The 57,271-nt window shown below is 70.1% G+C and carries 51 protein-coding genes (1 of these 51 cut by a window edge); 28 read left to right on the top strand and 23 right to left on the bottom strand.

From position 1 onward, the window contains the following. The 4 genes in view from QSK05_RS29300 to QSK05_RS29285 are tightly spaced (at most 25 nt apart) and all read right to left on the bottom strand, a layout consistent with a single transcriptional unit that may run on beyond the window. A protein-coding gene (locus tag QSK05_RS29300; protein ID WP_285600604.1) for a hypothetical protein crosses the window boundary here: on the bottom strand, positions 1–880 show its 5' portion. Its footprint begins 95 nt before the window's first position; the window shows 880 of its 975 coding nt (coding positions 1–880); the start codon lies at positions 878–880; its stop codon lies beyond the left edge, outside the window. Beyond that, the gene (locus tag QSK05_RS29295) at positions 877–1,185 is read right to left on the bottom strand and encodes a phosphopantetheine-binding protein (RefSeq protein WP_285600603.1); all 309 of its coding nucleotides are present in this window, start codon (positions 1,183–1,185) and stop codon (positions 877–879) included. Before QSK05_RS29295 ends, QSK05_RS29300 begins: the two co-directional genes overlap by 4 nt. 25 nt (positions 1,186–1,210) lie before the next feature. Next, positions 1,211–2,200 (bottom strand): ribonucleotide-diphosphate reductase subunit beta, encoded by a 990-nt coding sequence (locus QSK05_RS29290; RefSeq protein ID WP_285600602.1) that lies wholly within the window; start codon positions 2,198–2,200, stop codon positions 1,211–1,213. Beyond that, on the bottom strand, positions 2,197–3,939 hold the full coding sequence (locus QSK05_RS29285) for an AMP-binding protein (protein ID WP_285600601.1): 1,743 nt from the start codon (positions 3,937–3,939) through the stop codon (positions 2,197–2,199). Before QSK05_RS29285 ends, QSK05_RS29290 begins: the two co-directional genes overlap by 4 nt. Before the next feature lie 728 nt (positions 3,940–4,667). Here QSK05_RS29285 and QSK05_RS29280 point away from each other — a divergent pair. Beyond that, entirely contained in the window at positions 4,668–4,865 is a 198-nt protein-coding gene (locus QSK05_RS29280) for a hypothetical protein (RefSeq protein WP_285600600.1), read from the top strand. Here the strand turns inward: QSK05_RS29280 and QSK05_RS29275 are convergent. Next, positions 4,858–6,438 (bottom strand): S53 family peptidase, encoded by a 1,581-nt coding sequence (locus QSK05_RS29275; RefSeq protein ID WP_285600599.1) that lies wholly within the window; start codon positions 6,436–6,438, stop codon positions 4,858–4,860. The genes QSK05_RS29280 and QSK05_RS29275 overlap by 8 nt on opposite strands. A gap of 133 nt (positions 6,439–6,571) precedes the next feature. On the opposite strand from QSK05_RS29275, the gene QSK05_RS29270 reads away from it, so the two are divergent. The 3 genes from QSK05_RS29270 (at position 6,572) to QSK05_RS29260 (ending at position 7,767) form a co-directional block, all read left to right on the top strand. Continuing rightward, positions 6,572–7,057 (top strand): hypothetical protein, encoded by a 486-nt coding sequence (locus QSK05_RS29270; protein WP_285600598.1) that lies wholly within the window; start codon positions 6,572–6,574, stop codon positions 7,055–7,057. Positions 7,058–7,121: 64 nt separating this feature from the next. Then, the gene (locus QSK05_RS29265; RefSeq protein WP_285600597.1) at positions 7,122–7,610 is read left to right on the top strand and encodes a hypothetical protein; all 489 of its coding nucleotides are present in this window, start codon (positions 7,122–7,124) and stop codon (positions 7,608–7,610) included. Positions 7,611–7,614: 4 nt separating this feature from the next. Beyond that, positions 7,615–7,767 (top strand): hypothetical protein, encoded by a 153-nt coding sequence (locus QSK05_RS29260; protein WP_285600596.1) that lies wholly within the window; start codon positions 7,615–7,617, stop codon positions 7,765–7,767. Between the two features lie 1,805 nt (positions 7,768–9,572). Here QSK05_RS29260 and QSK05_RS29255 read toward each other — a convergent pair. Then, positions 9,573–9,779, bottom strand: a complete 207-nt coding sequence (locus tag QSK05_RS29255) for a cold-shock protein (protein WP_231488911.1) — start codon at positions 9,777–9,779, stop codon at positions 9,573–9,575. A 590-nt stretch (positions 9,780–10,369) separates the two neighbouring features. Between QSK05_RS29255 and QSK05_RS29250 the strand changes: the two genes are divergently transcribed. The 3 genes from QSK05_RS29250 to QSK05_RS29240 all read left to right on the top strand — a co-directional run bounded on the left by QSK05_RS29250 (position 10,370) and on the right by QSK05_RS29240 (position 13,637). Next, positions 10,370–10,567: a hypothetical protein gene (locus QSK05_RS29250; RefSeq protein WP_285600595.1), complete on the top strand. Its 198-nt coding sequence runs from the start codon at positions 10,370–10,372 to the stop codon at positions 10,565–10,567. Between the two features lie 309 nt (positions 10,568–10,876). Next, a complete protein-coding gene (locus QSK05_RS29245) occupies positions 10,877–13,039 on the top strand; it encodes a HelD family protein (RefSeq protein WP_285600594.1) in 2,163 nt (720 codons plus the stop codon). Positions 13,040–13,085: 46 nt separating this feature from the next. Further along, the gene (locus tag QSK05_RS29240) at positions 13,086–13,637 is read left to right on the top strand and encodes a DUF4395 domain-containing protein (protein WP_285600593.1); all 552 of its coding nucleotides are present in this window, start codon (positions 13,086–13,088) and stop codon (positions 13,635–13,637) included. A gap of 175 nt (positions 13,638–13,812) precedes the next feature. Here QSK05_RS29240 and QSK05_RS29235 read toward each other — a convergent pair whose 3' ends face one another. Then, positions 13,813–15,561: a BCCT family transporter gene (locus QSK05_RS29235; RefSeq protein ID WP_285600592.1), complete on the bottom strand. Its 1,749-nt coding sequence runs from the start codon at positions 15,559–15,561 to the stop codon at positions 13,813–13,815. 178 nt (positions 15,562–15,739) lie between these two features. After that, the gene (locus QSK05_RS29230) at positions 15,740–16,867 is read right to left on the bottom strand and encodes an AI-2E family transporter (RefSeq protein WP_285600591.1); all 1,128 of its coding nucleotides are present in this window, start codon (positions 16,865–16,867) and stop codon (positions 15,740–15,742) included. A gap of 257 nt (positions 16,868–17,124) precedes the next feature. On the opposite strand from QSK05_RS29230, the gene QSK05_RS29225 reads away from it, so the two are divergent. Both QSK05_RS29225 and QSK05_RS29220 read left to right on the top strand, forming a co-directional pair. Then, positions 17,125–18,909: a CocE/NonD family hydrolase gene (locus QSK05_RS29225; RefSeq protein WP_502879831.1), complete on the top strand. Its 1,785-nt coding sequence runs from the start codon at positions 17,125–17,127 to the stop codon at positions 18,907–18,909. Between the two features lie 188 nt (positions 18,910–19,097). Further along, complete coding sequence (locus QSK05_RS29220) at positions 19,098–19,682, top strand: hypothetical protein (protein ID WP_285600589.1); 585 nt, start codon at positions 19,098–19,100, stop codon at positions 19,680–19,682. 21 nt (positions 19,683–19,703) lie between these two features. On the opposite strand, the gene QSK05_RS29215 is transcribed toward QSK05_RS29220, so the two are convergent. After that, positions 19,704–21,383, bottom strand: coding sequence for an alpha-keto acid decarboxylase family protein (locus QSK05_RS29215; RefSeq protein ID WP_285600588.1), 1,680 nt, complete (start codon positions 21,381–21,383; stop codon positions 19,704–19,706). Positions 21,384–21,486: 103 nt separating this feature from the next. Here QSK05_RS29215 and QSK05_RS29210 point away from each other — a divergent pair, with 103 nt between their 5' ends. Together QSK05_RS29210 and QSK05_RS29205 are read left to right on the top strand one after the other, a co-directional pair. After that, positions 21,487–21,942: an Lrp/AsnC family transcriptional regulator gene (locus QSK05_RS29210; protein WP_285600587.1), complete on the top strand. Its 456-nt coding sequence runs from the start codon at positions 21,487–21,489 to the stop codon at positions 21,940–21,942. Positions 21,943–22,175: 233 nt separating this feature from the next. After that, positions 22,176–23,729: an alpha-L-arabinofuranosidase B gene (locus QSK05_RS29205; protein ID WP_285600586.1), complete on the top strand. Its 1,554-nt coding sequence runs from the start codon at positions 22,176–22,178 to the stop codon at positions 23,727–23,729. Positions 23,730–23,811: 82 nt separating this feature from the next. On the opposite strand, the gene QSK05_RS29200 is transcribed toward QSK05_RS29205, so the two are convergent. Further along, a complete protein-coding gene (locus QSK05_RS29200; RefSeq protein ID WP_285600585.1) occupies positions 23,812–26,847 on the bottom strand; it encodes an ATP-binding protein in 3,036 nt (1,011 codons plus the stop codon). 67 nt (positions 26,848–26,914) lie between these two features. Here QSK05_RS29200 and QSK05_RS29195 point away from each other — a divergent pair, with 67 nt between their 5' ends. Both QSK05_RS29195 and QSK05_RS29190 read left to right on the top strand, forming a co-directional pair. Then, entirely contained in the window at positions 26,915–27,166 is a 252-nt protein-coding gene (locus tag QSK05_RS29195; RefSeq protein ID WP_285600584.1) for an SCO4226 family nickel-binding protein, read from the top strand. 83 nt (positions 27,167–27,249) lie between these two features. Next, positions 27,250–28,806 carry a leucine-rich repeat domain-containing protein gene (locus tag QSK05_RS29190; protein ID WP_285600583.1) on the top strand — a complete coding sequence of 519 codons (1,557 nt, stop codon included), beginning with the start codon at positions 27,250–27,252 and terminating at the stop codon, positions 28,804–28,806. On the opposite strand, the gene QSK05_RS29185 is transcribed toward QSK05_RS29190, so the two are convergent. From QSK05_RS29185 to uxaC, 3 genes are read right to left on the bottom strand one after another with little or no spacing between them, the layout of a single operon-like run. Then, a complete protein-coding gene (locus QSK05_RS29185) occupies positions 28,803–29,507 on the bottom strand; it encodes an alpha/beta hydrolase (RefSeq protein WP_285600582.1) in 705 nt (234 codons plus the stop codon). The two genes, QSK05_RS29190 and QSK05_RS29185, sit on opposite strands and share 4 nt — an antisense overlap. Continuing rightward, positions 29,504–30,925 carry a Gfo/Idh/MocA family protein gene (locus tag QSK05_RS29180; RefSeq protein ID WP_285600581.1) on the bottom strand — a complete coding sequence of 474 codons (1,422 nt, stop codon included), beginning with the start codon at positions 30,923–30,925 and terminating at the stop codon, positions 29,504–29,506. The genes QSK05_RS29185 and QSK05_RS29180 overlap by 4 nt, the downstream gene beginning before the upstream one ends. 19 nt (positions 30,926–30,944) lie before the next feature. Next, positions 30,945–32,348: a glucuronate isomerase gene (gene uxaC / locus QSK05_RS29175; protein ID WP_285600580.1), complete on the bottom strand. Its 1,404-nt coding sequence runs from the start codon at positions 32,346–32,348 to the stop codon at positions 30,945–30,947. Positions 32,349–32,532: 184 nt separating this feature from the next. On the opposite strand from uxaC, the gene QSK05_RS29170 reads away from it, so the two are divergent. From QSK05_RS29170 to QSK05_RS29160, 3 genes are read left to right on the top strand one after another with little or no spacing between them, the layout of a single operon-like run. Next, positions 32,533–33,534, top strand: coding sequence for a LacI family DNA-binding transcriptional regulator (locus tag QSK05_RS29170; RefSeq protein WP_285600579.1), 1,002 nt, complete (start codon positions 32,533–32,535; stop codon positions 33,532–33,534). Continuing rightward, positions 33,531–35,048, top strand: a complete 1,518-nt coding sequence (locus tag QSK05_RS29165) for a UxaA family hydrolase (protein ID WP_285600578.1) — start codon at positions 33,531–33,533, stop codon at positions 35,046–35,048. The genes QSK05_RS29170 and QSK05_RS29165 overlap by 4 nt, the downstream gene beginning before the upstream one ends. Beyond that, complete coding sequence (locus QSK05_RS29160) at positions 35,045–36,421, top strand: mannitol dehydrogenase family protein (protein ID WP_285600577.1); 1,377 nt, start codon at positions 35,045–35,047, stop codon at positions 36,419–36,421. The genes QSK05_RS29165 and QSK05_RS29160 overlap by 4 nt, the downstream gene beginning before the upstream one ends. Here the strand turns inward: QSK05_RS29160 and pdxR are convergent. Continuing rightward, positions 36,397–37,782, bottom strand: coding sequence for a MocR-like pyridoxine biosynthesis transcription factor PdxR (gene pdxR / locus QSK05_RS29155; RefSeq protein ID WP_285600576.1), 1,386 nt, complete (start codon positions 37,780–37,782; stop codon positions 36,397–36,399). The genes QSK05_RS29160 and pdxR overlap by 25 nt on opposite strands. A gap of 78 nt (positions 37,783–37,860) precedes the next feature. Between pdxR and QSK05_RS29150 the strand changes: the two genes are divergently transcribed. Both QSK05_RS29150 and QSK05_RS29145 read left to right on the top strand, forming a co-directional pair. Beyond that, positions 37,861–38,907 carry an aldo/keto reductase gene (locus QSK05_RS29150; RefSeq protein ID WP_285600575.1) on the top strand — a complete coding sequence of 349 codons (1,047 nt, stop codon included), beginning with the start codon at positions 37,861–37,863 and terminating at the stop codon, positions 38,905–38,907. A 118-nt stretch (positions 38,908–39,025) separates the two neighbouring features. Then, complete coding sequence (locus QSK05_RS29145) at positions 39,026–40,054, top strand: sporulation protein (RefSeq protein ID WP_285600574.1); 1,029 nt, start codon at positions 39,026–39,028, stop codon at positions 40,052–40,054. A gap of 79 nt (positions 40,055–40,133) precedes the next feature. On the opposite strand, the gene QSK05_RS29140 is transcribed toward QSK05_RS29145, so the two are convergent. Next, the gene (locus tag QSK05_RS29140) at positions 40,134–42,464 is read right to left on the bottom strand and encodes an immune inhibitor A domain-containing protein (protein ID WP_285600573.1); all 2,331 of its coding nucleotides are present in this window, start codon (positions 42,462–42,464) and stop codon (positions 40,134–40,136) included. 109 nt (positions 42,465–42,573) lie between these two features. On the opposite strand from QSK05_RS29140, the gene QSK05_RS29135 reads away from it, so the two are divergent. The 5 genes from QSK05_RS29135 to QSK05_RS29115 all read left to right on the top strand — a co-directional run bounded on the left by QSK05_RS29135 (position 42,574) and on the right by QSK05_RS29115 (position 46,937). Continuing rightward, complete coding sequence (locus QSK05_RS29135; RefSeq protein ID WP_285600572.1) at positions 42,574–42,813, top strand: hypothetical protein; 240 nt, start codon at positions 42,574–42,576, stop codon at positions 42,811–42,813. A gap of 177 nt (positions 42,814–42,990) precedes the next feature. Next, the gene (locus QSK05_RS29130; RefSeq protein WP_285600571.1) at positions 42,991–43,803 is read left to right on the top strand and encodes a GNAT family N-acetyltransferase; all 813 of its coding nucleotides are present in this window, start codon (positions 42,991–42,993) and stop codon (positions 43,801–43,803) included. Then, positions 43,800–44,906, top strand: coding sequence for an o-succinylbenzoate synthase (menC, locus tag QSK05_RS29125; protein ID WP_285600570.1), 1,107 nt, complete (start codon positions 43,800–43,802; stop codon positions 44,904–44,906). Before QSK05_RS29130 ends, menC begins: the two co-directional genes overlap by 4 nt. Positions 44,907–44,916: 10 nt before the next feature. Then, entirely contained in the window at positions 44,917–46,521 is a 1,605-nt protein-coding gene (locus QSK05_RS29120) for a PucR family transcriptional regulator (RefSeq protein ID WP_285600569.1), read from the top strand. 62 nt (positions 46,522–46,583) lie between these two features. Beyond that, complete coding sequence (locus tag QSK05_RS29115; protein WP_285600568.1) at positions 46,584–46,937, top strand: hypothetical protein; 354 nt, start codon at positions 46,584–46,586, stop codon at positions 46,935–46,937. Positions 46,938–46,941: 4 nt separating this feature from the next. Here the strand turns inward: QSK05_RS29115 and QSK05_RS29110 are convergent, their stop codons facing one another. Together QSK05_RS29110 and QSK05_RS29105 are read right to left on the bottom strand one after the other, a co-directional pair. Next, positions 46,942–48,798, bottom strand: a complete 1,857-nt coding sequence (locus QSK05_RS29110) for a hypothetical protein (RefSeq protein ID WP_285600567.1) — start codon at positions 48,796–48,798, stop codon at positions 46,942–46,944. A 36-nt stretch (positions 48,799–48,834) separates the two neighbouring features. Beyond that, positions 48,835–49,254, bottom strand: coding sequence for a (2Fe-2S) ferredoxin domain-containing protein (locus QSK05_RS29105; RefSeq protein ID WP_285600566.1), 420 nt, complete (start codon positions 49,252–49,254; stop codon positions 48,835–48,837). 231 nt (positions 49,255–49,485) lie between these two features. Between QSK05_RS29105 and QSK05_RS29100 the strand changes: the two genes are divergently transcribed. The 3 genes from QSK05_RS29100 (at position 49,486) to QSK05_RS29090 (ending at position 52,761) form a co-directional block, all read left to right on the top strand. Further along, positions 49,486–50,379 (top strand): Cof-type HAD-IIB family hydrolase, encoded by an 894-nt coding sequence (locus QSK05_RS29100; protein WP_285600565.1) that lies wholly within the window; start codon positions 49,486–49,488, stop codon positions 50,377–50,379. A 3-nt stretch (positions 50,380–50,382) separates the two neighbouring features. After that, complete coding sequence (locus QSK05_RS29095; protein ID WP_285600564.1) at positions 50,383–51,174, top strand: sulfite exporter TauE/SafE family protein; 792 nt, start codon at positions 50,383–50,385, stop codon at positions 51,172–51,174. A gap of 63 nt (positions 51,175–51,237) precedes the next feature. After that, positions 51,238–52,761: an alpha-N-arabinofuranosidase gene (locus QSK05_RS29090; protein ID WP_285600563.1), complete on the top strand. Its 1,524-nt coding sequence runs from the start codon at positions 51,238–51,240 to the stop codon at positions 52,759–52,761. A 3-nt stretch (positions 52,762–52,764) separates the two neighbouring features. On the opposite strand, the gene QSK05_RS29085 is transcribed toward QSK05_RS29090, so the two are convergent. Genes QSK05_RS29085 through QSK05_RS29070 form a run of 4 tightly spaced genes read right to left on the bottom strand, consistent with a single transcriptional unit; the run spans position 52,765 to position 54,988 of the window. Then, positions 52,765–53,157 carry a hypothetical protein gene (locus QSK05_RS29085; RefSeq protein WP_285600562.1) on the bottom strand — a complete coding sequence of 131 codons (393 nt, stop codon included), beginning with the start codon at positions 53,155–53,157 and terminating at the stop codon, positions 52,765–52,767. An 11-nt stretch (positions 53,158–53,168) separates the two neighbouring features. Further along, positions 53,169–53,552, bottom strand: a complete 384-nt coding sequence (locus tag QSK05_RS29080) for a TetR family transcriptional regulator (RefSeq protein WP_285600561.1) — start codon at positions 53,550–53,552, stop codon at positions 53,169–53,171. Between the two features lie 27 nt (positions 53,553–53,579). Further along, a complete protein-coding gene (locus QSK05_RS29075) occupies positions 53,580–53,930 on the bottom strand; it encodes a hypothetical protein (RefSeq protein WP_285600560.1) in 351 nt (116 codons plus the stop codon). After that, positions 53,927–54,988: an SDR family oxidoreductase gene (locus QSK05_RS29070; protein WP_285600559.1), complete on the bottom strand. Its 1,062-nt coding sequence runs from the start codon at positions 54,986–54,988 to the stop codon at positions 53,927–53,929. The genes QSK05_RS29075 and QSK05_RS29070 overlap by 4 nt, the downstream gene beginning before the upstream one ends. A 115-nt stretch (positions 54,989–55,103) precedes the next feature. On the opposite strand from QSK05_RS29070, the gene QSK05_RS29065 reads away from it, so the two are divergent. Further along, complete coding sequence (locus QSK05_RS29065; RefSeq protein ID WP_285600558.1) at positions 55,104–55,976, top strand: SDR family NAD(P)-dependent oxidoreductase; 873 nt, start codon at positions 55,104–55,106, stop codon at positions 55,974–55,976. Between the two features lie 207 nt (positions 55,977–56,183). Here QSK05_RS29065 and QSK05_RS29060 read toward each other — a convergent pair whose 3' ends face one another. Continuing rightward, complete coding sequence (locus QSK05_RS29060) at positions 56,184–56,306, bottom strand: hypothetical protein (protein WP_285600557.1); 123 nt, start codon at positions 56,304–56,306, stop codon at positions 56,184–56,186. Positions 56,307–56,339: 33 nt separating this feature from the next. Next, positions 56,340–56,543: a hypothetical protein gene (locus QSK05_RS29055; RefSeq protein ID WP_285600556.1), complete on the bottom strand. Its 204-nt coding sequence runs from the start codon at positions 56,541–56,543 to the stop codon at positions 56,340–56,342. A gap of 32 nt (positions 56,544–56,575) precedes the next feature. Here QSK05_RS29055 and QSK05_RS29050 point away from each other — a divergent pair, with 32 nt between their 5' ends. Further along, positions 56,576–56,836, top strand: a complete 261-nt coding sequence (locus QSK05_RS29050; protein ID WP_285600555.1) for a zinc-binding dehydrogenase — start codon at positions 56,576–56,578, stop codon at positions 56,834–56,836. Positions 56,837–57,271 lie beyond the last annotated feature (435 nt).

Here is a 57,271-nt window from a genome sequence, read left to right as displayed (position 1 = left end):
TCGCGCCCGGCAGCATCCGGTTGATGCGCGAACCCACGCAGGCTGCGGGGATACCGGGATGCGGGTGCTCGGCGAGGGCCGACAGTCGCTCGAAGACCGCGTCGACGGGCTTGGTGACCCCGTCGTCGTCCACCACCTCGACCCAGGAGTGCGCCAGGTCGAGCATGCCGAGGATCCACCCGCCCCGGGTGCGGGCCTCGTAACCGGCCGCCTGGAACTCTTTCTGCAGGTAAGTGGACGCCGCGACGCACGGGGCGACCCCCGCGTCCAGGATCGGTGCGTAGTCGTGCTGGCAGTCCTCCGGCAGCCGGACCCAGCGGTACCCGCGGTCGAGGAACTCCTCGGTGATCTTGCGCAGCGCCGGGGAGACCAGACCCTGCACCTTGCCCGCCGTGCTGATGCTGCCCGAGAACGTCACCGGGCCGGGCCCGTCGAATTCGAAGTGCGTGGGCGTCATCCGCACCGCCGCCGAGCTCTCCCAGTTCTCCAGGAGTCCGCCGTTCAGCTCGGGCAGGAACCGGGTGTGCGACCACCGGCCGGCCGCGTCGTCCGGTACCGACATCTCGATCGAGAACGACCACCGCATCGGGGTTTCCCAGGTACGGGGATCCTCCCGCATCCAGCGCAGGGCGTAACGCACGGCCCGCTCGGGACGGGACTGCCCGGTCCCGGCGTCGAGGGCGAGGTTGGTGAGGTCGTTACGGTCGAACCGGCCCCCGTCGTGGGGCAGCCCGGCGGCGACCAGGTCGGCGAAAATATCCGGACCACAGCGTAAAACATCCTGGGCCTCGTCCTCGTCCAGCAGTGGCACCCGGTAGCCGGCGGGTACCGGGTAGAGCCGGGAGAGAGCGTTGAGCCAGGCCTCACGTTCAGCCGTCACTGTGGGCCCGGCGCTGCCGTCGGGCCGATCAGCGAGCTGACCAGCTTCTCGATGTCACCGACCGTGGCCATCTCCACGGCCTGCCCCTCCGGCACCTCGCCCAGGTCGAACTCGGTCTCCAGCGCCATCGCCAGTTCAAGTGTGCCGAGCGAGTCGAAACCCAGGTCGGTCAGCTGGTCGCCGGTCTCGACCTCCCGGCGGCCTCCGGGCACCAGACTGCCCACGACATCCCGCACCCGGGCGCCGATGTCCGGGGAAGAGGTGGACGATGTGGTGTTCTCGCCGATCTCGGTGTTCTGAGCCATGTCTGTCTCCTGTGGGTAGGGTCGTTCAGCGGGCGGCGGCGACCGGGTGCGGTGTACCCCAGACGTCCGCGTACTCCGACAGGGCGGTCTCCAAGGTGCGGTCCCAGATCTTCTCGGTGTCGTCCCGCAGTTCTGGAAGACCCATCAGGCGCAACTGGCGCAGCGCCCGGGTACGGGTGAGATCCCACTGGGTACTGAGCAGGGCGGCCCGCTGCAGCAGGGCCGGGCGCAGCACCGGGGCCGCGCTCTTGCGCTGCGGGTTCACCATGATCCGGGCCGAGGCCTCGACTCCGTTCAGGTAGACCTGCGCGATCCGGTCCCGCAGCGGGCCCTCGACGGCCTGCCGGGTGGCGGCCAGACCGTAGGTGAAATGCCTTGACTCGTCGCGAATCACATTGCCCAGGCCTTCTTCCAACGCGGGCAGCTGGAACCGCCGGGCGATGCGCCGGGTCAGGTGCAGTGCGGCGGCGGCCAGGATGCCCTCGGTGACGAGGTGGTACTCCACCACCGCCGTGTGCCACCAGCCCACGTCCCCACCGGTGGCTGCCACCTGCTCCAGGCTCGATCGCAGCGTCGGCTCGAACAGCTGGGCGTAGGCCGAGTCGTCCTCGTCTGCAGCGTCTTCCAGGCCGACGGCGTCCAGCCGGTAGTCCTGGAAGAACTGGGCGTGCCGGGCCTCGTCGGCGACCTGGGTGCTGAGGAACAGGCGGTCGGGGTCGGAGGGAGCGAAACCGACCAGGGTGCTGAGGGTGCGGCTGACGAAGACCTCACCGGTCTCCAGCTCGTTGAGCGCACCCAGCAGTTCCTGACGCGCGAACGGCCGCAGCGTCTCCCACTGCTCCCGATCGCGCCCCACGTTCACCTGGGCGATCGCCCACTGCTGCTTCTCCCACTGGTTGTACAGGGCGCGGGGCGGTGGTAGCCGACTGTCCCGGGCCCCGGGTGTGTCCTCGACGTCGAGCAGACCGACGACGGGCGCCGTCTCGTTCGTCGTCGTCTCGTTCGTAGCGGTCATGACCGGCCTTCCTGGGTCGCGAGCTGCCAGTCGGTGAGGTCACCGGCCAGATAGTCACGCCACAGCACGCGCCGACGCGGTTTTCCGCTCGAGGTGCGGGCAATGGCCCCGGAACGGCCCGCGTAGACCGGGCAGTCGAACTCCGGGCTGGTGCGGGCGCGCACGGTGGAGATGATCGTGCCGATCCGGTCGTTCCAGCGTTCCGGGGACGAGCTCTCGATCAGCACCACGGCCCGGTCGCAGCCGCCGGAGCGGCCGAGCAGCACCGCGACCTGTCCGTGCCGGGCCCCCGAGACCCGCTCCAGTTCGGCCTCCAGGTCTTCGGCGAACACCATCGCACCGCGCACCTTGATGCTGTCGCCGATCCGGCCGACCACAAAAAGCTCGCCGTCGAGCAGAAAACCGGCGTCGCCGGTGAGATGACCGGCGGGGTCGAAGTCGATGGTCCGGCGGTCGCCCAGCACGTAGCCGTCGGCCAGCGAGGTCCCGCTGATGGAGATCTCGCCCAAGGTTCCGTCGGGAACCTCCGCACCTTCGTCGTCGAGCACGTGCACCTCCAGGCCGGCGAGCGGGCGGCCGCAGCCCACCAGATGCTCGCCGGTCCCGCGGTCACGTCCGAGCAGCCCGTCGCGCCGCGCGCCGACCGGGGACCCGGGCGCGACCACGGTGCTGGGCACCTTCACCAGGGGCGATCCGTCGGCCGGGTGGACCCCGGTGACGGCCAGGGTCGCCTCGGCCAGGCCGTAGGCGCCCACCAGCGCGTGCGGGTCGAAGCCGAAGGGCGCGGCTAGCCGGGTGAAGTCGTTGACCCCAACCGGGTCGATGCGCTCGGCACCGAGAATCGCGATGCGCCAGCGGGAGAAGTCGTAGCCGGCCAGGTCGTCGGGGGAGACCCGGCGGGCGGCGTAGGAGTAGCCGAAACTCGGTGAGGTGGTGATGGTCGCGCCGTACTTCCCGAAGCATTCCACCCAGCGCCCGGGATTGCGGATGAACTGCTCGGGGCTGAGGATCCAGGTGTCCACGCCGTTGGTGATGCTCGTCAGCATCTGGCCGATCAGCCCCATGTCGTGGAACAGCGGCAGCCATCCGGCGAACCGGTCCTGCGGTGTCAGGCCCAGCCAGTCCCGGATGGCAGCGACGTTCGCGGTGAGCGCGCCCCAGCTCACCCGGACCCCCTTGGGGTCGCCGCTGGAGCCGGAGGTGAACTGCAGCAGCGCGGTGCCCCCGGGTGGTCGGTCGGCCGGTACCCGGACCGGTGGACCCTTCGCCCCGGTCTCCCGAACGACCGTGAAAGTAACGACAGGAGAGGGCAGTCCGGAGGCCTTGACAGCCTCCTGGGCATATTCGTGCGATTCCTCACCGGCCATCACGAGGGCCGGGTCGGCGGCGTTGAGGATGCCGGACACGTGCGAGATGTAGCCGTCGGCCTTGCGGAACAGTCCCCGGGGCATGACGGTCGAGGGAGTGACCCCGGCGAGCAGGCAGCCGAAGAAGGAGACGATGAACTGCTCCGACTCGCTGACCATGAGGGTCACCACGTCGCCGTAGTGCAGCTCCTGCGCCTGTAGGCCCGCGGCGAACACCTTCACCTGGACGGCCAGGTCGCGGTAGGAGATGTAGTCCCAGCCGGCGGTCGGGGCGGCCACGTGCAGGCCGACGTCGCCGGATGCCTGGGTGAGCCACCGCAGCAGCGGCTCGGCGGCTGTCTGTGAATCGGCGGTGGTGAAGGTTTCGAGCACCCGTCGGATTCCTTCCCGAAGAAGATCTTTCACGGCGTGCAGGCAGGACGAAGTCTCCGGACAGCGAAAAGTGCTGTCGGACAGACGAACGTGAGAGGTCTTTGCTAAGTGAGGAATTCAGCTCGGATGAGCGGAAGTGAATGTCCGGTCGTGCGTCATCATTGACGGCCCCCTGGAATGAATGGTGAGTCACCATTTTTCGGCAGCGGCGGAAGGTTCTGGTTCCGCGCGACACTGCCACTGTCACGTGGCGGTCGGCCCGTGGCAGTTCTGATCGACCGCTTACCCCATCGATCCAGCCCGATGCTACATCAGAGTAACTATGGGGGGAATGCCCGTTTTCGTGATGATTCGGCCGTCGTCCCTGATCGGGGGTGCCGGGCGGCGCGGCGGTGCGCTAGCATCGCGCCGTGATCTGGAGGCTGGCCCCGCGTGAGGTGCGCAGCGCTGTCGTCTTCGGCGACCACTCGTTCCGGCAGGACTTCTACCAGTAGGCGAACCCCCCGTTCGCTGCACTGTCGTGGTCCTTTGTCTGCCAGAAGGTTTCTTCGTGCTGTTCGATGCCCTGTTGTCCCGTTTTGCCCATCCCGATCTGCGACGGGTGGCAGCGCACATGCCGCTGCTGTGATCCACCCTCGAGGGTGCGCAGGTCCGCCTCGCCGGTTGGCCGGCTACGACTCACCCCGACGTCGGCGAGGTGCTCGGCCTGCCGGGCCGGGGTGTCCAGTGTGGCCAGCAGTTACCGGGAGCACCCGGTGCACGCTCTGCTCGCCGCCGGGGTGCCGGTGGCCTTGGCCACCGACGACCCACGGGCGTCGGCGATCACCCTGTCCGGCGAATATGCCCGAGCCGAAACCGACGTCGGGCTCGACCGGCAGCAGATCGCCCGGATCCGCGAGACCGCTCACCGGGCCCGGTTCAGCTGAACCGTTGCCGTAGCACTGCCAGCAGTTCCTCGCCGTGCGGCGATCCCAGGCCGGTGTTCGGGTCCCAGCCTGGCCGGGCCGCGTACGTGCCGTTGTCACCGAGCACCACGTCGCGAAAGCCCGGGGTCACCGTGTCGGCCTTCAGGTCCTGGTAGATCAGCGGCTGCAGCAGACCCAGCGGCCGGTCCAGCGACTGCGCCGCCCGGCACACCAGCGCCGCCCACAACGGGGTGGCGGCGCTGGTGCCGCCCACGCAGATCTCGTTGCCGCCCAGAAGAATCCGGTAGCCGGTCTGGTTGTCGGCGTTCGCCGCCACGTCGGGCACGCCGCGTCCGTGCTCCTGTGCGTCGGGACGCGGTGGCACGTCGGCCGTTCCCTGCCACGGGGGAAGGTCGAAGACGCCGCTGACACCACCCCCGGTCGCGCTGGAGGCCCCGGTGTTCCAGGTCGTCTCGCTGTGGATGGTGCCGGTGGCCGGGTCGGCGATCAGCGAGGTGCCGCCGCAGGCCAGCACGCAGGGATCGGAGGCGGGATAGTTCACGTGGGAGCCACCGTCGGGCATGCCGCTGGAACTGCCGGAGTCACCGCTGGCTGCGCACACCGTGATGCCCAGCGCCGCAGCGTCTTCGAACAGGTCATGCATGGCCAGCGCGAGCTGACCGGAGTAGGTGATCTCTGGCGAGCCCCAGCTCAGGCTGATGACCGTCGGCGACGGGGAGGCGTGGATCGCCGCGCGCAGCGCCAGCAGGATGCCCTGGCCGTTGTTGTGCGTCACGTAGTTGAGGATCGTGGCGCCGGGGGCCAGGGCCCCGGCGATCTGCAGGTCGAGCGTGACCTCGAGGTCGAACCGGGTCGCCGGCCCGTCGCCCGGTGCGGTCGGGGCACCGTCGATGCTGATGTGCGTGATGTCGGGGGTGCTCAGACCCAGCGCCGCGAAGTAGTCGTCCAGATCCTGCGGTCGGCACGCCCCACCCAGCGAGATCACGGCCAGTCGCCGCCCGGTGCCGTCCAGTTCCGGCGGGAACCGGTAGAGTCGGCCGAGTTCCACTGGGGAGTAGGTGATCTGGGGAGTGCTGTCGGGTACGTGGAACTCGGGACGGGCAATGGGCTGCGTGCCCAGGCCGATCACCGACAGGACGATGCCGTCCAGCTCTGCGGGCAGAGTCATCTCACCGATCCGCCGCCGGTACCGCACCGGGTCGGGGCGGAACGGGTCTTCCCCCTCGAAGAGTTCCAGCTCGGTGCCGAACACGCTGGTCAGCCCGGCCAGCGTGCCCTCCACCGTGACCAGGCGGGCCTCGGCGTCGGCCTCCACCACCTGCAGGCCCGCCCGCTGAACGATCTCCGAGACCAACGCGACATCCGCCGGGTCGGCGCCGAACTGCTTACTGAGCTGCTCGTTGGTCACCACCGCGGCGGTCTGTACCAGGCGGTCGGGCAGCGGGGCCCGGCGGCGCAGCAGCAACGTGATCCGGGTGCGCCCCTCCGGCTCCGGAGTTGTCTCCAGTGGCGTCTCCCGCAGCCAGCGGCGGCTTTCGCTGCCCGGCAGTACGACGCGTCCATCCTTGGTCATCGTGCTTCCCCCTCCGTGGATCTTCCCCCTACGCCGGACATTCTGCCCAGAACAATGGGTTCGAACCACCGGATTGGCGATACCCGTCCGGGTGGAGGTTGCGCGGGGGACCGGCGAACGATCAAGGTGTGGTGTGCACGAAAAAGGCATAGCGGACCCCGCCGGGTTCGTCCTGACCCTGCTCGGCATTTCGCTGGTCTTCCTCGGGTCGGTCGTAGTGCTGCTGAGCGTGGATCGGCAGACCCGGAAGCGCCAGGCGGCCGCTCTTGTCTCGAAGGTGCCCAACGATCTCGGGCAGAGGAGGGCCTTGCTGGCGGCCCTGGGATCCGGAACCGCTCCCGAACGGCTGACCGAACTGCGGCTGTACGCCACCGCCCTGCGGTCCCGCCGGTGGATGGTGCTCCTCCAGACCGGAGTCCTGATGGGGTCCTGGGGAAGTTTTCTACAGACGCCCAGCGGCGGGCAGGTTTCGGTCGCCGGCCTGGTGACTGTCATCTACTTGCCCCTCCTCGTCTTTTCCGAGCGTAATGCCCGGGTCGCCGACACCTTCCTGCGTCGGTATCCCGAGGGGGAGCCGATGGGGGACGAGGCGACGGGCGATCGGGGTCCCGTCGCCTGAGTCCGGAAGGGCTTCCTTGATCACTCGGGTTGCGACCGGGTTGATCGGGCGGTGAAGTGTGCCCATGGACGATTGGGGCAATCTGGACCGGCTGGCGTTGGGCCTGAGCGTCGTGGGTTTCGCCCTGGCGGTGATCGGCAGCGTTCTGGGTGTCCTGAGCGCGGTCCGGATGGGCAGGCTGCGCCGGGAAGCAGGTCTGCCCGAGAGCATGCCCAGCCACTTCCGGCAGAGAGAACGTCTTCTCGAGGTTCTTGAACAGGGCCCCGGCTCCCGTGAGCAGATGATCCGGTTGCGTTCCTACGCCCGATGGCTGCGATCTCAGCGGTGGCTCGAGCTGACGAGTGTGGGGATGACCATCGGGCAGTGGGGATTCCTGGTCGAGGCGCCCTTCTGGTGGTGGGGCCCGTTCGCCGTCGCGTTCACCCTGTTCGCCATCGCCTTCATCGTCCTGACCGAGCGCAATGCCCGTCCCGCGGACACTTTCCTGCGCCGCTATCCCGAAACCGAGCCCATGGGGGACGAAGCGACGGGCGATCGCGGCCCGCTCGTCTGAGGAGATGGACGGGATCGGGATCCTGGACCGGAGCGGGCTGGTGCTGGTCTTCAGCGGTCTGGCGGCGGTGATGATCGCGGTGGTCCGGATCTACCACGACTCGATCAACCAGGTCGAGAAGCGCCGGGCCGCAGGCCTTTCCCCGGACCGTCCGTAAGGGCTGGCCCAGAAAGACGCCCTGCTTCAGGCTCGTCAGCGCCCTGACGACGTGGAGCTCACCGAATCACAGTTGGTCGAGCTACGCCTGAAGGCCACGACCCTGCGGTCCGCGCGTGCTCTGACAGTCGTTCAGGCTGGACTGGTCATGGGGTGATGGGGAAACTTCCTCATCAACCAGTGGCTGTGGTTCGGTGTTTTCGCCGCGCTCATGACTCTCACGCTCCTACCCGTGTACATCCAGGTCGAGCGCGACGCCCGCATCGGCTCGGCCTTCCTGCGTCGCTTCCCGGCCCGAGGAAGATCTCTGCGCGGGTCGCGCAGAGACCGGTACTCGCGCAGGAACGTCTTGGAATGGCGTCCGGGCCGGACTCGGTCAAGGCCCCGAAGGCAGCGCGCAGGCTTGCCCCGGCGATGCGGCGCTGATCAGTCCGGTCGCGTTCGCCTCGGTGGCCCGGCCCAGCGTGCCGGATCACCCCACGACATCACTCACGCCGCCAGGATGCGCCGGTTGATCCGGTGACCGTGACCACCCCGCCGACGAAACTCCCGTCCTGCACCACCAGCACGGGCCGAACCCCCGCTCGGCGAACGCTCCGCCGTTGTGTAACGGTTTCGCAACCCCGCTGTAGGTAACGGCAAGCGGTCGGCCCCACCCCCCCCGAGCGCCCGGCAGCGAAATGGCGTTGGCCGTGGTCCGGACTTGAGTCGCGACTCCTACAGCCGTAGAAGAAGCGCCGTGAATGACGGCATCATTTCGGGGCTGTGAAGGAACTGGGCAGAAGCATTGCCTTGATCAACAATGCCGCACCGGGATTTCCGGCGACTCATCTCCTCGGCTTTCAGCGAACAAGTAAGCAGGGGAAGACAGCGACTCGAAAGGACCCCGGCCAAGGCCCCTCGCGGCCCGATCCAGAGCAGTAGTGCCCGGATGACTCTCGGATACTGCCCCGACGTACACCCAGCGGGCGCCGACCGGGCGCCGACCTGATGTCCACCGGTACCGAGCTGGTGCTGGGCGCATGCAGGGCCGGTGGTGAGCTGATGCCGATGCGGCCCGATCACGAGGTGACTGCGCAGTCCGGGCCGGGGGCATTGAGAGAAGAAGACGGTCCCGGGGAGTCCGAACGGTCCTGAAGTGCCGATCAGGGCAGGAGTGCCAACAGCTGGGAACATGCCGAACGGGTCGGGGTAACCAGCAGCTCGGGAGGACCGGCGGCTGGGGCATGCCGAGCAGGTCGGAAGTGCCAGCAGTTAGGGAGTGCCAGCAATTGGGAGTGCCAGCTGGGGAGTGCCAGCCAGCTGGGGGCGGGTCGAGCGGGTCGCGAGTACCAGCGGCCCGGGAGGTGCCGAACAGCTCAGGGCGTGCGGGGCAGCCTGGCGCGGGGGTAGAGCCGGCAAACACGGGGTGCGGCCGAGACCGGCTGGGGCTGGTGGCTGGCGGTGCGGACACACTGCGACCGGCCCGTTCGCGATGGCGCTGACCCTGACCGCGTGATCGGGGCCGTGTTGTGCCTGAGGGCGGGAGCCCTTGGCCGTTCCGGACTCTGCCTGGACCTCGAACTGGAACTGGACCTGGAACGTAGAAGTGCGCCCGGCCCGAAGGCCGGACGCACTCCCGGTTTGCTCATCAACAGTCCTGGTCAGACTCCGCGCCGGGATACGTCTGGTCTGCTCGGGGCGACTAGGTCAGCCCTTGAATGAGCAGGGTCTATGCCTGGCGTGGTGGAGCCATCACCAAGCGAGAACTGTTATGAGCTGCGGCTACGGCAGGGCCGAGCCGCGAAGCCTTGAGTAAGGCTGCGGTCAGGAAGCTGCCCGCACGGCCTCGGCCTGCGGGCCCTTCTGGCCCTGCGTGACCTCGAACTCCACACGCTGGCCTTCGTCCAGCGAGCGGTAGCCGTCCATCTGGATGGCCGACCAGTGGACGAAGACGTCGGCGCCGCCCTCGTCGACCGAGATGAAGCCGAATCCCTTTTCGGCGTTGAACCACTTGACGGTGCCCTGTGCCATGTTTCTCCCAAACCCAGACGCCCGCTCTTGCCTTATTGCCTTAGCGGGGCTCGCACCAGCATAGAGCCTTCTCGGCCTTTCTGGTGGGTTACCCACCAGGTACATGGCGTCAGATTGGCCCATCGGGGGGAAACACCTGGTGTTTTGCCTGGCCAGACCGACATTTTGCCCCAATATTTCCCGTGTCGCGCCCCGGCGGGTCGTCCGGATCTGACGTAGATCCGCACTCGGACCGTTGCGCACGAACATCGGCGTGGCTGAAGAGGCCTTTATCGTCTGTTAGCCGCGAAACCCCGGGGTAATTCTGAAGAGGCCCCGGGAAGTCACCGCCCGGTTCGGTGGCGGCCTGGTGGTCGGCGCCGTGAACGCGATCTCCGGCGGCGGATCGTCGATCGCCTTCGTGCTGCGGGTCGGGGTCGGTGTCGGTGCCGGGTTCCGGTGGCGTCGGCCGGCGTCGGTAGCGCTCTCCCGGTGGCCCCGAACGGCATCTCGGGCGGCATCTCGAGTGGCATCTCGAGTGACGCGGGCAGAGCTGTCCCGATCTGGCCGGCCAGAAGCGGCAGGTCCTGGGCATCGTCCCCACGATCGTCGTGGGCGCCCGGTGCGGCAGCGCCCGGCTGCAACCGGCGGTGTTCGGGTGCGGCATCTTCGGCGGCTGTCCCGACGCGGTGATGGGTGAGCAGGCGATCGTCCTGGCCTCCCTCTTCCGGGAGGAGTTGCTGTGCCGGGTCGGTGCCCTGAAGAACGTTGTCGCCGCCCTCATCCCCGGCACCATCTTCGGCGGCTGAGTCGGGGCGCGCCTGGCCCGAAAGCTACCGTCGAACGTACTGTGCCGGGGCACCGTGGTTTTCGCGTTCGTCGTCTCTGCGGTGGGATTGCTCGCCGAATCCCGGGCTCGGTCGATGATCAGGCGCGGAGGATGCTGTCAAGGGCTGACCCGAAGCGGAAAAGAATCTCGAGGACATGGATCTCCGGGCCACTGCAAGCATCTGAGACATCTTTCTCCTCAAGAGAATTGGCCGGATTCTGGATTGGCGGTGCGGTCAGGTGGGCCGTTAATGTGACCGCGCATCCGCTCCCAGGTGACGAGGTTTCTCATGTACCGCGATCTGTCCGGCCCCGAGCGGCTCGCTGTCGCCCAGGAACAGGAGTTCCTCGACCGGGCCCTGGCGCGTCACGATCAGGTGCTCTCGCATCTGGAAAGCGAAATCAAAGGCGCTGAAAGTGATCACGCTGGGAAGGCGCGCGCCCGGGGTCTGCGGCAGAGGTACGAGGAGCTGCGCCGGGCCCGCGACGGACTGGTCTTCGGGCGTCTGGACGCGCAGGACGGGACGGTGCGGCGGATCGGCCGGATCGGGCTGCGCGAGGAGGACGAGGACGCCGATCCGCTGGTCGTGGACTGGCGGGCCGAGGCGGCGCGGGCGTTCTACACGGCCACGCCGCTCGAACCGCAGGGTCAGTCCCGGCGCCGGCACCTGCGCGTCGAGGCGACCACCGTCGTCGGTGTGAACGACGAGCCACTCGACGCACAGGCCGCGGAACCGAACGGCGAGATCGTCGGTGAGGGCGCCCTGCTGGCGGCCCTGGGACAGCGCCGCACCGGGCAGATGTCCACCGCGATCGCGACACTGCAGCGCGAACAGGACGACATCGTCCGGGCCCCGGCGAACAGCCCTCTGATCGTTCAGGGCGGCCCTGGTACGGGCAAGACGGTGGTGGCCCTGCACCGGGTGGCCTATCTGCTGTTCACCCATCGGCAGATGGCCGATCAGGCGGTACTGGTGCTCGGGCCCTCCACCCGGTTCCTCGACTACATCGCCCAGGTTCTGCCCGCGCTGGGGGAGACCGCGGTGGTGTCGTGCACGCTCGACGCGCTGATCCCCGGGATCACGGTGACCCGGGCGGAGAGCCGCCGGGCCGCGGAGGTCAAGGGCCGGGCCGGGTGGCAGCCGGCGATCGAGAGCCACGTCGCCTCGCTGCGTCCGCCGCCACAGGACCTGACCGTGCGCTGGGAGGGGGAGTCGTACACGGTGCCCGGGAGCGTCGTGCGGCAGGCCCTGCGATCGGTGTCCGGCCGGCCGTACCACCAGGCCCGGCGGGTGTTCACCGAGCACTTCCGCCAGATCCTCACCGAAGCCGTCCTGGAGCGCCGGGAGGCGATGCTCACCGAGGTCGAGGAAGGACTGGAAGACGTTCTGGCCGTCTTCGACCGCGGTGCGAAGAAGACGATCGCCCCGGCCGGTACGGCGGTGGGCGCCGACATCGACGGGATGATGTCGGACGACGAGGTGGACGACCTGCGCGCGAACATCGCGGCCAGTGCCGACATCGCCACGTTCCTGCGGGGGTGGTGGCCCGACCTCGATCCGCAGGCCGTGCTGGAGCAGTTGCTCCACGACGAGGCGCGGTTGCGCCGTCACGCGGGCCCGGCCCACCTGAACGAGGACGAGATCGACCTCGTCACCGGTGAAAGGGCGGGCTGGGCGCCGAGTGACGTGCCCCTGCTCGACGCGGTGGCCGACCAGCTCGGCAGTGCTGTCGAAAGAGAAGACCGGACCGAGGAGTTCGTGGCCGACCGGGCCCGGTCCGACCGGGGCTGGGTCTACGGGCACGTGGTGATCGACGAGGCCCAGGAACTCTCGGAGATGCAGTGGCACATGGTGCTGCGGCGCTGCCCGACCGGATCGGTCACCGCGGTCGGTGACATCGACCAGACGGAGGCGGCCCACCGGCACACCAGCTGGGACGAGGCGGTGCGGGCCACCCTGGGCGAGCGCTGGACCCCGGCCGAGCTCACCATCTGCTACCGCACTCCGCGCGAGGTCATGGAACTCACCGGCCCGGTGCTCGCCGGGGCCGGCAGCGGCAACACCCCGCCGCGGGCGGTGCGCTCGTCCGGGGTGCGTCCGTGGGAATCCATGGTGGACGAGTCCGGGTTGCCGGCCGCGGTGGTGCAGGCGGTGGCAGCCATGAGTGGGCGTTGGGCCGGCGGTACGGTGGGGGTGGTGGCCCCGGAGCGCTGGGTCGTCCCGGTGGTGAAGGCCCTGCGGGCGGGCGCGGCCGACGACGTGCCGGTACTGACAGCGACCGGTGCGAAGGGCCTGGAGTGGGATGCGACGCTGGTGGTCGACCCGCACGGCATCACCCGGGAACCCCGGGGCTGGAACGGGTTGTACGTAGCGCTGACCCGATGTACTCAGGAGCTGGGTCAGCTACGGCTCTCCGGACAGGAATCTCTTTCTTTCCTACCGGATGCGTAGGCATGATGGTTCGGGTGCACCTCCGTCTCCACCGAAGGGTCCGACGATGACCGGCCAGTTCGTCCCCGTTCCCGCCGTCTCGGTCTCCCGGGGCCTGTTCTCGTTCCCGAACCCGGTGAACGAGCTGGCCGCGCGTTCGGTGGCCGCCGGCGTGGTGGTGCTGTCCGCCCTGACGCTCGGGCTCAGCCTGGTCGCCGGCCCCGGCTGGCTGTGGCTGAGCGTGCTGCTGGCGTACGGCTTCGTCGCCCGGGTGCTGGCCGGTCCGCGGTTCAGCCCTCTGGGGCAGCTCGCGACCCGGATGATCGCGCCGCGTCTGGGCCCGGCCCGGCTGGTGGCCGGGCCACCCAAGCGGTTCGCCCAGGGCATCGGTGCGGTGGTGACCACGGTCGCCGTGGTGCTCACCGCCACGGGTGCGGCGGGCATCGCGCAGGTGCTGATCGGCATGATGATCGTGTTCGCCGGGCTGGAGTCGGCCCTCGGGTTCTGCGTGGGCTGCCGGATCTTCGCGGTTCTCATGCGGCTGGGCCTGATCCCCGCCGCCACCTGCGAGGCGTGCGCGAACATCGGGGTGCGCCCCGTGACGTCCGTAGGCCCGTGATGCCCGTGATGCCCGTGATGCCCGCGATGCCCGTAGGCCCACCTCGGCCAGGACCGCCTGCGCGTTGTGTACACATGGGACACTTGGTACCAAGTGTCCCATGTGTACACAACGCGCAGGTCTCGGTCTGCACGCCGATTCCGGGAAGTCAGCGTGCCTCCGGAATAACGCCGAATCACCCCTGCCGGGGAACCTGCTTCTCGTCGTTCTCGGGAGAGGCGACCTTCTCGTCCACCGGATGCGGTTTGACCGTCACGAAGAAGTCGTCACCGTAGTTCTCGGTGCCGAAGTCGACGGCCTGCTCCAGCGCCACCGTGGCCCGCCGGTCGCGGCGCACCAGCGGGTCTTCCCGCAGGTCCTTCACCAGCGCCACGCACATCAGCACCATGACCAGCAGGAACGGCACGGCCATGATGATCGTGATGTTCTGGATGCCGGACAGGGCGTCGCTGCCCCCTCCACCGACGAGCAGCATGATGGCCGCGATCGCGCCCATCACCGCTCCCCAGAAGATGACGACGCCCCGGCTGGGGTGGATGGTGCCGCGCTGGCTGAGCGTGCCCATCACGATGGACGCGGCGTCGGCGCCGGAGACGAAGAAGATCGCGACGAGCACCATGGCGATGACACCGAGCACGGCGCCCAGCGGCAAGGTGTCGAGCAGCCCGAACAGCTGGCCCTCGATCGGTCGCGACGCCAGATCGGTGCCGCCCCGCTGGGCGTTGATGGCCGCGCCACCGAAGACCGCGAACCACATCAAGCTCACCGTGCTCGGGATCAGGATGACCCCGGCGACGAACTGGCGGATGGTGCGGCCCCGGCTGATGCGGGCGATGAACATGCCGACGAAGGGCGTCCAGGAGATCCACCACGCCCAGTAGAAGACCGTCCAGCCGGCCAGCCAGGTCTCGGTGGCGTCGCCGCCGGTGGCCGCGGTGCGCGCCGCCATCTGCGACAGGTTGCCGAAGTAGTCACCGATCATCGCCGGCAGCAGGTCGAGGATCAGGATCGTCGGGCCGCCGATGAACACCACCAGGGCGAGCACGCCGGCCAGCACCATGTTGATGTTCGAGAGCGCCTGGATGCCCTTGGACACCCCGGACACCGCCGAGACGATGAACGCGATCGTCAGCACCACGATGATGACCACGAGCAGCGAGGTGCTGACCGAGTCCATGAATCCACCGGCGGTGAGACCGCCACCGATCTGCAGCGCGCCCAGGCCCAGCGATGCCGCCGAACCGAAGAGTGTGGCGAAGATAGCCAGGATGTCGACGGCCCGGCCGAAGGCACCCTCCGCGCGCCGGCGCCCGAACAGGGGGATGAGCGCGGCGCTGATCAACTGCGGCCGCCCCTTGCGGAACGTGCCGTAGGCGATGCTCAGACCCACGACCGCGTAGATCGCCCACGGGTGCAGCGTCCAGTGGAACAGGGTCGTGGCCATCGCGACGTCGAACGCCTCGGGTGTGCCGGCCTGCGCCGTGGCCGGGGGCGGCGAGGTGAAGTGGGCCAGTGGCTCACCCACCCCGTAGAACATCAGCCCGATGCCCATGCCCGCGCTGAACATCATCGAGATCCAGGAGATGGTGCTGAATTCCGGCGCCTCGTCGTCCTGCCCCAGGGGCACCTTGCCGTAGCTGCTGAAGGCCAGCCACAGGGCGAAGACGACGAAGCCGCTCGCCGTCAGCACGAACGCCCAGCCACCGCCCTCGATCACGTGCGCGAGCACCGTGGAGGCGACCTCGCCCAGGTTGTCGGAGGCCAGCACCCCCCAGGCGATGAACGCGACCATGAGCCCGGCTGCCACACCGAACACGACCCGGTCGGTCGGCAGGTGCTGATCCTTGTTCGCCTCGTGCAGGGACGCAGGTTCGTAGAGTGGTTCGACCCCGTCGTCCTGATGCTTCCGTGCCGTATCGGCCATCGACCGACTCCTCACAGGTCATGAGCCACCCATCGGGCAGCTCCCTCAGCGCACCACCGTGCCGCTCGTCGTTGCGTATTACGCACCACGTTGTGTTAAGCGGAACAGTTCATGGTGTGCAGAAGAGTGTCAAGACCGTGAACCGGCACTCGCCGTCCAGCGGCAGTGAACGGGCTCCTCAGGCGGGAGCTGTCTCGCCGCCGTCCGCGTCGTCCTCCTCGGCCACCTGCTCCGCCGTCATCTCGGGCTCGGCGACCGGGTCGGAGAGTTCCTCACGCAGGTAGTTCCAGAGCACGGCGATCACCCCGGCCACCGGCACCGCGAGCAGGCTGCCGACGATTCCGGCCAGGGTGCCGCCGAGGGTCACCGCCAGCAGGACGACCGCGGCGTGCAGTCCCAGGCCGCGGCTCTGGATCATCGGCTGGAACACGTTTCCCTCGAGCTGCTGCACCAGCAGGATGATGCCCAGCACGATCAGGGCCGCGGTGAAACCGTTGAAGACCAGGGCGATGAGCACGGCCACCAGGCCCGCGAAGAGCGCACCGACGATCGGCACGAACGCCGCCACGAACGTCAGCACCGACAGCGGCAGCACCAGGGGCACCTTGACCAGCCACAGCCCGATGCCGATGAAGACGGCGTCGAGCATGCCGACGAACGCCTGCGAGCGCACGAACGACCCGAGCATGGTCCAGCTGCGCAGGGCCACGATCGGGACGTCGCGGGAGAGCCGGCCGGGTAGCTGCTGCGAGAGCCAGGGCAGGAACCGGGTGCCGTCCTTGAGGAAGAAGAACATCAGGAACACCGCGAGAACCAGTGTCACAAGCCCGTTCACGATGGTGCTCACCCCGGAGAGGGTGACGGTGATGATGTCGTTGACGCTGCTCTGCACCTTGCCCACGGCTGAGTCGACGGCCTTGGTCACCTGGTCGTCACCGATGTTGAGCGGCGGTCCGTCGGCCCAGTCGCGGGCCTGCTGGATTCCCTGGGTCACTCCGTCGACCAGCTGGTCGGACTGTGCGGCCACCGGAACCACGATCAGCACCAGGGCGCCGACGACGACCAGCAGCGCGGTGACCGTGACGGTGGCGGCCGCCACCGTGGCGGGCCAGCCGTGGTTGCGCAGGAACCGGGCCAGTGGCTCGGTCAGCGTGGTGAAGAGCAGCGCGAGCACCAGGGGCCAGATGATCGACCAGGCGGACCCCAGCAGTTTCAGTCCGACCCAGAGGGCGAGCAGCACGACCAGTAACTGGGCAGAGGTCAAGGCCGCGGTCCGCAGGGCGGACTGGGTCCTTTCGGGGTTCATTGCTCTTTGCGTCACAGGTGAGTCTCCAGGCATGGCGCGGGCCCCGCATCCTGAACGCGGCCAGCATGATCATCGGAACCGATGATGATCTCGTGCTGGACGGGTGAATGCGAGCGCCCCACGCCGGGGAGTCGGATGATCGGGAGCTGCCCAGCCCTGGGGAATGGGACAAAAGGGACGTTTGCAGGTTAGCGTGTCATCTTCCGAGAGATGTCCCTTTCCTTGTTCCGGGAGGTCCTGTGAACCTGCGCCACGGGATGACAGCCGCCGTTGTCGGTGCGCTGATCGTCGTCGGGAATCTCGCGGTCGGGGGTACGGCCCAGGCCCGAGCCCAAGCCACCCCGTCGTCGGCATCAGCTCCTGAGGGTGTCACCCATGAGCAGAACCCCCGCGTCCCGGAGGGTTCGGTGTGGACCGAGGTCTACTTCCCCTCCTCCGACCACAGCGGGGTCCAGCTCCACGCCGATGTGCTGCGGCCGGCGAACCTGCCGGCCCGCGCGAAGACACCCGTCATCCTCGCGGTCGGCCCGTACTTCGGTCACGCCGGGCAGACCGGCCCGGAGGGGTTCACGCAGACCGGCCCGTCCGCCCGGTTCGCCGACTTCACCAGTGGCACCGACCTCTTCGCCCGCGGATACACCTATGTCATGGTCGACCTGCGGGGTTTCGGCGGGAGTACCGGCTGCCTGGACTGGGTGGGGCCCGGTGAGCAGGCCGACGTGAAGGCCGCGATCCAGTGGTCGGCGAGCCAGTCGTGGTCGACCGGCAAGGTCGGCATGTACGGGAAGTCGTACGACGCCTCGACCGGCCTGGTCGGCAACGACCTGCGCCTGCCGGCCCTGAAGGCGGTCGTCGCCCAGGAGCCGGTCTGGAACATGTACGACTACCTGTTCAGCAATGGCGTCCCCCGGCCCAACGTGACCGGAACGCCCAACGCCTACAACGGGATTGCGACGATGGCCGCGATGCCCGACGACAGCGCCCGGTACCGGGCCAACGCGGCCTACGAGACGGCACACCCCGAGTGCCTGGCCGACAACCTGACGAACAACAACGAGCCCGACCCGGACTCGGCGTACTGGCGCTCACGCAATCTCGCGGCGAAGGCGGCCGGCACGAGCACGCCGCTGTTCGTCACCCAGGGATTCATCGAGAACAACACCAAGCCCGAGGACATCGAGCTCTACCTCGACCACCACCGCGGCGTCGAGCGGGGCTGGCTGGGCCAGTGGGAGCACGTGCGGGGCAACGAGACGAACGGGCAGGGGCAGCTGCTGCAGGGCCGCGCCGGCTTCTTCGACGAGGTCATGCGCTTCTACGACCGTTACCTCAAGGGCGTCCAGCCGCAGGTGAAGGACCCCGCGTACGCGATCGAGGACAGCACCGGCGCCTGGCGGGCCCAGTCCACCTGGCCGGCGGCAGCGTCGCAGCTGAGCGCCGCCCTGCCGGACGGGCAGTACGTCGACGACGGCGCGGCCTCGACCCTGGCCGCGAAAGTCGCTCCCGCGGATCAGCAGTGGGACATGGAACACGCCGCCGACCCGGCTCCGTCCGCGGCCCGGAGCCTGGCGGTGTCGACGACGAACAGCTACCTGAGCTGGTCGAGGCCGGTCACGTCCCGGGTCCGGCTCACGGCCACGCCAAGCATCACCCTGAAGGCCGGTGCGGCCGGCAACGTGATGGTGCGGCTGTGGGACGTCGCCCCGGACGGCACCGCGGTGATGTTCGACGAGAACGTCGCGCTGATCGAGAAGAAGGGCCGGGTCGCGTTCGACCTGAAGTCCACCGACTGGACCTTCGAGGTGGGCCACCAGCTGGGCGTCCAGATCGGCACCATCGGCAGCGGGAGCTGGCGGGACACCCCGAGCGGCAACACGATCGCGGTCTCCGGGGCGAAACTGGCCCTGTCCCGGCAGGATCCCCGCACCGATGTCCCGACCCAGGGCGACCGGTCGCCGTTCCTGGACACCTACCTGCGGCAGTACACCCGCACCCTCACCGACGTCGGGGAAGGAACGTTCTCGCTGGACCGGAGGAAATAGCACCCAGGGGCACCACGCCGATCATGACCAGGCACAGCCCGCTCGCGCGTCCGGCCGCGCGAGCGGGTGAACCGTGGCGCCGCCGGATCTGCGCGGACGCGGGACCGGTCTCGGTCCTGGCGGGTGCGATGGTGCCGGCGGCGCGCCGGAGGGAGGTGACGAACCCCGGAGCCTCTAGGGTGCATATCGTGACGAAACGGTGGCCGGTGTTCGTGGTGGTGGGGCTTCTTCTGGGCCTGGCCGGGTGCGGTGAGGAGGGTGCTGCCCCGTCCCAGGAACAGCGAGAGCGGGCACGGGCGGCTGGTTTCGACATCGACCTGGTGTACGTGACCGAGGTGGACGGTTACCAGGCCGTGGCCGGGGGCAGCGGGGTCTACGGCGACGCCGGGTACCAGGGCATCTATGCCTCGGCCCAGGGCGACGACCTGCGGCTCACCGTCGAGCACGGCTCCATCGACGCGAGCACCTGTGCGGCGTTGCCGATCCCGGGCGCGACGTCGGCCGACACGACAGTGACGTGCACGCAGGACGGCGACGGCTGGCGGCGGGAGTCCGGTGACCGGCAGGAATACGCGCTGACCCGGGGCGAGGAGCTGGTGCGGGTGAGCGGGACGAGCGCCGATGTGGTGCGGTCGGCGGCGCAGGACGCTCACCCGGCGGGGGCGCAGGAGCTGGACGCGATCCTGCCGCCCGACCCCGACCCCGAGATCGTGGAGCGGGGAGACATCACCGGGGACAACGCCCCGGACAACAGCGTCGGCGCCGGCGGCTGATCGGCGCCCGGCGAATCCGTCTCAGCGCACCGAGCGGGCGATGTGCAGCAACGACTCCGGGGCGTCGTCGCGGGGGAGGATGACCTCCACCAGGGCGGCCTGATCGGTGTCGGCGCGCACCTTCTCGAGCACCTCGACCAGGCCGGCCGGGGTGTCGACCCGGTAGACCGGGGTGGTCGGGGCGCCCAGGGCGGCGGGCAGGCTGGTCCAGTTCCACGCGACGATGTCCTGGTAGGCGGCCTCGGGGCTGCGGATGGCGCGCTCGACCGTGTAGCCGTTGTTGTTGATCAGCAGGATGGTCGGTTTCAGGCCCAGGGCCAGCAGCCGGCCGAGTTCCTGGATGGTCAGCTGGGCCGAGCCGTCACCGATGACCAGCACGGTCTCGCGGACGGGTTCGGCCAGCATCGCGCCGACGGTGGCGGGCAGGGTGTAGCCGATGGACGACCAGACGGGCTGGCCGAGCAGGTCGCAGCCGTCGGGGAGGGTCATCTCCAGGGCGCCGTAGAAGGACGTGCCGGCTTCGGCGACCAGCAGGGTGCCGGGTGCCAGGTGGTCCTGCAGCAGGGGCCACAGGTCGGCGTGGGTGAGTTGTCCCTGCGGGGTGGCCGCTTTGTGGGCGCAGGACGCGGGCACCGGGCGGCGCGGCAGGGGTTCCGGGCGGGGGTCGCGGGCTTCCAGCACCTCTTCCAGGATGCGCAGCGACTCTTCCAGATACAGCCCGTAGAAGGCGTTCCCGGCGATGCGTGCGTGATCGAGCTGGAGGTCGACGGCCTGGTCGGGGTCGAAGCCGTGGGTGAACGATCCGGTCAGGAAGTCGGTGAGGACGACGCCCGAGAGCACCAGGGGAGAGGCCTCGTCGATGCGCCGGCGGGTCTCGGCGTTGTGGGTGAAGGCGCCGGCATAGACCCCGAGGTTGGCCGGATGTGATTCGTCGAGAAGGGCTTTGGATGCCGACTGGGTGGCGATGCGCACGCCGTTCTGGGCGGCGATCGCCCGGATGCGCTGCTCCAACTGCCTCCGGTACAGGCGGGGGCCGGCCAGCACGGTGACTTCGGCTGCGCCACCGAGGAACTCGGTGAGCGCGTCGCGGAAGTCCTCGGCGGCCGCCGGGTCGCTGCGCAGGACGCGCAGGGGCCGGGTCAGGGGCATGGCGGAGACCGGGGCGAGCGCGACATCGGCGGGGATACCCAGGTAGACGGGTTTGGACGAGCCGACGGCGGTCAGCAGGGCCTGGTCGATGGCGGTGGCCGCGTTTTGGGTGCGCACGACGACGGCGGTGGCGGTGACCTCCGAGGCCATCCGCACGAAGTGCCCGAAGTCGCCGTCAGCCAGGGAGTGGTGCACCAGCGTGCCGTTGTTGATGACCGTGGTCGAGGGCAGTCCGACGATGTGCACGACCGGCACGTCCTCGGCGTAACTGCCGGCCAGGGCGTTGACGGCGGACAGTTCCCCGACGCCGAACGTGGTGACGAAGGCGGCCGGGCCCCGGCGCAGGCGCGCGTAGCCGTCCGCGGCGTAGCCGGCGTTCAGCTCATTGCTCGAGCCCACCCAGTTCAGGTTCGTCGTGGCGAGCATCTCGTCGAGCAGGGCCAGGTTGAAGTCGCCGGGCAGTCCGAACAGGTGCTCCAGCCCGAGCTGTTCCAGGCGGCGGGCGAGATAGCCGCCGACGCTGACATTGGGCCGTGCAGTCGTGGACGTCATGACAGTGATGACACGGCATCACGGTCGGTTTGAGCAAGTGACGCCGTCGGCACCGGTCGATCTGATCAATCGGTGGGACTTTCGCCTGCGTAGAGTGGTCGATGTGTTCATTCTCGACGACACGGACCGTCGCATTCTTCGCGCTCTGGACCAGGATCAGCGGGCCACCGTGGCCAAGCTCGCCATGGATCTGGGGCTGGCCCGGGGCACCGTGCACACCCGTCTGGACAGGCTCGCCGCCGGCGGTGCGCTGCGGGCCAACTCCACACGCGTGGCGCCGGCCCGGGTAGGGCTGCCGATGCGGGCGATGGTGACGGCGGGGGTCGAGCAGAGCGAGTTCGAGGGTCTGCTGGCCGACCTCTCGAAGATTCCGGAGGTGATCGAGTGCCTGGGCATCTCCGGCGAGGCCGACCTGATGATCCAGGTCGCGGCGCGCGACCCCGACCACCTCTACTCGATCACCCAGCAACTCATGCGGTGCCGGGGGATCCGCCGCACGTCCACGTCCATCGTTCTGCGCGAACTACTGCCGTACCGCATGGAGCACCTGCTCGAATAGTGAACGTTAACATCGTGGAGCCGAACGGTCCGCTCGCTGAATTTCTCGGCGAATTGGCAAGCAGGAGAACGCGGAACGGCAGAGCACGACCGTTGGTCGCCATGGGTCATATCGGACTTATCGGCGTCCGATGTGAGCGTTACTCTAGACCGGCCGCCCACCCCTGACCGGGCCGGGTTGCCTGTGTGCGCACACAGTCCTTCCCCTGCAACGCCGCACAGGAATGGATACCCATGCGAACACGCTCAGTCTTGAGGCCTGCCCTCCTGCTGGCCTCCGCCGCCCTGCTGGCCCTGGCCGGTCTGGCCCTGCCCACGACGGGGGCCCAGGCCGCCGGCACCGGCCCGTGTGACCTCTATGCCTCGGGCGGCACCGCCTGCGTCGCCGCGCACAGCACCACCCGGGCTCTCTACGGCGCCTACAACGGTGCTCTCTACCAGGTGAAACGGGCCTCCGACGGCACCACTCGCGACATCTCCCCGCTGGCCGCGGGCGGGGTGGCGAACGCCGCCTCTCAAGACACCTTCTGTGCGGGCACCACCTGCCTGATCACGAAGATCTACGACCAGTCCGGACGCGGTAACCACCTCACCCAGGCGCCTCCGGGCGGGTTCCAGGGCCCCGACGTCAACGGGTACGACAACCTGGCCGGGGCCGACGCGGCCCCGGTGACCGTCGGGGGCCAGAAGGCCTACGGCGTCTTCGTGTCACCGGGCACGGGCTACCGGAACAACAGCACCAGCGGTATCGCCACCGGTGATGCGGCCGAAGGCATGTACGCGGTGATCGACGGCACCCACTACAACGGTGGCTGCTGCTTCGACTACGGCAATGCCGAGACCAACAGCCTGGACACCGGCAACGGGCACATGGAGGCCATCTACTTCGGCAACAGCACCGGCTGGGGTTCCGGTGCCGGCAGCGGCCCCTGGATCATGGCCGACCTCGAGAACGGCCTGTTCTCCGGCCAGTCGGCGGGCAACAACGCCGGCGACCCGACCATCACCCACCGGTTCGTCACGGCCGTGGTCAAGGGCAAGGCGAACCAGTGGGCGATCCGGGGCGGCAACGCCCAGTCCGGCGCCCTGTCCACCTATTACGAGGGCGCCCGGCCCACCGCGGCCGGGTACAACCCGATGCACAAGGAGGGCGCGATCATCCTCGGGATCGGCGGTGACAACAGCGTCTCGGCCCAGGGCACCTTCTACGAGGGGGTGATGACGACGGGTTATCCGACGGCTGCGACCGAGAACGCGGTGCAGGCCAACATCGCGGCCGCCGGCTACGCCACCACGGCAATCACCAGCGGCCCGAAACCCACGGTCGGATCGGCAGTATCGCTGCGGGCCACCACCTCCGGCGCCACCGACCGCTACCTCTCGCACGCAGGCGCCTCGGTGTCGCTCGCCCAGGTGAGTTCTTCCAGCGCCGCCGCCGCGCGGGGTCAGGCCACCTGGACCGTGCGGGCCGGTCTGGCCAACAGCGAGTGCGTCTCGTTCGAGTCCAGGGACACGGCGGGAAGCTATCTGCGGCACTCGGACTTCCAGCTGGGTCTGGCTGCCAACAACGGCAGCGCGCTCTTCGCCCAGGACGCGACGTTCTGCCAGCAGACCGGTAAGAACGGCCAGGGCACCACGTTCCGGTCGTTCAACTACCGCACGCGCGACATCCGCCACTACAACTACAACGTCTATCTGGCGAGCAACGGCGGGGTGCACACCTTCGACGCCGCGTCGCTGTGGCCGGACGACGTGAGCTGGGTGGTGGCCACCGGACTGGCTCCGTAGGTCACGGATTCGGTCGCCTCGTTCGTGACCAGGCCGGGCTAGGCCAGGTTGTACCAGGCCGGGCCTTCCCGGGCCGGCCTGGTCACGAACGGGGACGGGGATTGACTCCGGCCGTCCAGGAGGCAATCTCGGTGCGACGGGCGGCTCCCAGCTTGGCCAGGATGTGCTCGACGTGGGCCGAGACGGTCTTCGGGGCGAGTACCAGGTGCTCGGCGATCTGCCGGTTGGTGAGCCCGTCCGCGATCAGCCGGGCCACCTCGAACTCCCTGGCGGTCAGGGGGTGCCAGGGAGTTCGGGAGGTGACTGGGGTCAGGCGGCCGGCCGCCGTCAGCAGCACCGTGGCCCCCGCTGCACCGGCCTGGGCGCGGACCTCGTCCAGGTACCGGTTCGCCTCGGCCCGACGGCGCATCCGGAAGCAGACATCGGCGAGATCCAATTTGCCCCAGCAGGATTCCCAGAACCGTCGGCGATCCGACCAGGCGTGCACGGCCTTTTCGAGCCGGGCCCGCGCACCGGCCAGATCAGCCCGGGCGGTCTGTGTGGTCTGTGTAGCCTGTGCCGCCAGGAGGAGGCCTTCGGCGTGAACGAGGGCCGGTAGTGTGCCGGGGATCGATCGCGACCGCAGCACCGCGCCGGTCCGGGCGGCGAAATCGCCGGCCGCATCGAGGTCGCCGGTGGCCAGATGGGCCCGGACCCCGGTGAGCAGGAACGGGAAGAGATAAGCGGCGTCGGTTACCTCGGCCGAGGCATGAAAACCCTCCTCGCACAGGCGCGCGGCCTGATCGTGGTCCCCCCGGCAGCGGGCTGCCTCGGCCAGCCCCCACAGCGGCGGTGAGAAGCGCTGCAGTTCGGCCATGTCCCGCCCGGCCTCCAGAGCCTCGCGCAACAGGGCATCGGCGGTGCCGGCCTCGCCACGGCCGAAGGCCAGGTACCCGAGCACGTACTGGGCCGTGATCCGGGTGGTGATGCCACCCCGGCCGTCGGCCAGTGCCTGGCGGGCCGTCGCCTCGGCCCGGGCCCAGTCGCCGGTGGCCCAGCCGACGTGACCCTGGTGCGCGGCGAGATAGTGCCGGTGGTTCCACAGATCGACGGTGCCCGCGTAGGTGACGCCCTCGGCGAGCCAGTGGTCGGCGCGGTCGTACTCGACCACCACCGACGCCGTGGTGGCCAGCATCCGGTAGCCCCGGGCCGCCTCGGCCTCCCGGCGGGCAGATCGGGCCTGCCGGACGCCTTTCTCGAGCAGCGACCAACCCTCCGCCGGGCGCCCGGCGAACACCAGCACCGAGCCGAGCGTGATGCTGGTGTTCAGCGCCACATCGTCATCGGAGTCAGGGCCAGCGTCAATGCTGGAGTCAGAGCCGGTGTCAGGGCCGGAGCCCGCGCTGCCCCGGCCCTCGTCGATCGCCTCGTCCAGACGCCGGTCCAGCATGAAGGCGGCTGCGGTGGCCGATCGCAGGGCGCGTCTCTCGGTCGTGGCCTCGATCCCGGCCCGGTCGAGCAGATCCGTGGCGGCGCGCAGTCGGGAGACACGCTCGCGCAACGGTTCCCCGAGCAGGTGCCCGACCGCGACCATTCCCGGCACCAGGGCGGCCGCCGTGCGCACGTCGCCGGACTCGAGGGCCAGGGCGTGTGCGGAGGTGTAGGCGGCCGCTGCCTCGGCGTTCTCGTCCACGGCCGCGGCCTCGGCGCCGAGGGCGGACAACAGGGCGACCCGGGCGGTGACATCGAGGTCGTCGGGGGCGTTACGGGCGGCGCGGCGGTACAGCTCCAGAGCCTCGCGGTGCGCGGACAGGGCGGTTGCCTCCCGGGCCGCGGCCAGGGCGTGGGCGTGGGCCGGGGCCGCCTGTCCCGCGTGCTCGAAATGTGCTGACACCACCGCACCCCGATAGCCGCGGCCCGCCGCCGCCCGCGCCGCCTGTTCGTGCAGCCGGCGCCGCACGGGCAGGTCGGTGTCGGCGTAGAGCGCGTCGCGGATCAGGGCGTGCCGGAAGTCGAACGTGGTGGCGTCCGGGCCCGGCAGCACCAGGTACGCCTCGCGTAATTCGCGCAGCGCGGCGGCCACCTCGTCGTCGGGAAGGCCGGTGATCAGGGCCAGCAGGTCGAAGTCGAACGAGCGGCCGATGACCGCCGCCGCCCGCACCACCTCGCGGGTGACCGGCGCCAGGTGCCGGACCCGGCTCAGGACGGCTTCGGCGAGCGTGTCGGGTACGGCGACCTCCTGTACCTCGTGCAGCTCATACATCGGAGGGCCGGCAGTGGTGGCCGCGGCGAGCAGTTCCTCCACGTGCAGCGGAATACCGTCGCTGCGGGTGTGCAGGGCCTGCACGGTCTGCCCGGGCACCGGCCCGCCCAGCACCGCGCCGGTCAGGACCGAGACCTCCGGCAGACTCAGACGGGGCAGCCGGATCTCCTCGGCCAGGCGCTGTACGACCAGGCGGGCCCGCAGTTCGCGCAGGGGCCGGCTCGGGTAGAGCTCGTCGCTCCGGTAGGCCGCCGCGATCAACAGGGATCCGGAGGACAGTCGGGGAGCGAGCCGGCCGATCACGTCGAGGCTGACGGCATCGGCCCAGTGCAGGTCTTCCAGCACGATCAGCCGGGGGCCACCCTCCCGCAGCGCCAGCAGCAGGCCGACCAGGTCCTGCACCAGCATCCGGCGCCGGTGATGGGCGTCGCCGGACCGGGCCGGGTCGTCGGTGATCGCGGCCAGCCGATCGGCCAGCCGCCGCCCCAGGCCGGTCGGTTCCCCGAGATCGGCGGCCAGATCCAGGAGCAGCCCGGCGGACGAGGCACTGTCACCGGGGAACGCGGCCCCCGTCGACACGGTGAACCCCAGGGAGCGGGCCTGGCGGGCCACGGCCCCGAGGAAACGGGTCTTGCCGATCCCGGCCTCCCCGGCGACCAGCAGCAGCTCGCCACTGCCGGAGGCGGCTTGCACGAGTCGTCGTCCGGTCAGGGCGAGGAACTCGTCCCGCCCCACCAGAACCGGAGACGTCACCACGCCTGCCACCGCACCCCCTACCTCCGTCGCCGCGTCCTGCGTCAGATGATGGGCCAGCCCGAAAGGGACGTCCCGAAAGGGCAGCGTGCCCGGATAGGTCACCCGACCGATGAACCGCACGAGGGGACCGGCGCAACCTGGAGCCACAGCACCTCCGATCACATCGGATCACATCTGGAGAAGAGCAATGGCGAAGTTCATGGACGTGCACGACGGGTTCGTCGGTGTCACCCAGGTACAGCTCGAGGAGGCGCACCGGCGGGACCTGGAGAACGAGGGGGCCGAGGGAGTGCACTTCGAGAAGGCCTGGCTGGACCCGGAGTCGGGAAAAGTCTTCTGCCTGTCCACCGGGCCCTCGAAGGAGGCGGTGGCCCGGGTCCACGAGCGGTCAGGTCACCCCACCACGCAGATCTACGAACTGCCGGTCGAGGTCGACTGACGTTCTCGGGGGTGTGGAGATCTTCACAGGATCTCCACACCTATGCGGCAGGCGCCCCCGGCCGGCGCGCCAGACTGCCGCTCATGTCGAACATCCGGTCCTTCGGTCCTTTCCGGTCATGGTCCGGCCTGCCGAGCACGGCGGCACTGACGGCCGTGGCCTCGGTGCTGACGGCGCTGTACCTGTGGCACCTCCAGGAGTTCTTCCTGGTCATGATCGTGGTGATGGCGGCCTTCGGCTGCGCGCCGGCGCTCGTCGCCGCGGTCCGGGCGGCGGACGGCCGGGCGCAGGACGCCTGGGGTCGGGCGGCTGTCCCGGTCGGACTGGCCGTGTTCGCGGGTGGCGTGTACCTGTCCTGGCGCTGGGACGTGCTGAGTGTGCTGCAGTACGACTTCCCGCTCGACCAGGAGGTCACGAACGCCGCCGGGCTGAAGGCTCCGGTCTGGGTCGTCCTCATCGGGTTCGCGTTGTTGCTGGCCGGTGCCGCCCAGAGCACGGGTGAACGGGTGATCGGTGTCGCGGCCGTCGTCGTCACCGCGTTCTCCTCCGGGACGTTCGCCCTGGCCCTGCTGGGATATTCGGCCCGGAGCCTGCACTACTACGGCGGTGCGATCGAGAAGGACCTGGTGGCCGCGGCCGCGCTGGAGGGATGCGCGACGCTGCTGTTCGTGGCCGTTGCGGTGCGGCGAGGACCCCAGGCGCCGGCCACCCGGGCACCGGACGACCCGGTGAGCCGGTCGCTCGGGGTGCGTCTGGCGTCCACCGGTATCAGCCTGGCCCTGGTGGCCGGGGCCGGCGTCTGGGCCTACCACCGGTTCGGCGAACGGGTGATCGTGACGGACCTGTTCGAGGACCCGGCCCTGGCCGGTTGTGTGGCGACGGGCCTCGGCCTGTCGCACGCGGACGACCCGACCACGGAACACGACCTGGAGAACCTCTTCGACCTCGACTGCAACGGTGACCGCAACACCGCCGGCCGGATCCGGAGGCTGGAGGGCATCGAGCACCTGCCGCAGCTCAGCTCGCTGGACCTGCGCACCAACGAGATCAGCGACCTGGCCTCCCTGGAGTACGTGCCGTCGCTGAGGAGTCTGACGCTGACCAACAACCGCGTGCGTGATCTGACCCCGCTGGCCGGGCTGACCGGCCTGAGCAATCTGGGTCTGTCCAACAACCGGATCGCCGACCTGACCCCGCTCGCCGGGCTGAAAGGGCTCACCGATCTGGGCCTGTCCGGTAACCGGATCACCGATCTGACCCCTCTGACGGGCCTGACCGCCGTGACCGAGGTCGACCTGAGCCGTAACCGGATCACCGCGCTCGACCCCCTGGCCGGGATGAGCGGCCTGTACCGCCTGACGCTGCGGGACAACCGGGTCAGCGACGTGAAACCCCTGTCCGGGCTGCCCTACCTGCACATGCTGAACATCTCCGGGAACCGGATCCGCACCGCGTCCGGGCTGGCCGGCCTGAAGGGCATCGACGAACTCTGGCTCGGCGGGAACCCGGTGCGCGACCTGACCCCGCTGACCCGCCTGCCCGCCCTGCAAGGACTGGACCTGGAGGGCAACGACCCGGCGAACCTGTCCGGACTCGCCGACCTCAGGGACCAGGGCGTCTACGTCGGCGGTTTCGCCTAGGGCCGCTCCTGGTCCACCCAGCCGTGGGTGCGCAGCCACTCCTGGCACCACCGGGTCCAGCGGGCCACGTGCGGCCGGTCCCCGGCCAGACCCAGACCGTGCGGGCCGCTGGGAAAGACGTGCAGTTCGACGGGGACACCCACGGCGGTGAGCGCAGCGACGTAGCGCAGGGAGTTGCTCAGCGGCACCGTCGCGTCGTCGGCCGTGTGCCAGACGAAGGCGGGCGGAGTGCGGACCGAGACCTGCTGGTCGGCGGAGTGTTCCCGGCGCTGTTCGGCGGTGACACCCTCGCCCAGCAGGTTCTGCACCGACCCCTCGTGGTGCTCGTGCGCGAGCGAGATCACCGGATAGGCGAGCACACTCAGGTCGGGCGGGTCACTCTGGTTGGCCAGCGTCGCGGCCAGGTGCCCGCCGGCGCTGAAACCGAGCACGCCCACCCGTCCGGGATCGACACCCAGTGCCGGTCCCTCCCGGCGGATCCGGGCCAGGGCCTGCGTCGCGTCGTCCAGGGGCGCCGGGTGGCGATGGGGTGCCACCCGGTACCGCAGCACGAAGGCATGCACGCCGATCCCGGCCAGCCAGGCGGCGACCGGTTCGCCCTCGTGCGGGCCGTGATGACCGTAGGCGCCCCCGGGCAGCACCAGAAAGGCCGGTCGCGGGCCGGGCTCCCCGGTGGGCACGTGTACCAGGTCCAGATTCAAGCGAGCTCCACCCCGAGCTCCAGGTCGGTCACGTCGACGGGCAGCCGGGTCTGCAGGGACCGGTTGGCGGCGATGCCGACGGCCACGGCCCGGACCCCGTCGAGGTAGCCGGCGGCGCGGGCCAGTGGGTCGGTACCCCGGCGCAGGTCACGACGGAAGACATCTTTGAGCAGGATCGCGTCGCCGCCGCCGTGCCCGCCGATCCCGTCGGGAATGTCATACTCCTGCGGCCGTTCCCAGTGACGCTGCACCACCAGGCGGTCTCGCTGCGGCCGCAGCCCGTCGTCGTCCGTGGCCCCGGGCGTGGCCGAGGGATCCAGCACCACCCGGCCGTTCACGTCCAGCTCGACGAAACTCCGCTCGACCACCTCGAGCTCGGCCCGGCCGGCGGTGCCGTTCACGGTCACCCGGTAGCCCTCCCAGGGGGAGTGGGCGTTGAGGGAGTACGTCAGGGTGGCGCCACCGGCGTACTCGACGAGCAGCGACAGATTGTCCTCGATGCTCACCCCGGGGGCGAACGGATCGAGGTCGCGCCGGTAGCCGTCGTGGCGCTCGGCGTCCAGGTACAGCGCCTTCAGCCGGGGGTCGTCGCGCAGGTCGAGCGAGAACGGGTCGCCCGGCGTGCCGGTGCCGCGGTCCGGCCGATCGCCCAGCCCTCGCTGAGCGGCTGCCTTGTCACCGTAGAACCGCAGGCCGCCCAGGGCGAAAACCCGTTCCGGGACGTCGTCCAGCCACCAGTTGACCAGGTCGAAGTGGTGACTGGACTTGTGCACGAGCAAGCCGCCGGAGTTGGCCTTGTCACGGTGCCAGCGGCGGAAGTAGTCCGCGCCGTGCACGGTGTCGAGGGCCCATTCGAAGTGGACGCTGGTCACCTCACCGACGATCCCGGCGGCGATCACCTCGCGCAGGCTCGAATTCCGCGGCGCGTAGCGGTAGTTGAACGTCATCACGACGTCCCGGCCGGTGTCGCGCACCGCCTGGGTGATGCGACGGCACCCCGGCGCATCGGTCGTCAGCGGTTTCTCGACCACCGCGTCCGCCCCCGCCCGCAGGGCCCGGTCGACCATCTCGGCGTGGTGCAGGTCGGGGGTGGTGACGATGACGACGTCGACCCGGCATTGCGTGACCATCGCCTCGAGCCGGCCGGGCGGATAGCGGGGCAGCCCGGCCTGCTCGTCGTAGTAATCGATGCGGCCGGGGTTCGGGTCGCACCAGGCCACGATCTCGCCGACGTCGGCGTGCTCGCCGCGCAGCGCCTCGATGTACAGACCGGCGCGGTGGCCGGTGCCCACGACCGCGTACCGACGGCGTGGGCGCCCGGGCGGCACCGGGTCGAAGTCCGGGATCACGCTCGCCGAGGCCGTGGTGCTGCGGCTGGACGGCGGTCGCGGCGCGGTGGGGTTCTGGTCGACAGACACGGGGCTTCTTCCGGTGGTTTCAGGCGGGCCGGCGGGCGTAGGCGAGCTTCGGCAGGTGGTAGGCCAGATCGACCGCGGTCTGCGCGGCCTCCTCCTGCGAGAGCCGGTGCTCGGCCACCAGCGTGGCCAGGTAACCGGCATCGACCCGCCGGGACAGGTCGTGCCGGGCCGGGATCGAGGCGTAGGCGCGGGTGTCGTCGACGAACCCGGAGGTGTTGTAGAACCCCGCGGTCTCGGTCGCGGCCTCGCGGAAACGGCGCATGGCGTGCGGGCTGTCGAGGAACCACCAGGGGGCGCCCAGCCGGACGCTCGGGTAGACGCCGGCCAGGGGGGCGAGCTCGCGGCTGTAACTGGTCTCGTCGACCGTGAAGAGGATCAGCCGCAACCCCGGGTGCATGCCGAAATCTTCCAGCAGGGGGCGCAGCGAGCGGGTGAACTCGGTGCCCACCGGGATGTCCCAGCCCCGGTCGGGCCCGTACGCGGCGGCCGAGGCGCTGTGGTGGTCGCGCAGCACCCCCGGGTGCAGCTGCATCACCAGCCCGTCCTGCGCCGACATCCCGGCCATCACGTGCAGCATGTGCCCGGAGAAGGCGTCGGCCCCGGCGGTCGGTCCCTTCAGCGCGTCCCGGTAGATGCGCGCTGCCTCGTCCGCGCTCAGCGGGGTGGTGTCGGCGCTGAGGTGCCCGTGGTCGGTGGCCAGGGCACCCGCCTCGACGAACGCGGCCCGGCGCCGGCGCAGGGCTTCCAGGTAGCCGGGGTAGTCACCGGTGTCGACCCCGCTGACCCGGCCCAGCTCGGCCACGTCGGCCGCCCAGGACGATCGGGCCGGGTGGGTGACGGCATCGGGGCGGAACGTGGGGACGACACGCTCGCCGAAGCCGTCGGCGGCCAGCTTCGTGTGGTGCTCCAGCGGGGAGGTGGCGGGATCGGTGGTGGCGATCAGCTCGATGTTGAAGCGGTCGAGCAGCGCCCGGGGGCGGAAGGCGGGATCGTCCAGCACCGCCGAGATCTGGTCGTACAGGGTGTCGGCGGTCCGGGCCGAGGGCACGGTGGTGACGCCGAAGACCTCGACCAGCTCGTGCTCCAGCCAGTACCGCGACGGGGTGCCGCGGAACAGGTGCCAGTGCTCGCAGAACGTGCGCCAGATGTCACGAGGTGCGGCCGGCGGCCCACCCACGCCGAGCCGGTGCGGCGCCACCCCCTGCGAGTACAGCATGCGGGTGACGTAGTGGTCGGGCGTGACCAGCAGGGAGGCCGGGTCGCCGAACGGTGCGTCGTCGGCCAGGGCCTGCGCCTCGACATGCCCGTGCATGCCGACCAGGGGCAGGGACGCGGTCTGCGCGTAGATGGTGCGGGCCAGGTCCCGGACGGTCGGGTCGGCGGGGAGAGCACGGTCGGGATGCAGGGTCAGCGTCGTCGCCATCCGCCAACGATTGCATCTGAAAGACCGATGTCAAGAGTTGTTTCCGGAATCGGCCGGTTATCTGCCGCCGGTCGTGCAAACGATTGCAGCTTGAGCGGGGCTGAGGCATGATCGGGGCTGGACCGATACCGGATCCATGCCGGATCGAGGCCGGATCAGGGCCGGATCGAGCAGGAGGTGTCCGATGGCGGTGACGATCCGCGACGTGGCCAGGGCGGCCGGGGTCTCGGCGTCGACGGTCTCCCGGGCCCTGACCGTTCCGGGCAAGGTGGACGAGAACACCCGCCGGCGGGTGCTGGCCCTGGCCGACCAGCTCGGCTACCGGCCCAATCGTGCCGCCCGCGGTCTGATCACCGGGCGCACGGGCAATCTCGGCCTGCTGGTGCCCGACCTGGCCAACCCGTTCTTCCCCGGCCTGGTCAAGGGCATCCAGGCCCGCGCCCTGGAGTCCGACTACCAGCTGTTCGTCGTCGACACCGACGAGAACGCCGCGGCCGAGCCGGAGCTGGTGCGTCAGCTGGCCAAGCAGGTCGACGGCATGCTGCTGTGCTCGCCCCGGATGCGCCCGGGCGCGCTGCGCGAGGCGATCGGCCTGGTTCCGACCGTGCTGGTGAACCGGGCGCTGCCCAAGGCCTCGTCGGTCACCTTCGCCGACGTGGACGGCGCCATCCGCCTGGTCACCCACCTGGCCGGGCTCGGCCACCGCAGCATCGGTTTCATCGGCGGCCCGGCCGGTAGCTGGTCCGGGGCACAGCGCCTGCGGGGTGTGCGCGTGGGCTGCCTCCAGGAGAGCGTCGAGCTGCACGAACTCGGTCCGGTCCCACCCACCTACGAGGGCGGTCAGGCCTGCGCCGACGGTGTCCTGGCGGCGCCGGTGACCGCCGTGATCGCCTACAACGACCTGGTCGCGATCGGCCTGTGCCAGGCCCTGGCCGAGCGGTCGGTGCCGGTGCCCGGCCGGCTCAGCGTCACCGGTTTCGACGACATCCCGATGGCCGGCATGATCCGCCCCTCGCTCACCACCGTGGGCATGCCGCTGGGCGAGGCCGGCCGGGCGGCCGTCGACCTGCTCCTGGCCCAGCTGGCCGACCCGGCGCCGCGCGCCCGTCAGCAACGGGTACCGACCACCCTCCAGGTGCGTGGCTCGACCGGGGCACCCCGACCCGACGATGGGACACCGACATGAGCCTCCTGCTGCGACTGGCCCCCGACGACGACGTGGCGATCGTGCGCCAGGACGTGGCGCCGGGCGACCGGCTGGGCCCTGACCTGGCCGCGTTCGAGCCGATCCCGGCCGGCCACAAGACCACCCTGCGCGACCTGCCCTCCGGGGCCGAGGTGCACAAGTACGGCCAGGTGATCGGCGTGACCACACGCGCCGTGCCGGCCGGCTCGCACCTGCACACCGGCAACCTGGTCTTCGTCGACGGCGGCGCCGCCCGGGCGGGTGTGATCGGCCAGGGCACGCTGCCGGATCTGCCGGCCGGGCTGCGCCGTACTTTCGCCGGCTATCACCGGGCCGACGGCCGGGTCGGCACCCGCAACAGCATCGCGGTGCTGACCACGGTGAACTGCTCGGCCGGGGTGGCGAAGGCGATCGCCCGCCGCACCGACGACGACGTGCGTGAACTGACCGGCGGGCGGGTGGACGGGGTGGTCGCCCTGACCCACGGCACCGGCTGCGGGATGGCGAACAGCGGTCCGGGCTGGGACATCCTGCGCCGCACCCTGACCGGGTACGCGCGCCACGCCAACATCGGCGGGCTGGTGGTGGTCGGCCTGGGCTGCGAGATCAACGAGATGACGGGCGTGCTGGCCGATCTCGACCTCTCCCCGGAAGTTCCCCTGGTCTCCTTCACGATTCAGGACGCCGGGGGCACCCAGGCGGCGGTCGCCCAGGGTGTCGGTGTGGTGCGGGAGATGGCCGGCGCGCTGGCGCTCGCGGAACGGCGCGAGGCCGGGGTCGAGCACCTGGTGCTGGGCCTGCAGTGCGGCGGTTCGGACGGCTGGTCGGGGCTGACCGCGAACCCGGCGCTCGGCGTGGCCAGCGACCTGCTGGTGGCCGCCGGCGGCACGAGCATCCTCGGGGAGACACCCGAGATCTACGGGGCGGAGATGCTGCTCATGCGCCGCGCGGTGACCCAGGAGGTGTCCGGCGACCTGCGCGGGCGCATCGAGTGGTGGCGTGAGTACACCGCCTCGCTCGGCACGACGCTGGACGGCAACCCCTCGCCGGGCAACAAGGCGGGGGGCATCACCACGATCCTGGAGAAGTCGCTCGGCGCGGTGGCCAAGGCCGGGCACAGCCCGCTGTCGGCCGTCGTCGGGTACGGCGAGCAGGTGCCGCGCCCGGGCCTGGTGTTCATGGACACCCCCGGCTACGACCCGGTCTCGGTCACCGGCATGATCGCCGGGGGAGCGAACGTGCTGTGCTTCACCACCGGTCGGGGCTCGGTGCTCGGCAGCCGCCCGGCCCCGACGCTGAAGCTCGCCACCAACGCGCACCTGGCCCGCACCATGGCCGACGACATCGACATCGACTGCTCGGACATCGTGGAGAAGGGCACCGACGTCGCCGAGGTGGGACGGCGCATCTACGACCGGATGATCGCGGTGGCCTCCGGGGAACCCACCCGCAGCGAGGAACTCGGGGCGGGCCAGGACGAGATCGTGCCCTGGCAGATCGGAGCGGTGCTGTGAAACGACTTTCGCCGGAAACGGCCCCGGCGGGCACACCGCGGCGTCCGTTCGGGCCGCAGGCCCCGGTAGGGATCGTGCACCTGGGGATCGGTGCCTTCCACCGCGCTCACCAGGCCGTCTACACCCAGATGGTGGACGGGGCGGGCGAGTGGGGTATCTGCGGCGCCACCCAGCGGTCGGCGACCGTGGTGGATCAGTTGCGCCCGCAGGAAGGCCTGTACTCGGTGCTGGAGCGCGGGCCCGCCCGGACGCGGCTCGACGTCATCGGCCAGATTCGCGACGTCGTCGACGGGCACACCGAAACTGAACGACTGATCGGCCGTCTCGCAGATCCGGCCGTGCGCGTGGTGACCCTGACGATCACCGAGAAGGGTTATCGGACCGGTCCCGGCGGCGCCGTCGACCGGTTGACGGCAGGCCTGCGCGCGCGCTCGCAGCGAGACGCCGGACCGCTCACCGTACTGTCGTGCGACAATCTCAACGGCAACGGTGAAGTGCTGCGTGACCTGTTGCGCGAGAACGTTTCCGGTGACCTGGCCGACTGGGTGGAGCACAACGTCCGTTATCCCTGCTCGATGGTCGACCGGATCGTTCCGGCGACCACGGACGCCGACCGGGCCGAGGCCGGGCAGCGGCTGGGCGCGCAGGATGCCGGGCTGGTGGTCGCGGAACCGTTCCGGCAGTGGGTGATCCAGGACGACTTCGCCGCCGGGCGCCCGGCCTGGGAGAAGGCCGGCGCCGAGCTGGTGGCCGACGTCGCCCCCTATGAGCGCCGAAAACTCCGGGTGCTGAACGGGAGCCATTCACTGTTGGCCTATCTCGGTGCCCTGAAGGGCTACCGCACGATCGCGCAGGCGGCCTCCGACGACGATCTGGCGCGGGCGGCGTGGCGGCTGATCGAGCAGGACGTGGCCCCCACCCTGGCGGCCGACGGGCTGGAGGTGCTCGACTACGGACGCACGGTGCTGGAGCGGTTCACCAATCCCGCGCTGCCGCATCTGACCACGCAGGTCGCGATGGACGGGAGCCTGAAACTCGGCCCCCGGCTGCTGGGGACGATCCGCGATGCGCGCGCCGCGGGCCGGATGCCGCAGGGCGCGGTGATCGGCGTCGCGGCCTGGATGGTCTATGTCGAGAAGGCTTGCGAGGAAGGTGTTCTGCCGCTGAACGACCCGCACGCGCAGGCTCTGCGCGAGGCCGTGGCCCGTCCCGCCGACCTGGTGGAGTCGCTGCTGGGACTGGACCAGGTGTTCGGTCCGGACCTGCGCGACGACCTGGATTTCCGGGCCTGCCTGACCGAGAGGGTGGCCGAGGTGGCCGGCCGGCCTGGTCAGCCTGGTCAGCCTCGTCAGTCCATACCCCGGACCGCCTGAGCCAGACGCCGGGCGGCCTCGTCCACCCGGCTGTCCCGAAGGTTTCCGAATCCCAGTACCAGAGAGGGATCACCGCCGGGCCGGATGCGGTAGCGCTCTGCGCTCACCAGACCCAGATCGAGGCGGGCGCCCCGGCGCACAATGTCGCGTGCGGCGGTGCCGGGAGGGAGCCGCAGCGGTAGGTGCAGACCGGCGGCCAGACCGGTCGTCGCTGCCTCGGGAAGGTGCCGGCCGAGGGCGGTGACGAGCTGCTCGCGGCGGCGCCGGTAGCGCAGGCGCTGCGTGCGTAGGTGCTGTTCGTACCAGCCGTGTTCGATCATCACGGCGAGCGCCTCGACGGTCAGGGGCGACGGGCTGATGATCCGGTCCAGATCCAGGCCGAGCAGAGCCATGATCAGGGGCTGCGGCATGATCAGCCAGCCCAGTTCGATGGCGGGGGACAGCGCCTTCGACAGCGACCCGAGCAGGATCACCCGGTCCGGGGCCAGGCCCTGGAGGCTGGCGACCGGGTTGGCGTCGTAGCGGAAGTCGGCGTCGTAGTCGTCTTCGATCACCAGACCGTCGACGCGCTGCGCCCAGTCGATGAGTTCCAGCCGTCGGGCCGCCGAAAGGGCCACACCGGAGGGGAACTGGTGGGCCGGGGTGACGAGGACCAGTCGCACGCCCCGCAGGTCCCCGACCACGAGGCCCTGCTCGTCGACACGGACCGGGACCGGTTCCAGTCCACCGCGCCGGGCCACGCCCCGCAGACCGGGCCAGGAGGGGTCCTCGACGGCGATCCGGGTGTGGCCGAGGCGCCTGAGCAGGGCCGTCAGCCAGCCCATCACGGCGGTGGAACCGGTGGTGAGGCTCAGCTGGGTGGGGTCTTCCTGTACCTGCCGGGTGCGGCGCAGGAAGTCGGTGAGGGTGGTGCGGGCGGCGGTCGTGGCGACCAGGGCGCGACCGGCCAGCAGATCGGTCGGGAGGTCGAGCACGGCCCGCCGGTAGGCCTCGGCCCAGCGCGACCGGGGGAAGGAGGCCAGGTCGGGCAGTCCCGGAGCCAGGTCGAAACGGGGCCGGGGAGGCGGCGGGAGCTGGTACCCGGACGACATCACGGCCGGTGTCGCGGTACCGCGCACCCGGGTGGCCGATCCGGTGGTGGCGATCAGGTAGCCCTCGGCGACGAGCTGCCCGTAGGCCTCGGTCACGACCCAGCGCGAGCAGCCGATCTCCCCGGCGAGCGCCCGGCTGGGTGGCAGGGGCGATCCGGCGGGCAGCCGGCCGGTCTGCACCGCCTCGCGCAGGGTGGTGGTGAGCCGGCGGGTCAGAGAGCCCCCTCCGGTCGGCAGGGAGAGTTCGGCGGTACCCACGGCTATCAGCATTGGTCTGGATTCTAGGCCTGCGATTGGCTCGGGATTCCCGACCAATACCGGCCTAGCGTCAGGCGGGTGAACACCGTCATGAGAACCAGGACACTGCGCAGCGGCGATCGGGCCCTTGAGGTCAGCGCTCTCTGCTTCGGCATCATGAATCTCGGCGTCGATGTCGACAAGGACGACTCGTACGCCCTGCTGGACCGCTATTTCGAGGCCGGGGGCCGGTTCTTCGACACCGCGGCCAATTACGGCGCGTGGACCGAGGAGAGTCTCGGGACGCGTGCGGGCGACAGCGAGCGGTTACTCGGGAGCTGGCTGGCCGACCGCGGGGTGGCCGGTGAGGTGGTCGTCGCCACCAAGTGCGGTGCGGGCAAGCGGGAGGCGGGCCGTCCGCTCGCGGGGGAGGGGCCGACCAACTTCGAGGGGCTGGACGCCGCGGTGGTGCGCCGGGAGCTGGCCGGCAGCCTGGAGCGTCTGGGTCTGGAGCGGGTGGGCGTCTACTACGGTCATGTCGACGACCGCCGGCTCGGTGCGACCGAGATCGCGGACACCTTCTCCGCTCTCGTCGACGAGGGCCTGGTCGCGATCCCGGGGTTGTCGAACACGGCCACCTGGCGGCTGGCGATCGCCCGCGAGCACAGTCGTAGCACCGGCGGTGCACCCTTCGGCGCCTGGCAGCAGGAGCACTCGATCTACTGGCCGCGGCCCGGGCTGCCGACCACGACCCTGGTGGACACCGAGGCGATCGACTACGCGGCCGATCAGCCCGACCTGACCGTCCTGACCTACTCACCCAATCAGCGGGGGCAGCTGGTGCGTCCGTGGATGTCGGTGCGGCCGCCCTACGACCACCCGGGAAGTCTCGAGCGGCTGCGCCGGGTGCACGAGATCGCGCACGAGCTGGGGGCCACCGCGGGTCAGATCGCCCTGGCGTGGCACCTGGCCGGGCCCACCAGCCGGATGCAGCGGCCGGCGGGCAGCGACGTGTCGGCGCTGGACGCCCTGCCCGCCCGCCGGGTCGCGATGATCCCGGTGGTCGGTGCCCGCACCCTCGCCCAGCTGGAGGAGTCGCTGGGGGCCCTCGACGTCACCTTGTCCGAGGCCCACCGTGCCGTCCTGGACGGCGTTTAGGAGGGCGAAAATGCCCTGTGGGTCCAGTATTGAGCGAGCGCGAATGGCAGATCGTGTCACTTGGCAGCCAGGGCGATCATGATTTACTACCGTCTCCTCTCACCGCAGGAGCAATGACGTGGTCTTCAAGAAAATGTTGGGAGCTCTCGGGGTCGGCGGTCCGAAGGTCGACACCGTGCTGTCCCAGCCGGGCGCCCAGCCCGGCGGCGCCCTGACCGGGCAGGTCAACCTTGTCGGCGGCAGCGCCGACGTGCAGATCGAGCACATCAACCTCGGCCTGATCACGCGGATGGAGATCGAGTCGGGTCACGGCGACGGTGACGCGGTCGGGGAGTTCCACCGGGTGGCGGTCAGTGGCCCGATGCGCCTGGCCGAGGGCCAGAACCTGTCTCTGCCCTTCCAGATCGTCCTGCCCTGGGAGACCCCGATCACGGCGGTCTACGGGCAGTCGCTGCACGGCATGGTGATGGGTGTGCGCACCGAGGTCGCCATCGCCCGCGCCGTCGACAAGGGTGACCTCGACCCGGTCCAGGTGCACGCGCTGCCCATTCAGGAGCGCATCCTGGATGCCTTCCTGAAGCTCGGTTTCGTGTTCAAGTCGGCCGACCTGGAGTACGGGCAGATCATGGGCGCGCAGCAGACGCTGCCGTTCTACCAGGAGATCGAGTTCTTCCCGGCCCAGCAGTACGCGCACGCGATCAACGAGGTCGAGCTGACCTTCGTCACCGGTCCGCACGCCGTGCAGGTGGTGCTGGAGCTGGACAAGCGCGGCGGCATGTTCCGCAGCGGCCAGGACAGCTACGGCCGTTACACGGTCTCGCACGCCGACGCCGGGTCCACGGACTGGGTGCAGACGGTCGACGGCTGGATCCGCCAGGCGATCGAAGGCCGCCAGAGCATGTCCGGCCACGGCGGTTTCGGCGGGGGCTACGGGTCCCCGGGCTACGGGCAGGGCGCCGGGTTCGGGGGTGGCCACGGTCAGTACGGCCACCACGACCAGCACCGCGGTTCCGGGATGGGCGGCGGCCTGGGCGGCGTCGCGATGGGTGTGGCCGGGGGCCTGGCCGCCGGTTACGTCGCCAACGAGGTCATGGAAGAGGTCTTCGAGGGCGACAGTGAGGACGAGGGCGGCGGCGAGGAGGACTGAACCAGTCTGAGCCCATCTGAATCAGTCTGAGACGTGCCCGGACCTCCCTGGTGACAAGGGAGCCCGGGCACGTCGTCGTTCAGCGGGTGACGCGAATGTTCATCGAGACACCCGACTGCTTCAGCACCTTGATCTTCACCCCGGATCCGGCGACCTTCACGCCGTGGTCACGCTTCACCGGGTCGTAGTAGTTCTTCGTGTCGTCGAACAGCGGGTTCCCCTTCAGGCTCTTGATCTTCGACACCCTGCCGTCCAGGTGCAGGGTCAGGGCGCCGGTGTTCTTGAGTCCGAAGGCCGCGTCGTAGAGCTGGACGCGCGAGCGCCACGGCTTCTTGTCCACCCGGTAGAGCGTCGCGGGGTGGGCGTCGACCGTGAGGTTGCGGCCGCGACCGGGGTGCACACTGACGTCGTTGTCGGTCTGCGAGGTGTCCCAGTAGGTGACGAGCAGGCCCGGCCGGTAGGCGAAGTGCTCCACGTAGTTGGGCTTCGTCGACCAGCCGAAGTTGTACGGGCCGGTCTTGAGGTACTTGTCGAAGCTGGCGTACGTGCGGTTGGCCGCGATGTAGTACTGCTCGTACCCGACCTTCTCGGTGCCGGTGGAGCGCTTGAAACCCTTCGCGGTCCAGGCCTTGTCCAGCGTCTCCGCACCGTCGCTGAACACCGTGGTGCTACCGGCCTTCAGCGAGATCCGGTCGAGGAACAGGCCGGCCGGCTTGGAGCCGGTCGCCCCGTTGCCGGAGGCGTCGGTGGTGTAACGCAACCGCAGCTTCACCTTCTGCCCGGCGTAGGCCGAGAGGTCGAAACCGGCGGTGCGCCAGTCGCTGAAGCCGTCGATGCCGTTGCCCTCGTCCGGGCTGGTGATCGTGCCCGGAACGGCCGTGAACCCGCTGCCGTCGTCGACCTCGACGAAGGCATAGTCGCAGGCCGCGGTCCCGCAGTCCTCGATGTCCCAGGCCGCCGAGAACGACAGGCGCGGGCTGCCGGTGGGCAGGGTGAGGGTGCGGGTCAGGGTGTTGTCGAGGTTGTTCCCCGTACCGCCCCACCAGGAGTACTTCCCCGAGACCGGATCGACCAGGTACTGCTTGACCTGTTTCTGGGGCAGTACCACCAGAGCCGCCTGGGCCAGCTTCGTGTTGTACTCCGAAGGCCCCAGCGCCACGGTCTTGTTCGTGCCCTTGGCCGCCTTGACCACGGTGTAGTCCAGCCAGCCCAGCATCAGCTTGTTCCAGGCGCCGAGGTCGCCGGGCCGCGTACCGAGGCCCTCTCCCTTGGCGTTGAGCCGGCTCTGGGCCATCAGCGACCAGAATTCCACCGGGTCGCCCTCGCCGCCGGAGACGTCGTAGTCGTCCGGCAGGTCCAGGTCGTGACCGTACTCGTGCGCGATCGTACTCAGACCACTGTTCTCGGCCTGGGTGGTGTAGTCGCCGACCCAGATCCCGGTGCTGCCGATCTGGGTTCCTCCCAGCGGGTTCCCGGCCGGGCCCTTGACCCCGGCGTCCGCCGCCGAGACATACCAGCGGTGGCTCCAGACCGCGTCCTCACCCTGCGTGGCGTCGCCGGAGGCCTGGTCGCTGCCGGCGTGCAGGATCTGGAAGTGGTCGATGTACCCGTCCGGCTCGTTGAAATCGCCGTCGCCGTCGTGGTCGTACCGGTCCCACTGGTCGAACGTGGCCAGTTCGGCCGTGATCTGGGCATCGGTACGGCCCTTGGCCTTCTCGGCCGCGACCCACACCTTGACCGCGTCCGTGACCATCGCCCACGTGTTACCGCAGACGCTGGCGGCGCACGGATACCCGTCCGAGCGGCCGTACCGGGCCTCGTTGTAGGGCAGCTTCACCCAGTCGGTGACCTTGCCCTCGATGCTGTAACGGCCCGAGGACTGGGTCTGGTAGTACGTCTTCAGTGACTCGACGCCCTTGCCGACGCCGAAGTACAGATCCTGGAAGTACTTCTGGCTGAAGTTCGACCGCCAGATCGTGGTGTTGTCGGTCTTACCCGGCTTGACCACCTGGTTGTGCAGCGGACCGGCGAACTTCTTCGGGCCCGGCGTGGCCTTGTCGGTGTTCTTGTCCGGATAGCTCGCGTGCCGCTGGTTGCCGAACTCCGCGAGAATCACGAAGACCCGGTCGGTGCGCTGCCGGGACAGCTCGACGTACCGGTCGTCGCCCGCGGCAGCCAGTTTCACCACCTTGCTGCCGTTGCGCTCCTGAACGGTCGCCTTCCCGTCCAGGACCTGCTTGACCGCCTCCTCCCGTAGGGCCGTGGCCTTCTCCTGCATCGGGCTGGTGAGATGGTCCGACCCCGTGGGCCGGCGATCCGGCCCGGCGGCTGCTTGCGCGGTGCCGGGAAGTCCCAGCACCGCCCCCGATACCACTGAAGCAACCACCAGGCTCGTGAGAACCCTTCGCACACAGACCTCCGTGTCGTCGATCCCGCGACCTCCTGTCGCGGATGACGAAGGTCAACCTAGCCAGGCGCGCACACCCAATCTGTGCGAACACTGTGAATAGTGCGAAAGTGTGACCTACGGGACGCTTCCGGGATCACCGGCCCCGCTGCCGTACGGTCCGGGCCGACGTCGTCATCCGCCCAGGCCCAGCGCCCGCACCCCCCGGGCTGATGGACCGCTGGAAGAAAGGCAGGGCGGTCAGTTCCGGGCCGGTGGCGGGCAGGTCATCCGCGTGCAGCAGCAGAAGGATCTCGGTGTGCCGGGTGGTCAGGGCGCAGCGCCAGGCCTGGTCGCCGGAATGGACCTGTAGCCAGGGGGAGCCGGAGAGGTCGAGCTCCAGGCGGAGGGCGCCCGCCGGAGGGCCGGTGGTTCCACGGCGGCAACCCGCACCCGTCGCGACACTTCTGTCGTCCCGGACGAATCCCGCCGCCAGATTCGTCCGGACGCACGAACCGGACGCAGGGCGCGCTTTCTAGTCTTCTCGGCCATGAGCACTGTGCGCGAGATCGCCGGCCTCCCCGAGATGCAGCAGGTCGCCGACCTGTTCGTCTCGATCTGGGGCGGCGCCCGCCCGCCCGCCACCATCGACCTGATGAGCGCCCTGAGCAAGGCCGGCAACTACGTGGCCGGGGCGTTCGATGGAACGGCGCTGGTCGGTGCCTGCATCGGGTTCTTCCACGCGCCCGCCGAGGCCGCCCTGCACAGCCACATCGCCGGGGTCCGGGCGGACGCGGCCGGGCGCGGCGTCGGGCAGGCGCTGAAGATGCACCAGCGCGACTGGGCCCTGGCGCGGGGCGTCACCGAGGTCACCTGGACCTTCGACCCGCTGATCGGCCGCAACGCCTACTTCAACCTGGCCAAGCTGGGCGCCCGAGCGGTGGAGTACCTGCCCGACTTCTACGGGCCGATGGGCGATGACATCAACGGCACCGACGCCTCCGACCGGCTGCTCGTGCGCTGGAACCTGAGGGAACCGGAGGCCGCTGAGAAGGCCGCCGGGGCCGTGGTCGCCCTGGGCCGCGATGCGACGGGCCGTCCTGTGCCAGGCACCCGCGATGGTGACCGGTTACTGATAGCGGTGCCCACCGACGTCCACCTGCTGAGAGCCACCGACCCGGGTCTGGCCCGCGAATGGCGCTCGCAGGTCAGCGAAACCATGACCGGCCTGCTGGCCGAAGGGGCCCGGGTCACCGGGTTCGACCGCGACGGCGGGTATGTGATGACCCGGCCTGAGCAGCACGGGCAGCACGGGCAGCACGGGCAGCACGAGCAGTTCGAGCGGGAAGGCAGCGACGTATGAAACTCACCGGGGTAGAGCTCCGCCGGATCGAGATGCCCCTGGTGGCACCGTTCCGCACCTCGTTCGGGACGCAGACCAGCCGGGACATCCTGCTGCTGCGGGCCGTCACCGACGTCGGGGAGGGCTGGGGCGAGTGCGTGACGCTCAGCGAGCCGGTGTACTCCAGCGAGTACCTCGAGGGCTCCGCCGATGTGCTGCGCCGGTTCCTGATCCCGGCGCTGCAGCACACCGAACTCACCGGGGCTCACCAGGTGGCCCCGGTGCTCTCCCGGTTCATCGGGCACCGGATGGCGGTGGCGGCCCTGGAGACGGCCGTGCTGGATGCGGAGCTGCGCGCGCAGGGGCGGTCTTTCGCCCGTGAGCTGGGTGCGGTGCGCGACCGGGTGCCGTGCGGGGTCTCGGTCGGGATCATGGACAGCATCCCGGCCCTGCTCGAAGCGGTGCAGGGCTACGTGGACGAGGGGTACGTGCGGATCAAGCTGAAGATCGAGCCGGGCTGGGACGTCGCCCCGGTGCGTGCGGTGCGGGAACGCTTCGGCGACGACCTGCTGCTCCAGGTCGACGCGAACGCCGCCTACACCCTGTCCGACGCGCGGGAACTGGCCCGGCTGGACGAGTTCGGGCTGCTGCTGATCGAGCAGCCGCTGCCGGAGGAGGACATCCTCGGGCACGCCGACCTGCAGCACCGGATCAGCACGCCGATCTGCCTGGACGAATCGATCGTCTCGGCGCAGTCGGCGGCCGCGGCCATCCGGCTGGGTGCCTGCCAGATCGTCAACATCAAGCCCGGCCGGGTGGGCGGCTATCTGGAGGCCCGCCGGATCCACGACGTGTGCGCCGCCGCGGGCGTGCCGGTCTGGTGCGGAGGGATGCTGGAGACCGGGATCGGCCGGGCCGCGAACGTGGCCCTGGCCGCCCTGCCCGGATTCACCCTGCCCGGCGACACGTCGTCGTCCGGCCGCTACTACGAGGCCGACATCACCGAGCCGTTCGTGCTGCAGGACGGGCACCTGCCGGTACCGGACGGTCCCGGGATCGGCGTGACGCCCCTGCCCGACCGGCTGGCGGAGGTCACCACCAGCACCGAGTGGATCTCGTTCTAGAGTCTGCGAGGTGTCCGACCGTGCCCGTGCCAGCCTCGCCCGTGTCCTGGACGACCTGGGCACCACGCTGCTCGATCTGGTGCACCCGGTGGCGGAGCGACCACAGGAGATCGGCGGCGTCGTGATCCACGACCGGCTCGACGAGCCGGTGCTGCCGCCGCACGCCCTGGTGCTCGGTGTCGGTCTGGAGACGGAGGACGACGTGGTGGCCCTGCTCGGGCGGCTGGGCCGCGAGCGCGCGCTGGCCCTGGTGGTGCGCGCTCCGGTCCCGGCCGGCCCGGCGGTGCGGGAGGCGGCCGACCGGGCCGGGATCTGCCTGCTGGGGCTCAGCCGCGGGGTGCCCTGGGCCCACCTGGCCGCGTTGCTGCGGTCGCTGCTGGCCGAGGGCGACGTCGGGGCGGACGGGCCGCAGTCGCTGGGCGGTCTGCCGGCCGGTGACCTGTTCGCGGTGGCCAACGCGATCGCGGCGCTGATGGACGCCCCGGTCACCATCGAGGATCGCAGCTCGCGGGTGCTGGCCTTCTCCGGCCGGCAGAACGAGGCGGACGCCTCCCGGGTGGAGACGGTGCTGGGCCGGCAGGTGCCCGAACCGGTGCGGGAGCTCCTGGCCCGCCGGGGTGTCTTCCGCGACCTGCACCGCTCGCACGATCCGGTGCTGGTCGACCCGGTGACGTTCGCCGGGGTCGTGCAACTGCCGCGGCTGGCGATCGTGGTGCGGGCCGGTGACGAGGTGCTCGGCTCGATCTGGGCCACGGTGACCGGCCCGCTCGGTGAGGCCCGGATCCAGGCGTTCGGTGAGGCCGCGAAACTTGTTGCGTTGCACATGTTGCGGGTGCGGGCCGGGGCGGACGGGCAGCGCCGGATGCGTACCGACCTGCTCAGTACGGCGCTGACCGGGGGAGCCGGGGCAACGGACGCACTGGGCCGGCTCGGGCTGGCCGGGTCACCGCTGTTGGTGCTCGCGGTGGTAGGGGACGACGAACAGGAGCGCCTGGGCGATGCTTTCGCCATGCACCTGAGCGCGGTGCACCCCCGCGCGGTGGCGGCCACGATCGGCGGGGTGACCTACGGGCTGGTGCCGATGCGGCCCGATCAGGTGCCGGGTGCCGACGAGCGCGCCGCCCGCCTGGCCCGCGACTTCCTCGACCGGGTGGGAGAGCGGCTGGGTCCGGTCGCGGCCGTCGGCCCGGTCGCGCCCGACCTGGCGGGCCTGGTGCGTGCGCGCACCGCCACCGACCGTGTCCTGCGGGTGCTGCGGGAGAACCCGCGCGGGCGCCGGGTGGCCGGCCTGGACGAGGTGCAGGCCGAGTCGCTGCTGCTGGAGCTACGCGACCAGGTGGCCGCGCGCGGTGACCGTCCGTCCGGTGCGCTGCTGCGGCTCGCCGAGTACGACCAGACCCACGGCAGCTTCCTGGTCGTCACGCTGCGGGCCTGGCTGGACGCCTTCGGCGACGTGATCGCCGCCGCGGCGTCGGTGCCCGTGCACCCGAACACCTTTCGCTACCGCCTGCGGCGGGTCACCGAACTGGGCGGGATCGACCTGACCGACGCCGAGCAGAGGTTCGCGCTGATGCTGCAACTGCGGGTGCATCGGTTGCCGGAGTCCGGTACCTAGGGGCCGTTCAGCGGTACTTGAGGACGATGTGCGTGAGTTTGCGGATGCCTACTGTTCCGGAGGTGAGACATCGTTCCGATGTCCGTTCCGGTGACTGGGAGATAGGGATCTTGCGCGGTGTGTTCCTCTTCTTCGTGACGCTCTTCGCGGCCGGATGCACCTACGTGCTGTGGGTCATGCTGCTGTTCACGTCCAGCGGCAACTGGTTCAAGGGCGTCAGCGCGCAGTGTCCTGGCAAGGCCCTGGCCGACCCTCCGCTGCGGGAACACAGCTTCCCGATCGTGACGCAGTGCCTCTACGCGGACGGCACCACGCAGAACCTGGTGCCCTGGTTCGTGAATCCGCTGCTCTTCCTGGCGATCGGAGGCGTGGTGCTCCTGCTGGTGAAGACGCTGCGGTTCTGGGGCGGACGCTGACGGATCAGGGAACGGAGCGCAGCCACAGCACCAGCGCCCAGTCCTGATCGTTGGCCAGCGGGTCGGCGGTGTGGGCAGGGCGGCCGTCGACGCAACTGGGCATGACGAAACCGCAGCTGGCCGAGCCGTCGTCGGCGAAGTCGATGGTGTTGGCGCGGAAGATGCCGTCGGCGGCCTGTTCGTCGGCGGGTGTGCGGTGCGGGTTCTGCAGCAGCGCGACGGCGCTCAGCACGCTCCAGTAGTGCGGGAAGGTGTCGCCCCACTGGCGGTTCCGGCCGAACCAGTAGCCGTCCCAGTGCCGGATGCCGATGTCGTGCAGGCGCACGTGGGGCTGGGGGCCACCGAAGGCGCGCAGCCAGCGCAGGGCCGTGGGCAGGGCGGGGCTCTCGGGGGCGGCCAGGGCCAGCAGGCTGACCAGGGGAGCGACCATCGACTGCTCGTAGTTGACCTCGTGCGCGGGCAGGTCGGTGCCCAGACCGGCGAAGTTCAGGGCGTGCCGGCGCAGTTTCTCGCGCAGGGCCTGCGCGCGGGTGCGGTCGGGCAGCCGGTCCAGCAGGTCCGCGACCTGCAGCACGGCCTCGGGGTGCCCGATGAGCAGGTGCTGGTCGGCGCCGAGGTGATAGACGCGCTCGATCAGGGTGGCGGCCAGCTCCAGGTCTTCGGGCTGCCGGTAGAGCACGTACTGGTCAGCGAAAAACCTTGCCATCCAGGGGAAGTTGTAGAGCCGGATCTTCTCCTGCGGGGTGTCGCTGCCCCAGAGCACGTCGTGGTCGGCGGTGATGAGCCGGGCCCGGGCGTAGGCGGCCCAGCCGTGCAGGGCCGCGTCCAGGGTGTCTGCGTCTCCCCAGCCGCGCAGCCGGGCCTGCTGGAGCAGGGAAGGCATGGCCAGGCGCTCGGCGCCGTCGGACCAGTCGGCCCAGGCCGAGGTGGTCTGGGTCAGCCCGGTGTCGTTGTCGAACGGGACGAGCGCGTGGCAGTCGGGGGCGGGTCGCTCCCGGGCGCGCTGGTGCTCCAGCACGAACGCGACGCGCTGCTCGACGATCTCCCGGCGCGGCCGGTGGAACAGCACGGTGGTGCGGGCCGTCCCGGTGTTCACCTCGGTGACCCCGCGCCCAGCCAGCGGTTCCCCGTCGAGGAGGATCGTCGTCCCCTGCTCGGCCGCCAGACGGTCCAGGGTGATCGGGGCGTCGGTCGCGGCCAGGAAGGCGGGCACGTCGTCGTAGAAGCGTACGTCCCACGACAGTTCGTGGCTCTGCCCGGCCGCCAGGGGGATGACGGGCTGCCCGCCGAAGGCGCCGGGATGGCGGCCGTGGTCGGTGGGGTGCAGCACCAGGTGCCCACGGATGTTCGAGAACGTCAGGTGGTTGCGCGATTCCACCGAGTAGGCGCACAGCGCACCGGTGCGCACGACCAGGCCCAGCACCGGGCCCTCTCCCGACATCGGCTGGGCCAGCACCCAGGCCCACTCCCCACCCGTCCAGACGTGCGCGTGGCAGGCCGAGGTGAGCGCGGCGGTGGCGGACTCGTACACATCACGCAGGGGCACCACGATGCCCAGGGTGGTGACGTCGAGGGAAACCGCACCCGTGTTCGTCCACCGATACGTCTCGGTGAGGCTCTCCGTCGTCGCCACCCGGTCGACGTCCACCCGCAGGCTGCTCGTGACCGCACCGCTGCCCCGCCACCGCCCGGACCCCGCGCTGGTGATCGCGAACCCGCTGCCCCAGCGGTGCTCGGCGGTGTGCCAGCGATCGCGGCCCTCCTGCAGCACGAACGGGTGCTCGGGCAGCGCCGGGTGGTGGAAGCGGGCGGGGTGACCGTCATCGGTGAAGGTGACGAACGGCGCGGCGGTGTCACTCATGGGCAGATTCTTCACCCCGGTGCCGACAGGACTGTCTCAGCCCTCGAGTTCGTGCCGGACGCGGCGTGAGGGCTGGAAGAGGTACAGGTCGATGACGCCGGGAGGGTCGGCCAGGCCGGGGCCCCCGTTGTCGACCCAGGCGGTGATGTCGGCGGCCGCGTCCGGATCGTTGACGTGGCCGAGCCAGACCGGGCGACCACCGGCCCGGCGACCCTCGGCGGACGGCTGGATGACCATGACGTTGGCCTCGTCACAGGCATCCAGGCAGGACGTGCGCCGGATGCGCGCGACGCCCTGCAGCGCCCGGTGCAGGCTGGTGAACTGCGCCTCATGGTCCAGATGAGGAATCTTGGCGGGGGAGCCACAACAGCAGCCCCGGCAGATCGTGACCGTGCAGCGCCCGGCATCGTCTGATCTTTCGGGGGTGGTGCGGGCACGGCGGGCACTTCTACTCATGTCTACTCACTGTCCACTCACTGTCCACTCACGTGGTCTCCGGTCAGGCGGTGTTCTGGGCGGGAGGAACGAAACGGCCATGATGGCGCAGCCGGCGCGGTGACGGGACTCACGTCCGGGACCACCGCGAGGAGGGCTCCGGACACGTTCACCGGGCAACTAGTTTGGGTCGTCCAGCCTTTTGCCGTCGTACCCCATGCCAGTCCCAGGCCAGCAGTACCAAGGAGTGAAGTGTCGAGCACCGCCGGATCCGTCCCCTCGTCCCCGATCCTGGAGGCCGACATCCGGTCCGGGATGGAAGCCCTCGACCTGCGGCTGGTGGTCGCGGACATGGACGGGACGCTGCTGGACGGCACCGGGAGCATCCCGGCGGGTTTCTGGCCACTGCTGGAGCAGATGCACGAGCGGGGCATCGTCTTCGTCCCCGCCAGCGGCCGCCAGTACGCGACGCTGGCGCACCTCTTCGAGCGGGCCCCGGCGGACATGCCGTTCGTGGCCGAGAACGGCACGTACGTGGTGCAGGAGGGCGTCGAGCTCGCCTCGACCACCCTGGACGCGGCGGTCGTGCAGGACGCGGTCTCGCTCCTGCGGGACCTGGTGGCCGGTGAGCTGGACGTGAAGCTGGACCTGGGCGTGGTGCTGTGCGGGAAGCGCTCGGCGTACGTCGAGCGCACCGACGAGCCGTTCGTGGGTGAGGTGCGCAAGTACTACGCCGCGCTGGAGATCGTCGACGACCTTCTCGCCGTGGACGATCAGATGCTGAAGATCGCGGTCTTCGACTTCGGCGACGCCGAGACCGGGGCCGGGCCCCAGCTGGAGCGGTTCCGCCAGAGCCAGCAGGTCGTGGTGTCGAACGAGCACTGGGTCGACGTGATGGCCGCCGGCGTCAACAAGGGTGACGCGGTCCGGCGCCTGCAGGACCGGCTCGGGGTGACCCGCGAGCAGACCGTGGTGTTCGGGGACTACCTCAACGACCTGGAGATGCTCGACGCCGCCCGCTGGTCGTTCGCGATGGCCAACGCCCACCCCGAGGTGCTGGCCCGGGCCGCGGCCGTGGCGCCCTCCAACACCGAGAACGGCGTGCTCACCACGCTGGGCTCGCTGCTGGCCGACGGCCGGATCTGACCGGTGTTCTTCCCTCCCGAGCTCGGGCTGCCCGCCCTGGCCCTCCTGTTGCTTGCCGCGTTCGCCGCGGGCTGGATCGATGCCGTCGTCGGGGGCGGCGGCCTGCTCCAGCTGCCGGCGCTGCTGCTGGTGCCCGGTCTGACCCCGGTGCAGGTCCTGGCGACGAACAAGCTGGGGTCGGTCTTCGGTACCGCCACCAGCGCGCTGACCTACTACCGGCGCGCCCGCCCCGATCTGCGGACCGCCCTGCCGATGGCCGCGGTCGCCCTGGTCGGCAGCTTCGCCGGGGCGTCCATCGCCTCGTCGCTGCCCGTGGCCGTCTTCAAGCCCGTCATCGTGGTGGCACTGGTCGTGGTGGCCGCACTGACCCTGGCCCGCCCGGCCCTGGGACAGGCCACCGCGCTGCGGTATGCGGGGCACGCCCACTACCGCGCTGCGGTCGCGGTCGGGCTGGCCATCGGCGTCTACGACGGGGTGCTCGGCCCGGGCACCGGCACCTTCCTGGTGATGGCCATGGTCAGCCTGATCGGCTACGACTTCCTGCAGGCCAGCGCCAAGGCCAAGATCGTCAACTTCGCCACCAACATCGGTGCGCTGTTGTTCTTCGCGCCCAGCGGTGCCGTGGTCTGGGGCCTGGGCCTGATGCTCGGTGTGGCGAACCTGAGCGGTAGCTACCTGGGCGCCCGGATGGCCATCTCCAGCGGCACCAAGTTCATCCGGGTCGTTTTCCTGGTCGTGGTCCTGGCCCTGATCGTCAAGGTGAGTCACGACGTGTGGGTGGAGAACCTGAGCTGAACCCGCACGGACGAACCGGGCATTCCTTGACATTGCCCGGCGGCCCGTTGATCGTTGAGGCCCATGAGTACGGGACCCGCGCGCGTCGTCATCAATCTGGATCTACCCGGGCCGACGATCAGCCGCCACCTGTACGGCCACTTCGCCGAGCACCTGGGCCGGTGCATCTACGGCGGACTGTGGGTGGGGGAGGACTCGCCCCTGCCCAACACCGGCGGCATCCGCAGCGACGTGGTGGAGGCCCTGAAGGCGCTGCACATTCCCAACCTGCGCTGGCCCGGCGGGTGTTTCGCCGACGACTACCACTGGCGCGACGGCATCGGGCCCCGGGAGACCCGTCCCCGGATGGTGAACTCGCACTGGGGCGACGTGATCGAGGACAACTCCTTCGGCACCCACGAGTTCATGGCCCTGTGCGAACTGCTCGGCGCCCAGCCGTACGTCAGCGGCAACGTGGGGTCCGGCACGGTGCGCGAGATGTCGGAGTGGATCGAGTATCTGACCCGCGGCGACGACTCCCCGATGGCCGGCCTGCGCCGCCGGAACGGCCGCGACGAGCCCTGGACGGTGCCGTTCTGGGGCCTGGGCAACGAGGGCTGGGGCTGCGGTGGCAACCTGCGCGGGGACGCCTTCGCCGACCTGGCCCGGCAGTACGCGACCTATGTGCGCGATCACGGCGACAACACGGTCTACCGGATCGCGGCCGGCGCCAACGCGGACGACTACGCCTGGACCGAGTCGCTGATGAAAGCCCTCGGCCCGGTGGAGAAGACCAGCACCCCGGTGTTCCAGGCCGTGTCGTTCCACTACTACACGATGAGCGGCGACTGGCAGGACAAGGGCGAGGCCACGAGCTTCACCGAGGACGAGTACTACCGCACCATCGCCCAGGCCCACCGGGTCGAGGAACTGCTCACCCGGCACAGCACGGTGATGGACCGCCGGGACCCGCACCGCCGCATCGGGCTCGTCCTCGACGAATGGGGCACGTGGTGGAACGTCGAGGAGGGCACGAACCCCGGCTTCCTTTACCAGCAGAACACGTTACGCGATGCCCTGGTCGCGAGCCTGCACTTCGACGCGTTCCACCGCCACGCCGACCGGCTGGTGATGGCGAACATCGCGCAGACGGTCAACGTGCTCCAGGCGATGATCCTCACCGACCCGGACACCGGCGCCCTCGTCCTCACCCCGACCTACCACGTGTTCGAGATGAACACCGGCCACCACGACGCCGCCGCCCTGACCGCCCACGTCCTCGACGACCAGACCCGCGACAGCGACGGCCTGACGGTGCCCCTGCTGTCCGCGTCCGCGTCCACCACCGGCGACACCGCTCTGGTGAGCCTGTCGAATCTGGATGCCGGGCAGGCCCGTTCGGTCGTGCTCGACCTGCGCGGCCGCGAGATGCGGGAACACCGCGCCCGCATCCTGACCGCCCCCACCCTGCAGTCGCACAACAGTCCCGAGACCCCGGAAGCCGTGCGACCGCGTCCTCACGAAGCGCTCACCCCGCACCCCCGCGGCCTGCTCGTCGACCTGCCGGCCCACTCGTACGTGACGGTGTCGCTGACCCTGGGGGCGTGAATCTCAGCCTTGGGGGCGGCTGTTGAGTGCCCCCTCGATCAGTCGCACGGCCTGTTCCGGGTCGTCGACCTCGACGATCAGCCGGCGGAAGTACTGACCGGACAGGGAGATGACGACGGCCTTCTCCGCCTTGGCGACGTCCCAGAACACGCGCTCGCCGCCCTGACGGAACGTGCCCCCGAGGTAGCGGCCGTAGAAGTTGGTGCCGACCACCCGGCGCCCCGGCCACTCGTGGGTCTTGCGCAGACCGCTCCAGCCGGTGGACATGTCCGGGTCCAGGGTGGCCCCGCGGACGTCGGCCAGGGAGTAGGTGAGGCGGCCGCGGAACGTCGCCAGCTTCCGGATGCCGCGTAGAGTGACCACGAGACAATCATTCTCGATGCTGATCAGTGCCATGTCAGGCTCCTTCAGGCAGTTTCGGGAGAGATGCCGGCCCGTTCGACCAGGCGCCCGTAGACCTGGGCGGCCACCGGCCGCCCCGACGCCTTCAGGTGATCGATCGCCCGGTTCGCGAGCGCGGCCACCCGGGGATCGTCCGCGGCCCGTTCGCGCAGGGCCACCACGAGCAGGTCGATGAGCAGGCCGGTGTCGGAGGCGTTGTTCAGTGCCTCTTCGAAACTGGCCCGGAAGAGCTCGGACTTGCTGTCGAAGGCGCCGTACAGGCTTCCGCGCAGCAGACCGGTCGCCGCCACGAGGTGGGTGACGGACGTGCCCTGATAGCCCCGGTCGGCGAACTCACCGGCGGCCTGGTGCAGGGCCTGTGCGCGATCGAACTTCGGTACTCCGGCCATGCCTCCACGATATTCATGATTGAACGGTCAGTCAAGAATGTTGCGGACCTGTCCGTTGAGCGTCCCGGTGCCCAGGGCGGTGGCGACCCCGGCGCTGGCGAGCGCGGCCCGCCGGTAGCCGGGGGCCAGGCCGGGCAGGCCGGCCAGGGCGAGCATGCTGGCGGCGTGCAGGCCGTCGACCCGCGCGGCCCAGGGCGCCACCCGGGCGGGAGCCAGCCCGAGGGCGGCCGCCTGCACCAGGTGGCGGGCGCCGAGCACCCGGGCGGTGAGCACCAGGCCGGGCAGGGCCGGGTCGGCGCCGACGCCACGCAGCACGGTCTGCGGCGTGCACATCAGCGCTGCGCCGAACCCGGCGCCCAGCAGAGCCTGGGTTCTCACGAGCGGGCCTTGCTGACCAGGGCGCCGGCCTTCTTGGACAGGCTGTCGCCGTAGCCGATCAGGCTGGCTCCAAGCCCGCTGACGGCCGGGCCGAGCTTCGAGGTGACCGGGCCGACCCGGTGGGCCACCCACTGCTGCTTGCTGAAGGTCCGGGCCTGGTCGTCGAAGATGCCGTGCGAACCGAAGTCTTTGCCGCCCTCGCCGTCGGCGGGCTCCCACAGGTTCGAGGGCTGGTCGGGCGGACGCGGGTCGCTGGTCTGCTGCGACGAGAACCCGGTGCGGGCCAGGTAACGGTCGAGCACGGCGGGGATCACGGCGTTGCCGAGAATGGTTTTCGCGGAGCCGGTTCCGACCCAGTACTCACGGCGCTGGGGGTGGTCGGCGGCGTACAGCACGGCGCGCGCGGCGACCTCCGGCTGGTAGATCGGGGCCACCGGCTGGGCCTGCTTCGGCAGTCGCGACAGCACCCAGGAGAACTGCGGGGTGTTCACGGCGGGCATCTGCACCATCGTGGTGTTGATACCGCTGCCCTCGTGCATGAGCTCGATGCGCAACGACTCGTGGAAGCCCTGGATGGCGTGCTTGGCGCCGCAATAGGCGCTCTGCAGGGGGATTCCGCGGTAGGCCAGGGCCGAGCCGATCTGGATGACCGTGCCCCGGTCGCGCGGGCGCATGAGCCGCAGGGCTGCCTGGGTGCCGTAGACGAAGCCCAGATAGGAGACCTCGGTGATGCGCCGGAACTCGTCGGCGCTGATCTCGCTGAACGGCGCGAACACCGACGAGAACGCCGAGTTCACCCAGATGTCGATGGGCCCGAGCTCGGCCTGCGCCCGGTCGGCGGCGCGCTGCACGGCTTCGGCGTCGGCCACGTCGACGCTGATCGTCAGGGCCTGCCCGCCGGCCGCACGCACCTCGGCGGCGGCCCCGTCCAGCCCGGCCTGTCCCCGGGCCAGCAACGCCACCTTGGCCCCGCGCTCGGCGAAGGCCACCGCGGTGGCCCGGCCGATTCCTGCGCTGGCTCCGGTAATGACGACTACTTGACCTGCCTCGGCTGACATTTCGGGTGACGTTTCGGCTGACATGAAGATCAGTCAGACAGCCACCCGGCGCGTCTGCAACTCGAGGGGGTTGGGTCGAATCGCCGTCCTCGGCGTTCCTTGTCACCCTGACCTGGTGAACTCCCCCCAGACAGCTCCCGTCGTCCTGATCACCGGGGCCAGCGGCGGTATCGGTGGCGCGGTCGCGCTGGCCTATGCCGGGCGCGGCGCCCGGCTCGTGCTCACCGCCCGCTCGGCCGGCAAGCTCGAGGAGCTGGCGAAGGCCTGCGAGCAGGCCGGCGGTCAGGCCGTCACCCGCATCACCGATGTCAGCGACGCGGCCGCGGTGCGCGATGCGATCGACGCGGCGGTGCGGGAGTTCGGGGGCCTCGACGTGGTGGTGCACACGGCTGCGGTCGTTGCTTACGGACGACTGTCACAGGTCCCGGAGCAGGTGTGGGACCGCGTGGTGGACGTGGGGGTGCGGGGCACGGCGAACGTCGCCCGCGAGAGTCTGCGGGTGTTCGAGCCCGCCGGGCACGGCAGTCTGGTGATCATCGGCTCGGTGCTAGGGCAGATCACGGCGCCACGGATGGGTGCGTACGCCACCTCGAAGTGGGCGGTGCACGGCCTGGCCCGCACCCTGCAGCAGGAGGCCCGGCGGACCCCCGGCGTGCACGTGGCGCTGGTCTCGCCCGGCGGCATCGACACCCGTATCTACCGGATGGCCGCCACCTACGTCGGCCGGGCCGGCTCCCCGCCCCCGCCGGTGCTCAGCCCCGAGGCCGTCGCCCGCAAGGTGCTGCGCACGGTGGACAAGCAGCGCCGCGGTGGCGCCGTGGGCCCGCTGAACCCGCTCATGCGTGTCGGTTTCACGGCCGTACCGTGGGTGTACGACGTGCTGGTCGGCCCGCTGTTCAACCTCCTGGCCCTGGCCCGTAAGCCGAGCCCGGAGAGCGAGGGCAATGTGTTCCGTTCGTCCGAGGACGTGGAGAGGGGCCGGGCGTAAGTGGTGGATCGGGCGTGACCGGAGACAGGGCGTAAACGGTGGGCCGGGCGTTACCGATGGGCTGGGCGTTACCGATGGGCCGGGCGTAACTGGTGGATCGGGCGTTCCTCCGTGAGGCGGCCGGACGATTCCGGTCCCGCGCAGTTCCTCTTCACCCCGGGTGACGAGGGTGTTCGGCCTCCTGTGGCTGCCCCGTCCGGCCGGCGCCTACGCCGGGTACGTCACCGCGCTCTCGCGCCAGTTCGCCCGGAAACCGGCCATGATCGACCACGGCCGGGCCACCGGTCTGCCGCCGGCCGGGCCGACCGCCTGGCAGGTCCTGCCCGACATCGTCGAAGTCCTTCCTGGACAGCGTATTCTCATTCACGCGGCCGGGGGAGGGTCGGTCACCGGGCCCTCCAGATCGCGAAACACCTCGGTGCGTATGTCATCGGAACGACCGGCACAGCCAAGCACGACTGGCGGCGCGGACTCCGGGCCGATGAACTCAACGACCACCGCACGACGGCCTTCGAACGGGCCGCGAAAGACATCGACGTCGTCCTCGATCTTGTCGGAACGGTCCATCCGGAAAAAGCTTTACGGTCCCTGGAGGTGCTGTGCCCCGGTGGTCTCATCGTCGGGGTCGCCCCGGCCGGTCCCCGGGATTCGCTGAACGTGCTCGGGCCGCGTCGGTACGGGTGGCACCGGAACCCTTGGTCGAACCGGACGGACACGGGCTCGCCGAGTTGGCGGCGCTGGTCGACAGCGCCCGACTGCAGATCCGGGTTGAGCACGTCTTCCCCCAGGCCGAAGCGGTCCGCGCCCATGCCCAGGCCGAGGCGAGTGCCATCGGCAAGACCGTCCTGTGCTTCTCCTGACCGCCCTTCCGGTAAAGGGTTTCATTGTCGTTGTCGGGGGGGGTTCGGTTTTGGCGGATGCTCCGTAGGTGGAGGCGCGCTGCTGGCGGTCTCTCAGGATCAGACCCGAGAAGATCTAACCACTCACTCAGCATTGACCAAAAAGGTTTACGAGAAAGCATTATTAGGCTTCACGGATTACCGGTTTCCCATGCTTCACTCGGGTTGTGGTGGGTCCTGCCTACGCAAAAGTGGCGTAGACTAGGGACACCTGTTCGAACCACGAGTGCGGGGGCGCGGTCATGGGAGTGGGTGTTCTGCTGTCGGCGTGGCCGGATGTCGATCTGGCGGCCATGTCTGCTCTTGAGCTGCTTCAGGCTGTTGAAAATTGTTCCTGTTCGAACGGTTCGGAGACGTTTCTTCTGGGTTCCGTGGCTGCCGCCGAGAGAATCAAGC

Origin of the sequence: Kineosporia sp. NBRC 101731, from assembly GCF_030269305.1 — a bacterium.
Taxonomy (GTDB): domain Bacteria; phylum Actinomycetota; class Actinomycetes; order Actinomycetales; family Kineosporiaceae; genus Kineosporia.
The sequence above is the reverse complement of the archived record's forward strand: the minus strand, read 5'-3'. Positions and strand labels throughout refer to the sequence as shown.

Coding starts and splice junctions, on each gene's coding strand:
- QSK05_RS29295 (WP_285600603.1), bottom strand. CDS start 1,185: ATGGCTCAGAACACCGAGATCGGCGAGAACACCACATCGTCCACCTCT.
- QSK05_RS29290 (WP_285600602.1), bottom strand. CDS start 2,200: ATGACCGCTACGAACGAGACGACGACGAACGAGACGGCGCCCGTCGTC.
- QSK05_RS29275 (WP_285600599.1), bottom strand. CDS start 6,438: ATGACCAAGGATGGACGCGTCGTACTGCCGGGCAGCGAAAGCCGCCGC.
- QSK05_RS29265 (WP_285600597.1), top strand. CDS start 7,122: ATGGACGATTGGGGCAATCTGGACCGGCTGGCGTTGGGCCTGAGCGTC.
- QSK05_RS29260 (WP_285600596.1), top strand. CDS start 7,615: ATGGACGGGATCGGGATCCTGGACCGGAGCGGGCTGGTGCTGGTCTTC.
- QSK05_RS29255 (WP_231488911.1), bottom strand. CDS start 9,779: ATGGCACAGGGCACCGTCAAGTGGTTCAACGCCGAAAAGGGATTCGGC.
- QSK05_RS29245 (WP_285600594.1), top strand. CDS start 10,877: ATGTACCGCGATCTGTCCGGCCCCGAGCGGCTCGCTGTCGCCCAGGAA.
- QSK05_RS29240 (WP_285600593.1), top strand. CDS start 13,086: ATGACCGGCCAGTTCGTCCCCGTTCCCGCCGTCTCGGTCTCCCGGGGC.
- QSK05_RS29235 (WP_285600592.1), bottom strand. CDS start 15,561: ATGGCCGATACGGCACGGAAGCATCAGGACGACGGGGTCGAACCACTC.
- QSK05_RS29230 (WP_285600591.1), bottom strand. CDS start 16,867: ATGAACCCCGAAAGGACCCAGTCCGCCCTGCGGACCGCGGCCTTGACC.
- QSK05_RS29225 (WP_502879831.1), top strand. CDS start 17,125: ATGACAGCCGCCGTTGTCGGTGCGCTGATCGTCGTCGGGAATCTCGCG.
- QSK05_RS29215 (WP_285600588.1), bottom strand. CDS start 21,383: ATGACGTCCACGACTGCACGGCCCAATGTCAGCGTCGGCGGCTATCTC.
- QSK05_RS29205 (WP_285600586.1), top strand. CDS start 22,176: ATGCGAACACGCTCAGTCTTGAGGCCTGCCCTCCTGCTGGCCTCCGCC.
- QSK05_RS29195 (WP_285600584.1), top strand. CDS start 26,915: ATGGCGAAGTTCATGGACGTGCACGACGGGTTCGTCGGTGTCACCCAG.
- QSK05_RS29190 (WP_285600583.1), top strand. CDS start 27,250: ATGTCGAACATCCGGTCCTTCGGTCCTTTCCGGTCATGGTCCGGCCTG.
- uxaC (WP_285600580.1), bottom strand. CDS start 32,348: ATGGCGACGACGCTGACCCTGCATCCCGACCGTGCTCTCCCCGCCGAC.
- QSK05_RS29170 (WP_285600579.1), top strand. CDS start 32,533: ATGGCGGTGACGATCCGCGACGTGGCCAGGGCGGCCGGGGTCTCGGCG.
- QSK05_RS29165 (WP_285600578.1), top strand. CDS start 33,531: ATGAGCCTCCTGCTGCGACTGGCCCCCGACGACGACGTGGCGATCGTG.
- pdxR (WP_285600576.1), bottom strand. CDS start 37,782: ATGCTGATAGCCGTGGGTACCGCCGAACTCTCCCTGCCGACCGGAGGG.
- QSK05_RS29150 (WP_285600575.1), top strand. CDS start 37,861: ATGAGAACCAGGACACTGCGCAGCGGCGATCGGGCCCTTGAGGTCAGC.
- QSK05_RS29130 (WP_285600571.1), top strand. CDS start 42,991: ATGAGCACTGTGCGCGAGATCGCCGGCCTCCCCGAGATGCAGCAGGTC.
- menC (WP_285600570.1), top strand. CDS start 43,800: ATGAAACTCACCGGGGTAGAGCTCCGCCGGATCGAGATGCCCCTGGTG.
- QSK05_RS29110 (WP_285600567.1), bottom strand. CDS start 48,798: ATGAGTGACACCGCCGCGCCGTTCGTCACCTTCACCGATGACGGTCAC.
- QSK05_RS29105 (WP_285600566.1), bottom strand. CDS start 49,254: ATGAGTAGAAGTGCCCGCCGTGCCCGCACCACCCCCGAAAGATCAGAC.
- QSK05_RS29090 (WP_285600563.1), top strand. CDS start 51,238: ATGAGTACGGGACCCGCGCGCGTCGTCATCAATCTGGATCTACCCGGG.
- QSK05_RS29085 (WP_285600562.1), bottom strand. CDS start 53,157: ATGGCACTGATCAGCATCGAGAATGATTGTCTCGTGGTCACTCTACGC.
- QSK05_RS29080 (WP_285600561.1), bottom strand. CDS start 53,552: ATGGCCGGAGTACCGAAGTTCGATCGCGCACAGGCCCTGCACCAGGCC.
- QSK05_RS29070 (WP_285600559.1), bottom strand. CDS start 54,988: ATGTCAGCCGAGGCAGGTCAAGTAGTCGTCATTACCGGAGCCAGCGCA.
- QSK05_RS29060 (WP_285600557.1), bottom strand. CDS start 56,306: ATGTCGGGCAGGACCTGCCAGGCGGTCGGCCCGGCCGGCGGCAGACCG.
- QSK05_RS29055 (WP_285600556.1), bottom strand. CDS start 56,543: ATGGACCGTTCCGACAAGATCGAGGACGACGTCGATGTCTTTCGCGGC.